58 protein-coding genes (1 of these 58 running past the window's edge) are annotated in these 53927 nt (G+C 75.3%); 32 read left to right on the top strand and 26 right to left on the bottom strand.

Translation table 11 applies throughout. The features are described from left to right. From LG632_RS07510 to LG632_RS07480, 7 genes are all read right to left on the bottom strand, one after another. A protein-coding gene (locus LG632_RS07510; protein ID WP_226726046.1) for an LLM class flavin-dependent oxidoreductase crosses the window boundary here: on the bottom strand, positions 1–345 show its 5' portion. It extends 756 nt beyond the left edge of the window; only the first 345 of its 1101 coding nucleotides appear in the window; the start codon lies at positions 343–345; its stop codon lies off the left edge, out of view. A gap of 111 nt (positions 346–456) precedes the next feature. Then, positions 457–720, bottom strand: coding sequence for an EF-hand domain-containing protein (locus LG632_RS07505; RefSeq protein ID WP_226726045.1), 264 nt, complete (start codon positions 718–720; stop codon positions 457–459). 40 nt (positions 721–760) lie between these two features. Then, positions 761–1153, bottom strand: coding sequence for a hypothetical protein (locus LG632_RS07500; protein ID WP_226726044.1), 393 nt, complete (start codon positions 1151–1153; stop codon positions 761–763). Between the two features lie 72 nt (positions 1154–1225). Then, positions 1226–2914, bottom strand: a complete 1689-nt coding sequence (locus LG632_RS07495; RefSeq protein ID WP_226726070.1) for a CocE/NonD family hydrolase — start codon at positions 2912–2914, stop codon at positions 1226–1228. Positions 2915–2982: 68 nt separating this feature from the next. Further along, the gene (locus tag LG632_RS07490; RefSeq protein WP_226726043.1) at positions 2983–3519 is read right to left on the bottom strand and encodes a hypothetical protein; all 537 of its coding nucleotides are present in this window, start codon (positions 3517–3519) and stop codon (positions 2983–2985) included. Between the two features lie 130 nt (positions 3520–3649). Next, entirely contained in the window at positions 3650–4975 is a 1326-nt protein-coding gene (locus tag LG632_RS07485; protein WP_226726042.1) for an LCP family protein, read from the bottom strand. 97 nt (positions 4976–5072) lie between these two features. Beyond that, positions 5073–6914: a N,N-dimethylformamidase beta subunit family domain-containing protein gene (locus LG632_RS07480; protein ID WP_226726041.1), complete on the bottom strand. Its 1842-nt coding sequence runs from the start codon at positions 6912–6914 to the stop codon at positions 5073–5075. A gap of 271 nt (positions 6915–7185) precedes the next feature. Between LG632_RS07480 and LG632_RS07475 the strand changes: the two genes are divergently transcribed. The 3 genes from LG632_RS07475 (at position 7186) to LG632_RS07465 (ending at position 8275) form a co-directional block, all read left to right on the top strand. Continuing rightward, positions 7186–7719 (top strand): RICIN domain-containing protein, encoded by a 534-nt coding sequence (locus tag LG632_RS07475; protein WP_226726040.1) that lies wholly within the window; start codon positions 7186–7188, stop codon positions 7717–7719. 104 nt (positions 7720–7823) lie between these two features. Continuing rightward, on the top strand, positions 7824–8090 hold the full coding sequence (locus LG632_RS07470) for a GlsB/YeaQ/YmgE family stress response membrane protein (protein WP_226726039.1): 267 nt from the start codon (positions 7824–7826) through the stop codon (positions 8088–8090). Then, positions 8087–8275 (top strand): hypothetical protein, encoded by a 189-nt coding sequence (locus LG632_RS07465; RefSeq protein WP_226726038.1) that lies wholly within the window; start codon positions 8087–8089, stop codon positions 8273–8275. The genes LG632_RS07470 and LG632_RS07465 overlap by 4 nt, the downstream gene beginning before the upstream one ends. Here the strand turns inward: LG632_RS07465 and LG632_RS07460 are convergent. The 3 genes from LG632_RS07460 to LG632_RS07450 all read right to left on the bottom strand — a co-directional run bounded on the left by LG632_RS07460 (position 8272) and on the right by LG632_RS07450 (position 11379). Further along, positions 8272–9366, bottom strand: a complete 1095-nt coding sequence (locus LG632_RS07460) for a YihY/virulence factor BrkB family protein (RefSeq protein WP_226726037.1) — start codon at positions 9364–9366, stop codon at positions 8272–8274. The genes LG632_RS07465 and LG632_RS07460 overlap by 4 nt on opposite strands. A 67-nt stretch (positions 9367–9433) precedes the next feature. Further along, entirely contained in the window at positions 9434–10708 is a 1275-nt protein-coding gene (locus LG632_RS07455) for an AI-2E family transporter (protein WP_374203426.1), read from the bottom strand. Between the two features lie 308 nt (positions 10709–11016). Further along, positions 11017–11379 carry a transglycosylase family protein gene (locus tag LG632_RS07450; protein WP_308108089.1) on the bottom strand — a complete coding sequence of 121 codons (363 nt, stop codon included), beginning with the start codon at positions 11377–11379 and terminating at the stop codon, positions 11017–11019. 609 nt (positions 11380–11988) lie between these two features. On the opposite strand from LG632_RS07450, the gene LG632_RS07445 reads away from it, so the two are divergent. The 3 genes from LG632_RS07445 to LG632_RS07435 all read left to right on the top strand — a co-directional run bounded on the left by LG632_RS07445 (position 11989) and on the right by LG632_RS07435 (position 14030). After that, positions 11989–12363, top strand: a complete 375-nt coding sequence (locus LG632_RS07445) for a hypothetical protein (RefSeq protein WP_226726035.1) — start codon at positions 11989–11991, stop codon at positions 12361–12363. 221 nt (positions 12364–12584) lie between these two features. Further along, on the top strand, positions 12585–13421 hold the full coding sequence (locus LG632_RS07440; RefSeq protein ID WP_226726034.1) for a class I SAM-dependent methyltransferase: 837 nt from the start codon (positions 12585–12587) through the stop codon (positions 13419–13421). A 156-nt stretch (positions 13422–13577) separates the two neighbouring features. Then, positions 13578–14030 carry an iron chaperone gene (locus LG632_RS07435; protein ID WP_226726068.1) on the top strand — a complete coding sequence of 151 codons (453 nt, stop codon included), beginning with the start codon at positions 13578–13580 and terminating at the stop codon, positions 14028–14030. On the opposite strand, the gene LG632_RS07430 is transcribed toward LG632_RS07435, so the two are convergent. Together LG632_RS07430 and LG632_RS07425 are read right to left on the bottom strand one after the other, a co-directional pair. Beyond that, positions 14011–16905, bottom strand: a complete 2895-nt coding sequence (locus LG632_RS07430) for an ATP-binding protein (protein ID WP_226726033.1) — start codon at positions 16903–16905, stop codon at positions 14011–14013. The two genes, LG632_RS07435 and LG632_RS07430, sit on opposite strands and share 20 nt — an antisense overlap. A gap of 22 nt (positions 16906–16927) precedes the next feature. Further along, positions 16928–17431, bottom strand: a complete 504-nt coding sequence (locus LG632_RS07425; protein WP_226726032.1) for an NUDIX domain-containing protein — start codon at positions 17429–17431, stop codon at positions 16928–16930. Between the two features lie 313 nt (positions 17432–17744). On the opposite strand from LG632_RS07425, the gene LG632_RS30695 reads away from it, so the two are divergent. After that, complete coding sequence (locus LG632_RS30695; RefSeq protein ID WP_226726067.1) at positions 17745–17822, top strand: hypothetical protein; 78 nt, start codon at positions 17745–17747, stop codon at positions 17820–17822. A gap of 63 nt (positions 17823–17885) precedes the next feature. On the opposite strand, the gene LG632_RS07415 is transcribed toward LG632_RS30695, so the two are convergent. Further along, positions 17886–18716, bottom strand: a complete 831-nt coding sequence (locus tag LG632_RS07415) for a VOC family protein (protein WP_226726031.1) — start codon at positions 18714–18716, stop codon at positions 17886–17888. Between the two features lie 291 nt (positions 18717–19007). Then, a complete protein-coding gene (locus LG632_RS07410) occupies positions 19008–19331 on the bottom strand; it encodes a plasmid stabilization protein (protein WP_226726030.1) in 324 nt (107 codons plus the stop codon). Positions 19332–19555: 224 nt separating this feature from the next. Here LG632_RS07410 and LG632_RS07405 point away from each other — a divergent pair, with 224 nt between their 5' ends. From LG632_RS07405 to LG632_RS07395, 3 genes are all read left to right on the top strand, one after another. Further along, the gene (locus LG632_RS07405) at positions 19556–19744 is read left to right on the top strand and encodes a hypothetical protein (RefSeq protein ID WP_226726029.1); all 189 of its coding nucleotides are present in this window, start codon (positions 19556–19558) and stop codon (positions 19742–19744) included. Positions 19745–19791: 47 nt separating this feature from the next. Further along, positions 19792–20355 carry a DUF5709 domain-containing protein gene (locus tag LG632_RS07400; protein ID WP_226726028.1) on the top strand — a complete coding sequence of 188 codons (564 nt, stop codon included), beginning with the start codon at positions 19792–19794 and terminating at the stop codon, positions 20353–20355. 453 nt (positions 20356–20808) lie between these two features. Continuing rightward, a complete protein-coding gene (locus LG632_RS07395; RefSeq protein ID WP_226726027.1) occupies positions 20809–21225 on the top strand; it encodes an ATP-binding protein in 417 nt (138 codons plus the stop codon). On the opposite strand, the gene LG632_RS07390 is transcribed toward LG632_RS07395, so the two are convergent. After that, positions 21146–22066: an SDR family NAD(P)-dependent oxidoreductase gene (locus LG632_RS07390; protein ID WP_226726026.1), complete on the bottom strand. Its 921-nt coding sequence runs from the start codon at positions 22064–22066 to the stop codon at positions 21146–21148. The genes LG632_RS07395 and LG632_RS07390 overlap by 80 nt on opposite strands. Before the next feature lie 115 nt (positions 22067–22181). On the opposite strand from LG632_RS07390, the gene LG632_RS07385 reads away from it, so the two are divergent. Next, positions 22182–23180 (top strand): glutathione S-transferase family protein, encoded by a 999-nt coding sequence (locus tag LG632_RS07385; RefSeq protein ID WP_226726025.1) that lies wholly within the window; start codon positions 22182–22184, stop codon positions 23178–23180. A 66-nt stretch (positions 23181–23246) separates the two neighbouring features. On the opposite strand, the gene LG632_RS07380 is transcribed toward LG632_RS07385, so the two are convergent. Genes LG632_RS07380 through LG632_RS07370 form a run of 3 tightly spaced genes read right to left on the bottom strand, consistent with a single transcriptional unit; the run spans position 23247 to position 26798 of the window. Further along, complete coding sequence (locus tag LG632_RS07380; protein ID WP_226726024.1) at positions 23247–24329, bottom strand: glutamate--cysteine ligase; 1083 nt, start codon at positions 24327–24329, stop codon at positions 23247–23249. A 32-nt stretch (positions 24330–24361) separates the two neighbouring features. Then, complete coding sequence (locus LG632_RS07375) at positions 24362–25462, bottom strand: SRPBCC family protein (RefSeq protein ID WP_226726023.1); 1101 nt, start codon at positions 25460–25462, stop codon at positions 24362–24364. A gap of 4 nt (positions 25463–25466) precedes the next feature. Next, the gene (locus LG632_RS07370) at positions 25467–26798 is read right to left on the bottom strand and encodes a histone protein (RefSeq protein ID WP_226726022.1); all 1332 of its coding nucleotides are present in this window, start codon (positions 26796–26798) and stop codon (positions 25467–25469) included. 160 nt (positions 26799–26958) lie between these two features. On the opposite strand from LG632_RS07370, the gene LG632_RS07365 reads away from it, so the two are divergent. The 8 genes from LG632_RS07365 to LG632_RS07330 are packed head-to-tail and all read left to right on the top strand — an operon-like array spanning position 26959 to position 30870. After that, positions 26959–27327: a gas vesicle protein GvpO gene (locus tag LG632_RS07365; protein ID WP_226726021.1), complete on the top strand. Its 369-nt coding sequence runs from the start codon at positions 26959–26961 to the stop codon at positions 27325–27327. Positions 27328–27357: 30 nt separating this feature from the next. Further along, entirely contained in the window at positions 27358–27849 is a 492-nt protein-coding gene (gene gvpJ, locus LG632_RS07360; protein WP_226726020.1) for a gas vesicle protein GvpJ, read from the top strand. 3 nt (positions 27850–27852) lie between these two features. Then, positions 27853–28572, top strand: a complete 720-nt coding sequence (locus LG632_RS07355; RefSeq protein WP_226726019.1) for a GvpL/GvpF family gas vesicle protein — start codon at positions 27853–27855, stop codon at positions 28570–28572. A 23-nt stretch (positions 28573–28595) separates the two neighbouring features. Continuing rightward, positions 28596–28847 (top strand): gas vesicle protein GvpG, encoded by a 252-nt coding sequence (locus tag LG632_RS07350; protein ID WP_226726018.1) that lies wholly within the window; start codon positions 28596–28598, stop codon positions 28845–28847. Then, positions 28844–29287: a gas vesicle protein gene (locus LG632_RS07345; protein WP_374203423.1), complete on the top strand. Its 444-nt coding sequence runs from the start codon at positions 28844–28846 to the stop codon at positions 29285–29287. Before LG632_RS07350 ends, LG632_RS07345 begins: the two co-directional genes overlap by 4 nt. After that, a complete protein-coding gene (locus LG632_RS07340) occupies positions 29284–30219 on the top strand; it encodes a GvpL/GvpF family gas vesicle protein (protein WP_226726017.1) in 936 nt (311 codons plus the stop codon). The genes LG632_RS07345 and LG632_RS07340 overlap by 4 nt, the downstream gene beginning before the upstream one ends. Further along, positions 30216–30452 carry a gas vesicle protein gene (locus tag LG632_RS07335; protein ID WP_226726016.1) on the top strand — a complete coding sequence of 79 codons (237 nt, stop codon included), beginning with the start codon at positions 30216–30218 and terminating at the stop codon, positions 30450–30452. The genes LG632_RS07340 and LG632_RS07335 overlap by 4 nt, the downstream gene beginning before the upstream one ends. Beyond that, a complete protein-coding gene (locus LG632_RS07330; protein WP_226726015.1) occupies positions 30442–30870 on the top strand; it encodes a gas vesicle protein K in 429 nt (142 codons plus the stop codon). Before LG632_RS07335 ends, LG632_RS07330 begins: the two co-directional genes overlap by 11 nt. A gap of 31 nt (positions 30871–30901) precedes the next feature. Here the strand turns inward: LG632_RS07330 and LG632_RS07325 are convergent, their stop codons facing one another. After that, positions 30902–32125 carry an FUSC family protein gene (locus LG632_RS07325; RefSeq protein WP_226726014.1) on the bottom strand — a complete coding sequence of 408 codons (1224 nt, stop codon included), beginning with the start codon at positions 32123–32125 and terminating at the stop codon, positions 30902–30904. 164 nt (positions 32126–32289) lie between these two features. Between LG632_RS07325 and LG632_RS07320 the strand changes: the two genes are divergently transcribed. Then, complete coding sequence (locus LG632_RS07320; protein WP_226726013.1) at positions 32290–32838, top strand: SixA phosphatase family protein; 549 nt, start codon at positions 32290–32292, stop codon at positions 32836–32838. A gap of 27 nt (positions 32839–32865) precedes the next feature. On the opposite strand, the gene LG632_RS07315 is transcribed toward LG632_RS07320, so the two are convergent. The 4 genes from LG632_RS07315 to LG632_RS07300 all read right to left on the bottom strand — a co-directional run bounded on the left by LG632_RS07315 (position 32866) and on the right by LG632_RS07300 (position 36921). Continuing rightward, positions 32866–34338 carry a M20/M25/M40 family metallo-hydrolase gene (locus LG632_RS07315; RefSeq protein ID WP_264201525.1) on the bottom strand — a complete coding sequence of 491 codons (1473 nt, stop codon included), beginning with the start codon at positions 34336–34338 and terminating at the stop codon, positions 32866–32868. Positions 34339–34478: 140 nt separating this feature from the next. Next, the gene (locus LG632_RS07310; protein ID WP_226726012.1) at positions 34479–35186 is read right to left on the bottom strand and encodes a DUF6766 family protein; all 708 of its coding nucleotides are present in this window, start codon (positions 35184–35186) and stop codon (positions 34479–34481) included. An 81-nt stretch (positions 35187–35267) separates the two neighbouring features. Further along, a complete protein-coding gene (locus tag LG632_RS07305) occupies positions 35268–35828 on the bottom strand; it encodes a hypothetical protein (protein ID WP_226726011.1) in 561 nt (186 codons plus the stop codon). A 130-nt stretch (positions 35829–35958) separates the two neighbouring features. Beyond that, on the bottom strand, positions 35959–36921 hold the full coding sequence (locus LG632_RS07300; protein WP_226726010.1) for a TIGR03557 family F420-dependent LLM class oxidoreductase: 963 nt from the start codon (positions 36919–36921) through the stop codon (positions 35959–35961). Positions 36922–37075: 154 nt separating this feature from the next. On the opposite strand from LG632_RS07300, the gene LG632_RS07295 reads away from it, so the two are divergent. Beyond that, positions 37076–37306 (top strand): DUF6480 family protein, encoded by a 231-nt coding sequence (locus LG632_RS07295; RefSeq protein WP_226726009.1) that lies wholly within the window; start codon positions 37076–37078, stop codon positions 37304–37306. 28 nt (positions 37307–37334) lie between these two features. Here the strand turns inward: LG632_RS07295 and LG632_RS07290 are convergent, their stop codons facing one another. From LG632_RS07290 to LG632_RS07280, 3 genes are all read right to left on the bottom strand, one after another. Beyond that, entirely contained in the window at positions 37335–40259 is a 2925-nt protein-coding gene (locus LG632_RS07290; protein ID WP_226726008.1) for a hybrid sensor histidine kinase/response regulator, read from the bottom strand. A gap of 130 nt (positions 40260–40389) precedes the next feature. Continuing rightward, positions 40390–41559 (bottom strand): carboxylate-amine ligase, encoded by a 1170-nt coding sequence (locus tag LG632_RS07285; RefSeq protein ID WP_226726007.1) that lies wholly within the window; start codon positions 41557–41559, stop codon positions 40390–40392. A gap of 4 nt (positions 41560–41563) precedes the next feature. Next, positions 41564–41728: a hypothetical protein gene (locus LG632_RS07280; RefSeq protein ID WP_226726006.1), complete on the bottom strand. Its 165-nt coding sequence runs from the start codon at positions 41726–41728 to the stop codon at positions 41564–41566. Between the two features lie 303 nt (positions 41729–42031). On the opposite strand from LG632_RS07280, the gene LG632_RS07275 reads away from it, so the two are divergent. From LG632_RS07275 to rfaE2, 11 genes are all read left to right on the top strand, one after another. Beyond that, positions 42032–42514 carry a cupin domain-containing protein gene (locus LG632_RS07275; protein WP_226726005.1) on the top strand — a complete coding sequence of 161 codons (483 nt, stop codon included), beginning with the start codon at positions 42032–42034 and terminating at the stop codon, positions 42512–42514. Continuing rightward, complete coding sequence (locus LG632_RS07270) at positions 42511–43332, top strand: SDR family oxidoreductase (protein WP_226726004.1); 822 nt, start codon at positions 42511–42513, stop codon at positions 43330–43332. Before LG632_RS07275 ends, LG632_RS07270 begins: the two co-directional genes overlap by 4 nt. A 560-nt stretch (positions 43333–43892) precedes the next feature. After that, a complete protein-coding gene (locus LG632_RS07265; RefSeq protein WP_226726003.1) occupies positions 43893–44900 on the top strand; it encodes a UDP-glucuronic acid decarboxylase family protein in 1008 nt (335 codons plus the stop codon). A 34-nt stretch (positions 44901–44934) separates the two neighbouring features. Further along, positions 44935–46599, top strand: a complete 1665-nt coding sequence (locus LG632_RS07260; protein ID WP_226726002.1) for a carbamoyltransferase family protein — start codon at positions 44935–44937, stop codon at positions 46597–46599. Next, positions 46596–47663 (top strand): glycosyltransferase, encoded by a 1068-nt coding sequence (locus LG632_RS07255; RefSeq protein WP_226726001.1) that lies wholly within the window; start codon positions 46596–46598, stop codon positions 47661–47663. The genes LG632_RS07260 and LG632_RS07255 overlap by 4 nt, the downstream gene beginning before the upstream one ends. Before the next feature lie 167 nt (positions 47664–47830). Continuing rightward, positions 47831–48469 (top strand): D-glycero-alpha-D-manno-heptose-1,7-bisphosphate 7-phosphatase, encoded by a 639-nt coding sequence (locus tag LG632_RS07250; protein ID WP_374203421.1) that lies wholly within the window; start codon positions 47831–47833, stop codon positions 48467–48469. After that, positions 48463–49521, top strand: coding sequence for a glycosyltransferase family 9 protein (locus LG632_RS07245; RefSeq protein WP_226726000.1), 1059 nt, complete (start codon positions 48463–48465; stop codon positions 49519–49521). Before LG632_RS07250 ends, LG632_RS07245 begins: the two co-directional genes overlap by 7 nt. Then, positions 49518–50483 carry a glycosyltransferase gene (locus tag LG632_RS07240; protein WP_226725999.1) on the top strand — a complete coding sequence of 322 codons (966 nt, stop codon included), beginning with the start codon at positions 49518–49520 and terminating at the stop codon, positions 50481–50483. Before LG632_RS07245 ends, LG632_RS07240 begins: the two co-directional genes overlap by 4 nt. Then, positions 50480–51760, top strand: a complete 1281-nt coding sequence (locus tag LG632_RS07235; RefSeq protein ID WP_226725998.1) for a glycosyltransferase — start codon at positions 50480–50482, stop codon at positions 51758–51760. Before LG632_RS07240 ends, LG632_RS07235 begins: the two co-directional genes overlap by 4 nt. Positions 51761–51819: 59 nt before the next feature. After that, the gene (locus LG632_RS07230; RefSeq protein WP_374203420.1) at positions 51820–52545 is read left to right on the top strand and encodes a D-sedoheptulose-7-phosphate isomerase; all 726 of its coding nucleotides are present in this window, start codon (positions 51820–51822) and stop codon (positions 52543–52545) included. Further along, the coding region (gene rfaE2, locus LG632_RS07225) for a D-glycero-beta-D-manno-heptose 1-phosphate adenylyltransferase (RefSeq protein WP_226725997.1) at positions 52542–53927 on the top strand (1386 nt) is incomplete at its 3' end. The genes LG632_RS07230 and rfaE2, both read left to right, overlap by 4 nt.

Raw genomic sequence — 53927 nt, 5'->3', positions numbered from 1 at the left:
GGTGTTGCCGCGGCCCAGCATGACGTCGACGCGGCCGTCCGCGAGGTGCTGGAGCATCGCGAAGTCCTCGGCGATCTTCACCGGGTCGTTGGTGGTGATCAGCGTCGTGGAGGTGGACAGGATCAGGTTCTCGGTGCGCGCGGCGACGTAACCGAGCAGGGTCGTCGGCGAGGAGGGGACGAACGGCGGGTTGTGGTGCTCACCGGTGGCGAAGACGTCGAGGCCGACCTCCTCGGCCTTCCGGGCGATGGCGACCATCGCCTTGATCCGCTCGTGCTCGCCGGGCGCGCGTCCGGTGGTCGGATCGGGTGTGACGTCACCGACGGTGAAGATCCCGAACTGCATGGCTCCCCTTCCCGAGGTTGTTTATGATTCAACTATACCCGGGAACGGGAGGTGCCTCCGCGGTATTCCCGCGGAGGCACCTCGTCTCCTGGAGGACCGGTCGGGGTGGGGTCAGGCCGGGCCGTGCGGGTCGCCGTCCGGGGCCGCCGGACCGTGCCTCACGCATTCCTCGAACTCCGGGAGGGAGACCAGGCCGTCGCCGTCCACGTCGGTCACGCGGAACAGCCGCTCCACCTCCTGCGCGCTCCTGTCGCGCCCCGTGAGCCGGGCGAGGGCCCGGCCGAACTCGTGCATGTCGAGCAGCCAGTCGTCATCGGTGTCGAACCTCCCGAACGCCGCCCGCACCTCCGCGCTCGCGTCGGCCTCGCCCGCCATGGCGCCGCCCCCTTCCTGCGTGTGCCGGGGCTGCTGCCCGTCATCCCCGGGGCGAAACGTGGGGGCGGGCGACGGCGGCTTCGAGGAAGCCCCAGCCGTCCACCGCCGTTTCCCGCCGCTCCCCCGGTTCCCACCCGCGGGCCAGTGCGGCGTCGAGCAGGAAACGCACGGTGCCGGGTTCGTGGAGGTTCAGGGCCCCGACACCGACGGCCCCCACCTCACCCGACCCCGCCGTGAAGCCGGCCACGTACCGGCCCGGGCCCTCGTCGAAGACGATGCGCAGGAGGCCGCCGGTGCCGGACGGCTGCGCGTGCAGGGTGAGGGTCTTGCGGCAGCCGCCGCCCTCCAGCACGCGGTGGCCGTGGCGGACCGTCCACAGGTAGGTCCGCCCCTCGGCGACGAGTCGGCGGGCCTTCTTCGCGGAACGGGGCATGCCGCAGAGGGTACGCGGCCGGGCGGCGAGGCGTGGGCCGGGTGCGGGCCGGTCGGGCCCCGGGCGCTCCTGTCAGGGGGCGGCGCCGTGCATGAGGGTCAGGGCCGAGTCCGTGTGGAGGGTGACGCGCACCGGGGTGAAGGCGGTGGCGTCCACCGGCGAGGCCCCGGTGCCCGGGTCGGTGGCGTAGCGCGGGTGGGCACCTGCGCTGAGCTGCCAGCGTATGCGGTGGCCGGCGGCGAAGCGGTGGGCGGTGGCGCCCATCGGGACGGTGGTCCGGGACGGCTCGTGCGGGTTGCCGTCCAGTCGGCCCAGCCCGTCGCAGACGTTGACGGAACGGCCCTGGGGGTCGACGTCGCACAGGCGGGTGAAGACGTGGACGTGCCCGGTGTCGGTGGAGACCGTCAGCCGCGCGACGACCGGGCCCAGCACGTCCAGGGGCTCGGTCAGCGGCGGGCCGGTGAAGGTGAGGACGTCGTCCCTGGCTTCGAGGGGGCCGTTGTCGCGGCGGCCGGCGGTACGGGAGAGCAGCGGTCCGCCGAGGGAGGGGGTCGGGTCGTCCGGGTCGTGGACGAAGGAGGCCAGGGGAGCCGAACCCGTGGCGGCGTGCCGGACGAGGTGGCCGCCCGGGGCGGGGTGCCAGGAGGCCGCGGCGGCCGGGGCCGGCGGCCAGTCGTCGAGGTCCCGCCAGGCGTCCTCGCCGCCGACGTGCACGCGGACAGGGGTGGGGCGCAGGCCCGAGGGGTCGGCGCAGAGGTGGGCGCGCAGCCAGGCGAGGCTTTCGGCGAACACCTGCGGCCACCCCTGCTGCAGCGCGGAGGTGTGGGTCCAGGGTCCGACGAGCAGGGTGGTCTCGCAGCCGGTCCGGCGCAGCCGCTCGTACTGCTCGAAGGTCTGGTCGGCCAGTACGTCGTACCACCCGGTGACCAGCGCCGTGGGCACGCGCAGCCGCTGCGCCGTCTGCGCCTGCGAAGCGCCGTGCCAGTAGGGGTCGTCGGCGTCGGGGTGCGTCATGACGTCGTCCAGCCAGGGCACTTCGCCGCCGAGCGCGGCGGCGTACGCGCCGCGCAGGGGCCGGGCGGTCGTCACGTCGCGCAGGCGGCGCTGCAGGCGGAGCGTCGCCTTGAGGAACGGCGCCATGCCCTGGTGCTGGTACGTCAGGCCGACGCCGACAGCGAGGGCGTTCTCCAGGCGGAGCGCGCCGCCCGCGTGGAAGAGGGCGTGCGGGTCGTGGAGTCCCACCTGCACGACCATGGCCTTCAGTTCCGGCGGCGCGTCGTGGGCGAGGGCCCATTGCACGTAACCGAGATAGCTGGGGCCGACGGTCCCGAGCCGGCCGTCGAACCAGGGTTGTTCGCGCAGCCACGACACCGTGGCGTGGCCGTCGGCGGCCTCGTTGCGCCACAGGTCGAACGTGCCGCCGGAGCCGCCGGTGCCGCGGCAGCTCTGCAGCACGACATGGAAGCCCTGTTCGGCGAAGAGCAGGCCGTACTGCGGCGACCACGGCAGGCCCCGGCCGTACGGCGAGCGGACCAGGAGGGTCGGGAAGTCGCCCTCGGCGCGCGGGAAGTAGTGGTCGGTGATCAGCGGGCTGCCGTCGGCGGCCGGCACCGCCGGACCCCTCTCCCGGCCGACCTTGTACCGGCCGCGCGGCAGGCCCCGCCAGGCGGCCCTCGTCAACCGCGCGGACAGCGGCGGCTTGCCGGCGGCGGACGGGGTCCAGGCGGGGCGGGACGTGGCATCGGGCGTGTGGGATCGCATGGATCGCATCGGTTTCCCCTCCATCTATTACGTACAGTGTACGTAATAGATGGAGGGGACCGGACGCGTCAGTCGGCCTCGGCCCCGGCCAGGGCTTCCGCGATCAGGCGGGTGGCGAAGTCGCGGTCGTCGGCGAGGCGGTTGATGTGCTCGGCGAGCAGGAAGGCCGTGGCCTCCAGCGCGTTCATCTCCTCCTCGGTCCATTCGCCGTACTGCCTGCGCCACAGGTTGGGACTCAGGCCCGTGGCCGCGGCGACGACGAGGCCGGCCATGGTCGGGACCGCCTCGGGGCGCACGCTCCGGGGCATGGCGCGCAGAGTCGTCACGATGTCCGGCACGACGTACTCGACGACGTCCTTGTCGTGGGCCTCGTACGCCTGGCGCAGCCAGGTCATGAACATGAAGATGATCGTGCACGTGCCGTCCAGCAGCTCACGGAAGTCCTTGGAGGTCAGGGACGCCGTGAACTGCTGGACCAGGGCCTGCTGTTCGGGATCGGCCCCGGTCCTGCCGTCGTAGATCGCCTTGAGCCGCGAGTCGATCATCATGAGGCCGGTGCTCACGTCGCCGGCCGGAGCGTGTCGGGGGTCGCAGGGCGATGACACGGGATCCTCCTCGGGTGGCCACCACGGTAGGTAGCGCGGTCGTTCCGTACGGTAGCCCTACGGTCGGACCGGGCGGCGGGGATTCCCGCCGAAAGACCCGCCGGGGTGACGGCCGCGCGCCGCGGCGGAGTCAGCCGGCGCCCGGCCCGCCCTGCGGGGCGTGCAGGGTCCGCCCGGCCAGGCACCCGAGGCGGTCGCCGGTCATGGGGGCGCCCTCGGCGACGTTCCGGTCGTAGCCGACCCGCTTGACGGCGGCCTGCCGGGTGCCGACGGCGACGTCGAGGGTCGTGTCGTGACCGGGGACGACCTGCCGCCGGGCCGCGGGGAGCGCCGCCGCCAGGGTGGCGGCGTCGGCCTCCCGCCCCGGCGCGTAGCGGATCAGGGCGGGACCGTCGGGGCGCGCCGCGGGGGCCGTGGCGGAGGTGTCCGTGACCACGAACCCCGCGGCTCCGAGCGCCGCCGCCGTCCCGGCGTGGTCCACCCGGACCTTGATGCCGGCGGGGTTGTTGGGCACCGGGTTGGCGGGGGCGGGCTGGACGCGGCGGTCGCCGGTGACCGGGCGGTCCTCGGCCAGCGCCTTCCACAGGGCCCGCGAGCGGGCCTCGTGCCAGATGAGCGTCGAGCCCACGCCGGGGACCCGGTGGTCGAACTCCTGGATCGGGACGGTGACGAACTCCGTCTGCGCCGGGCGCAGCCGCGCCAGGGTCAGGCCGATCCGCGCGAGGTCGGTCACGCTCGTGCGCTCGTCCGTGCGCACCGACTTCAGCAGGGTGGCCGCCGTGCGCGCCGCGGCCTCGGGGTCGGCCAGGGCGCCTTCGGCGGTGAGCCGGGTCAGCAGGTCGGACACGGCGCGCTGCTGGCGGCGGACCCGGCCGAGGTCGCCGGGGCGCTCGATGTGGCGGGCCCGTACGTAGCGCAGGGTGCCGTTGCCGTCGGCGTGGTGCATGCCGGGGCTGAGGTCGAGGCCGGAGTTCTCGTCGGTCAGCTGCCGGTCGGTGCACAGCGTCGCGCCGCCCAGCCCGTCGACGGCCTGCTCGAAACCGGTGAACCCGGTTTCGAGGTAGTGGTCCACGCGCAGGCCGGTGACCTTCTCGACCGTCTTGACCGTGAGCGCCCGGCCACCCCGGGCGTACGCGCCGTTGATCTTGCCGCGGACGCCGCTGCCGTCGGCGTACTCGACGTAGGAGTCCCGGGGTACGGACACCACGCTGGCCCGGCGGGAGTCCTCGGAGAGGTGCACGAGCATCATCACGTCGGTGCAGTTGCAGCCCTTGCCGCCGACGTGCAGCCGGTTCTTCTCCGCCTTCGACAGGCCCGCGCGGCTGTCGATCCCGACGACCAGGATGTTCGTCCCGGTCCCGGTCCCGGCGGCGGAGCGGACGGCCGACGGTCCCGCCCCGGCCGCTCCCGAGATCAGGGTGGTGAGCAGGGTCAGGGTGGTGGCGACACGGAGCACTGCGAACTCCCCAGGGCCGTACGGGCCGACGGGCGGGCAGGGCCCGCGTCGGCGGATCGGGGCCCGACGCTAGCGATCGCGGGGCGCCGCGTCCCGGCTACACGCCGGGGGCTGCTCCGGGTGGGGCAGCCACGGGGGCGACGGGGACCGGGGCCGGGGCGGGGTCTCGCGCGTCTCCGGCGTCACCGGCGTCACCGAGGTCTCCGTGGTCTCCGTGGTCTCCGACGTCCCCGGGATCTCCGGTGTCCCCGACGTCCCCGACGTCTCCGGCGTCTCCCGCACCAGCGGCACCAGCGGCGCGCTCGGCCGCGTAGTGCTGCGCCACGTCGTCCACGGCGGGCCGTGCGCGGCCCGCCGGCCCGGCCGCGAACGCCCGCAGGACGTTCTCCGTGACGGTCCGGGTGAACGCCCCGGTCCGGCCGTCCAGACCGTGAGGGGCCTTCCCGCCGCCCGGCCCGGCGGCGTCCAACGCCTCGACCCAGCGCATCGTTCCCGTGGCGAACAGACCGGCGCCGGACGGGAAGGAGGCGTAGACGGTGTCCGCGTAGGAGGCGCGTCCCTTGCACACCACCGGCGAGTGGGCGAGCACCTCGATCGGGCGCGGGGTGGGGTACCGCAGGTTCACCCGGTCGTACTCCACGCCCACCAGGTGCGCGAAGGCGTCGCCCGCCGCCGCTCCGGTACCGGCCAGCAGCCAGTGGTCCGGCCGCTTCACCACGTAGGGCGCGTCGACCGGGTAGCCGTCGTAGATCACCCCCAGCAGGCTGCTCTCGGGCTCCGGGGCCGGCTCGCGGCGGAAGTCGTTCGTGGGCGGCAGCCCGCGCTCGAAGCCCGGGTCCTTGGCGTAGTCGTCCTTGTAGCAGACCACCACCCGGTCCGGGCCGGTCGCGGACGCTTCGAACCGCACCCGCCGGTAGCAGCAGTTCGCGCCGAACACCGCGAGGTTCGTGCCGGCGTCCCGCGCCTGTGTCACACGACGGCGGTGCTCCGGACTCCAGTACTCGTCGTGCCCCGGCGACAGCAGGGCCACCGCCCCGCCGAGCAGGCCGTCCTGCCGGGCGATGTCGATGCCCGTCGCGTAGGCGAGGGGGATCCCGAGCCGCTCGGCCAGCGCCAGCAGCGGAGCCTCGTACGTCAGGAACTGGCCGGCGCCGTGCGCCCCCTGGTACGGCCGGTCGAAGGTGACCGCCAGCGAGCGCGACGCCTTCTTCCCGGTCGTCCCCTTGTACAGGTCCGCGCCGCCCCAGCGGTTGTACGCCTGCCAGGTGGCGACGGCGTTGACGAAGACCACGCGGCCCGCGCACGCGGCGGAGCGCACGGTGACCGGCACGAACCGCTGCGCCCGCTCTCCCCCGACCGTGTCCAGGCGCAGCAGGTAGCAGCCCTCCGGCCAGCCGGTGGTGTCCACCTCCAGGCTCGGCTCCCAGTCCGCCCGCACCATCCGCGTGGCGGCGTCGGTCCGGGCGGCCGGCTGGAGCAGGCCGGGGAGCGCGGGCGACCGCCACACGAGCCGGGCGCGGGCGCCGCCGTACCAGCCCATGCGGAAGGCGGACACGGTGTACGAGGGCGCGGTCGTGGACACCCGCAGCACCAGCGGCCGGCCGGGCAGCACCGAGCTGCGGTCGGCGAACCCCTCGACGGCGCGCGCCGGCCCGGCGCGCGTGATCCGCCAGTCCGGGGTGCCGGGGCGGAGGTTCTCCGCCCGTACGTCGAGGCAGCCGCACCCGCTCGCCCCCGCGGACCGGGCCCGGGCTCCGGCTCCCGCCTCGGCCGGGGCGCCGGCTGCGGCCCCGGCCCTGGCTCCGGCGGTGGCCGCCGCCGCGTTCCCGGGCCGCACGGCCGTCAGGGCGACCGCGGCGGCGAGTCCGAGCACCCTCCGACGAGCGGGCCCGGCAGCATCCCCGGCACCCGCGGGCAGGTCCTTCTCGTACCGTCCCACGGCCACTCCTCGCCCGAGCTGTACGTCGGCTGCGGCCACCCTACGGCGCCCTCCGGCCCGCTCCCGGCCGACAAGCCGGGAGCGGACCGGATCGCCGGCCGCCCGGCCGTCCCACCGCCGCGTCACGGGACGGCGCGTCCCAGCACGTCACGGCCCGGGACGTCCCGTACGGTCCCCAGTCGGCCGGCACCTGTGGGTGCGGCGGCGATCCGGCCGTCACAGTCGGTCCCGAGTCCGGGCACCCGTCCCGGACGGAGGAGGAGAGGACCTGATGAAGCGACGCACGAGGCTGGTCTCCACGGCGGCGGTGCTCGCGTTCGGCGGAGCCGTCGCGTTGGCGGGCGCGCCGACCGCTGCGGCGGCGCCCGGGGCAGGCTCGCCCGGGGCATCCGCGACCAGCCTCGCCGCACCGGACAAGTGCGAGCAGAGGAACACCTACCGGAACGCGAAGACCGGCTACTACCTCGATGTGCAGGGAGGCGGGGGCAAGGGCGCCAAGATCATCACCTGGCACCGCAACGGAGGTGCCAACCAGTTGTGGTGCATGGAGAGGGCGAAGGAGGGCGGCTGGTACTTCCACCCGTCCTACAACCTCGGCCTGTGCATGGACTCCCCGGAAGGGGGCTGGAAGAACCCCGTCCTGTGGAACTGCAAGGGCAACGCCAACCAGCGCTTCACGGTGCGTGACGGGCTCTTCGAGAGCCGGGCCAGCGGCCGGTACGTGACCGGCGAGTGGCGGGCCGGCGCGCAGGTCTTCATGTCCACCCGGCCCGCCGACAGCGGAACCCTCGCCTACTGGCGGTGACGGCGTCCCGCTCGGCGGGCATTCCGGGGTGCCTTTCATGTTTGGAATCGGGGAGTCGGCGTAGACGCAGGGCAGACAGTCCGTACGTCGACGAGAGGTGCTTCATGGGCATCCTGGGTTGGATCCTCCTGGGTCTCCTCGCGGGGATCATCGCGAAGCTCTTGATGCCGGGGCGGGACCCCGGTGGCTTCTTCATCACCATTCTGATCGGCATTGCCGGCGGCCTTCTCGGAGGATGGCTCGGCAAGGTCATCTTCGGCGTCGACTCCGTCGACGGCTTCTTCGAGCTGTCCACGTGGATCGCCGCCATCGTCGGTTCCCTCATCCTGCTGGCTCTGTACCGCCTGGTCGCGGGCCGGAGACACGCGTGAGAACCGCCGCCGGGCGGCGGCCGGGGCGGCGGCGACGCGCGTGGCGTCGCCGCCGGGCCCTGGCCCGCTGGACGCCCCGCGCCGTCGCCCGCCGGGGCTGCCTGCACCTGAGCATCTGGGGGGTGCGGCTGATGACCTGGGCCGCACGCAGGGCGCTGCGGCGGATGCTCCGCGCCGCGGTCTAGGCGAGGCGGTCGCCGTCAACGTCCTTGCGGTCGCGGCCGTCGGCGTCGGCGTCGGCGTCGGCGGCCTTGTGGTCGCGGCCGTCGCCGTCCTCATGGTTGTCGTTCTGCCGCTCCGGCCATGTGCTGGTGTCGCGGGGTTCGACGTACGGCTCCTGCTCGGGCGGTAGGCCGCCGAGGATGGCGCGTTGTCTGCTCAGCTCGGCGTCGAACTCCAGGCCGAGCAGGACGGCCAGGTTGGTGATCCACAGCCAGACGAAGAAGACGATGACACCGGCCAGGGTGCCGTAGATCTTGTTGTAGGAACCGAAGTTGGCGATGTAGACGGCGAACCCGGCGGAGCTGAGCATCCAGATCAGCAGCGCGAGGAGGCTGCCGGGGGTGAGCCAGCGGAAGCCGCGGCCCTTGGCGTTCGGGGCGGCCCAGTACAGGACCGCGATCATGACCGTCGCCAGGAGGACCAGGACCGGCCATTTCGCGATCGACCAGACCGTCACGGCCGTCTCGCCGATCCCGAGCGCGGCTCCCGTGCGCCGGGCCAGGGTGCCGGTGACGACCACGATGAGCATCCCGACGCAGGCCATGATCATCAACCCGGTCGTCAGGGCCAGCCGCAGCGGCAGCACCTTCCAGACGGGGCGGCCCTCCGGGATGTCGTAGACGGCGTTGGAGGCGCGGATGAAGGCCGCGATGTAGCTGGAGGCGGACCAGATCGCGCCGAGCAGACCGAGGACCGCGAGGAGGGACCCCAGTCCGGCGCTGCCCTGGAGCTGGCGCACGGCGTCGGCGACGACGTCGCGCACCGTGCCGGGAGCCAGCTTCTCCAGGTTCCCGAGGATCGCTTCGGTGGCCGACTTGCCGGCGATGCCCAGCAGCGACACCAGGACCAGGAGCGCCGGGAAGAACGACAGGACGCTGTAGTACGTCAGCGCTGCCGCGCGGTCGAACAGCTCGTCGTCCTCGAACTCGTGCCACGTCCGCCGCAGGACCGCCCGCCACGAACGAGCGCCGAGCTCGGAGGGCCCGTCGGGCGCGCCCTCGTCCGACACGGCTTCCGCTGCCGCTCCCGTTTCCGGTTCCTTGCCGATACCCATGCCGCGCGCCTGTCCCGCTCCGGCCGGGCCAAACCCGCGGGTCGACCGGAATCCTCGCCGGGATTCCCTACGGCGCCGGACCGGTGGGAGCCGGGGCGGTGGTAGGGGTGGTGGCGGTCCGGTGGAGTTGTGTGATCACGGTGTTGAGGACCGCGACCAGAGGCACGGCGACCACCGCCCCGCCGATTCCCGCGACCGTGCCGCCCGTCGTCACGGCGAGCACCACGCCGAGCGGGTGCACCCGGACCGCCCTGCCGAGGATGAACGGCTGCAGGACGTGTCCCTCGATCTGCTGCACGACCAGCACGACCATGAGCACCATCGCGGCGGCGAAGAGCCCCTCCGTGACGAGCGCGACGAGCACCGCCAGGGCGCCTGACACCACGGCGCCCACCAGCGGGATGAAGGAGAACAGGAAGATGAAGACGGCCAGCGGGACGGCGAGGGGCACCCCGAGGAAGTACACGCCGAGCCCGATGAACACCGCGTCGACGAGGGCGACGACGACGGAGCCGCGGACGTAGGAGGTCAACGTCCGCCAGGCGGCGGGGCCGCAGGCCGCCACGGCGGGGCGGGCGGTGGCGGGGACGACCTTCAGGGTCCAGCGCCAGATGCGGGCGCCGTCGTAGAGCAGGAAGAGGGTGCAGAAGACCACGAGCAGCGCACCGGTCAGGATTTCCAAGAGCACGGTGACCCCGCGCAGGCCCTGGGCGGCGATGCCGCTGCCGGAGGCGAGGCCGTCGCTCAGGGCGTCGGCGACGGAGTTGATCTGCTTCTGCGTCACGTGCAGGGGGCTGCGCAGCAGCCACTGCTCCAGTTCCTCGACGCCTTCGCGTACGCGGTCGGTGAGGACGCCCGCGTTGTCCATGACCTGCCAGACCACGAACCAGCCGGCCAGGCCCAGCAGGACGAACCCGCAGATCGAGGTGAGGGCGGTCGCCGGGCCGCGCGGCAGCCCGTGCCGCTGCAACCGGGCCACCGTGGGCTGGAGCAGCGCCGTGACCAGCAGGGCCACCGCGAAGGCCAGCACCACGATGCGCAGGGCGGAGAAGACGTGGAACAGCAACCAGAGGCCGCCCGCGATCACCAGGAGGCGCCACCCGGCCTCGGCCGCCACCCGTAGACCCCAGGGGAGGACGTCGACGGGTGGCGGACGCGGGATGCTGCCGTGAGCCGGGGTGGAGGCGGGCGGGGTGGGGGCGTTCCCGGAGCCGGAGCCCGGGCCGGGACCGGGGACGGGGCCCGGGCCGGGGGCGGGGACGGAGTCGGTGTCAGCCTCGGCCTCGGGGCCCTCGGAGGCCGCGCGCAGCCGTGCTCGGGTGGCGGCGAGCGCCGGCGCCAGCCGTCGGCGCCACCAGGCGGTCCCGGCACGGCGGGCTGATCCGTCGCGACCGGTTGCGTCACCGCCGCTTCCGTCGCGAGACACGGCGACCTCATCTCCCTGGGCGTCCCTTCCCAGGGCGGCTGTCCATTTCGGACCCGTTCATGCGCGGGGGTGCCGGGAGGGCCCGGTGAGGGACTGCGGGGGCAAGGGGACCACGGCATCGTGGTCGGGCGCTCTCGCGTCGCGCGTCGTCGACCGGATCCGGCCGCGTCCGGTGGGCCGGCGGCGGGTCGTACGGAGGGGTGGGGCCAACTCCGCGGGGGCCATCAGGACTTGTGGCGGCGGGCGCAGGTCCACGCGCCCATTCCCTGCATGGACGCCAGCCGTTCGGCCACCTTGATCTGCTGGGCCTTGGTGGCGAGGTCCGCCCGGGGCGCGTACTTGAGGCCGCCTGCGGCGCGCCAGCTGGACTGCTTGAACTGGAGCCCGCCGTAGTGCCCGTTGCCGGTGTTGGCGTGCCATCTGCCGCCTGATTCGCAGCGGGCGATGGCGTCCCAGTTGGGGCGGGGGCGGGAAGTTGAGGCGGTGCCGGGAGCTGCCGGGGCCAGTATGAACAGGACGATCAGGAATGCGGTCACGCTGACGTGGCCGCGGTTCACAGGGAAGTTGCGCGTGAAGTGACAGGGCATGGACTCTCCCTCGCAACGAGGTGCGCCGCCTTCCAGCGGGATGCCTTGGGCAGTCGCACCGCACCGTGCACACAGCAGGACAGCACGTTCGACTGATTCCGACGGTGCTTTGGAGGGGTCTGGGCGCTTATGCCACCCATACAGAGCCATGGCCAAGTGGCGGCTCCCGCCGCCGATCTGGCCGTGGACGGGGGCGAACCCGCAGTTCAGAGCGGGTTCATGGGGTGGACGCCACCGCGCTGTGATTACTTGTCGCACATATCGGCGCACATGGCGTCGTCGGGGGCGTACGGCGCTCGGTGGCGGACGGTAGGTGGTTCGGCCGGGGCGTGCGAGGGCTCGTGGGGCGGGGTTTCCTGCGGGTTTCCCGTTTCCCGTTGCGGTGGGCGACGCGTGCTTCCTCGACACCGGCAGGCCGGTGACGTCAGTCTCGAGGTGTCGGCGCAACGGCCGGCGGCGAGATCCGCGGCCCCCGTTGCAGCGGCGCACCCCTCTCCCCGTGCGCCGTCGCGCCGCACCGATTCTTCCAGCCGCTCGCCGGGCACCGGCCAGCGGCGCCGTACCGCATCAGGTTCCGGCTCGTTCCGGGGCCACTGCCAAGGAGGAAGCATGTCCGCACGTACGAAGCTCTCGCTCGGTGTTGCCGCCGTCGCGCTCACCACGGGCCTGGCCTGGCCCGCCGCCTCCGCCCAGGCCGCGCCGCAGGCCCCCGCGGCCGAATGCGGGGTCCGCGCCGACGGCAAGCTGTGGTGCGGGAACCGGGCCGGGGCCAAGGGCTACGCGCACCGCTCGTACAGCTCCGCGGTGCGCGGGCCGCTGAACACCGGCTTCAGCTGGTTCCAGTGCTGGGGTCGCGGTGACAGCCACGCCGGCGGCAACAACGTCTGGTACTGGACGCAGCTGGACAACGGCCAGTGGGGCAACGTGCCGGCGGTGGACGTCCACACCTCCGTGGACCCGGCGCCTGGCCTGCGCGAGTGCTGATCCCGGTCGCCGCATGACGGGCGCGGGCCGCCTCCCCCACCGGGGAGGCGGCCCGCGCCGTGTCACCTCGTCGCTCCCGGCACGAGGGCCGCGCCCTTGGGCCGATCGGCTCAGGTGCGGCGCGCCTCGGCGGTGCGGGCGACCGGCCGTGGACGATCGGTGGGATTGCGGGCCCGCGACAGCCGGCCCGCGGGGTCCCGAGGGTAGGAGGAGGTCCGGCCGTGAGCACCGCTGCGAACGGGGACGCGCCGGGAGGCGGGCGCGGGCACTACGGCGAGGCCGTGTTCCGGCCCGAGCAGGCGGGCGAGGGCGAGCGCATCGACTTCGGCGCCCTCGCCTACGACGACTTCTCCCTCGCGCGGCTGCGGGCGCTCGGGGCCGGTCCCGGATGGCGCTGCCTCGACGTGGGCGCCGGCACGGGCACGCTCGCGCGCCGGCTGCTGGCCGAGGCCGAAGTGGCGGACGTCCTCGCCGTGGACCGCGACGTGCGCTTCCTCGCCGAACGCCCGGTGCCGGGCCTCCAGGTGCTGGAGACCGACATCACGCGCCCGGACTTCGCCTCCGCCGGCCGGTACCGGCTCGTCCACGCGCGGTTCGTGCTGATGCACCTGCCCGAACGGGACCGGCTGATCACGGCCCTGGCCGAACTCGTCGAGCCCGGTGGGGTGCTGGTGCTCAGCGACGCCGTGGACCTGACGAGCGACCGGGCGCCCGGGACGCCGTACACCGAGGTGATGCGGGCGATGTGGCAGGGGCTGCGGGCCACGATCGGCACCGACGTGTCGTGGGTGCCGTCCTACCCGCAGCTGCTGCGCGCGGCCGGGCTCGAACGGGTCGCCGCCGAGATCCATGTGCCGCCGCTGGTGCCGGGCAGCCCCATCAGCCGGTTCTGGGCGGACACCTGGGAGCGCAGCCGGGCGGCGATGCTGGCGACCGGTCTGGTCGACGGGGACGCCGTCGACCGGGCGGTGCGGTACCTGGACTCCGACGCGTGCGCCGCGCTGTCGGCCGGCATGCTCACCGCGTGGGGCTGGAAACCGCGGCCCGCCGGACACTGAGGACGCGGGGCCGCGCCCGGTGGCTTTCCGTGGTCTTTCCGTGGTGAGCACGGAGGCGGTGGGGGTCCGGGCGGGGGCACCATGGGGACACAGCGATCGGGACGGGCACGGTGATCCGGCCCGGCGGGCTCACGACGACAAGGGTGACCAGTGACCATGAGCAGTGACGGCAACAGCTCCTACGAGGGATTCACGGCCGAGGAGCGGGCCGCGATGAAGGACCACGCGCGGGAGCAGAAGAAGGCGGCCCGGCGCGGGTCGGCGGCGGAGAAGGCGGCGGAGGCCGAGCGCGACGTGCTCGCGAAGATCGCGGAAATGCCCGACTCGGACCGGGTCATGGCCGAACGCGTCCACGCGGTCGTCACGACCCACGCCCCGGACCTGGCGCCGAAGCTCTGGTACGGCATGCCGGCCTACGCCCGGGACGGCAAGGTGGTCTGCTTCTTCCAGAGCGCGGCGAAGTTCAAGGCGCGCTACGCCACGCTCGGGTTCAACGACGCGGCGCGGCTGGACGACGGTGCGATGTGGGCGACCGGTTTCGCGCTGACGGAGGTCACGCCCGAGGTCGAGGAGCGGATCGCCGCGCTGGTCAAGCAGGCGGCGAGCTGAGGCCGCCGCCGGCCAGGACCAGGGTGCGGGCCGCCTGGTAGGGGCAGCCGGCCGCCTCGAAGGCCGCCGCGGCGGCGAGCTGCCGGTCCCGGTCGCCGTCGAGCAGGGCCTCGGCACGGTCGAGCTGGGCGGTGGCGACGGGGTTGCCGGCCACCACGCCGCGGGCGTCGGCGATCCGCTCGCGGGCGTGCGGATGCCCGGCGAGCACCGCCGCCTCCGCGCGCAGGGCGACGTACCAGTGCAGCCAGACCCAGCAGACCCACTTCCAGACCTCCTGCGGTGACGGCGCCAGCCGGTGCAGGGCCGCCTCCGCGTCCCCGTGGTGCAGCAGGACCAGGGCGTCGAAGACGGCGCCGTGGCCGTGGCGGTGGTCCAGGGCGGGCCCGGCCTGACCGGCGATCGCGAGCCAGTGGGCGCGGGCGTCGTCGTCACCGCGCAGGCCGTGGACCATCGCGACCGACGCGGCGGCGGGCCCGAGGACGAACGAGCGCTGCCGGCCGCTGTGTTCCCAGGCGTCGAGGAACCTCCCGCTGGTGGTGAGGACCGCGTCGGTGTGGCCGGCGAGTGCCTCCGCGACGAGGAGCCAGGAGGTGGCGTGGTGGCCCGCCTCGGCCAGCAGCGGGTGGCCGGCGAGCTGCCCGGCGAACCGGCGGGCCTGCGGGAGCCGTCCCACGCCGAGGGCGTTGCCGGCGGCCATCGCGAGGGCGTCCACCTGTTCGTGCGTGCCGGCGGGCGTGCGGGGGGCGGGGGCCAGGACGTCGACGCGGCGGCGGGCGGCGGCCGCGGCCCCGAAGGGGTCGCCGGCCCAGCTGCGGGCGCCGCAGAGCGCGTCGAGGGCCGCGGACTCGGCGATCGGGTCGCCCGTGCGGCGAGCGAGTTCGACGGCCCGCTCGGCGTACGCGACGGTTTCCTGCGCCGTGTTGTCGGCGTCGCCCTGGACCGCGCCGAACGCGTCGGCGAGCACCGCCGCCTCGGCCAGCGCGAGGGCCGCGGCGGCGGCCGGATCGCCCGCCTCGGCGGACGCGGTGCCGGAGGCGGTGGAGCCGGTGCCGGGGGCGGTGGACCCGGTGCCGGGGGCGGTGGTGAGGGTTCGGGCCTCGGCGAGGGTGGCCCTCACCTCGTCGGTGGCGGGCAGCTGGGTGAACGTGCTGGAGAAGCGGTAGGCGACGGTGGCGGCCGCCGCCAGGTCCCGGCCGGCGCTGCCGGTGTCGCCGGCCCGCAGGGCGGCGTCCGCGGCGGCGCGGTGCAGGCGGAACATGTCCTCGCCCGTCCTGCGGCACCCGGCCACCCCGGCGGCCTGCCGGAGCGCCGCCGCGGCGGCGGTGCCGTCACCGGCGAGGGCGGCCGCCTGCTCGAAGCGCTGCTGGGACTCGCCGAGCAGGGTACGGGTGAAGGTCAGCCGGGCCAGCAGCAGGGCGAGGCGGTGGGCGTCGGCCCGGTACGCCGGCTCGTCCGCGCACCGGGCGAGGGCGGCCCGGCAGTCCTCGGCCACCGCGTCGAACCGGGCCCGCGGCGCGCCCGCGGCCGATCCGCTTCCCCTGTCGCCGGGCCGGACGTCCGCTCCCCCGGCGCCCGACGGCACCCCGTCGCCGTCCGCCGACGCCACCAGCGCCGTCGCCGCGGCCAGGCACCACGCCAGGTGCCGGGACCGGACGGCGGTCAGCTCGGCGGCGTCGGTGAGGTGCTCGGTGCCGTACTGGCGGATCGTCTCCAGCGCCTGGTAGCGGGTGCCGGCGGCGGAGCGGGTCACGGTGAGCAGGCTCTGATCGGCGAGGCGGCCGAGCCCGTCGGCGACCGTGGCCGGGCTCAGCGGGGCGAAGGCGGCGACGGAGACGGCCGCCTCCACCGAGAACGGGGCGACGAACACCGACACGCGCCGCAGCAGCGCCCGGTCCTGCGGGTGGAGCAGGTCGTGGCTCCAGTCCAGTACGGCCCGCACCGACCGGTGCCGGCCGTCGGCGCGGGGGCCGCCGGCCAGGATCCGCAACTGGTCGGACAGGCCGGCCGTCAGGCCGTCCAGCCCGAGCGTGGGCCAGCGCGCCGCCGCCAGTTCTATCGCGAGCGCCATGCCGTCGAGCCGTTCGCACAGGGCCGCGACCTGGTCGTGCAGGGCCGGTTCCGGCGACCGGCCGACCGCCGCCGCGCGCTCCAGGAACAAGGTCACCGCGTCCGATGCGCCGCCGCCGACCCGGGACAGCGGAGGGACGGGGGCGACCCGCTCGAACGGCACCATCAGCCGGGCCCGGCTCGTCGCGAGGACGCGCAGCCGAGGGCAGGCCACCAGCAGGCGTTCGACGAAGGGCGCCACTCCGTCGACGAGGTGCTCGCAGTTGTCCAGGACGAGCAGCGTCTCGCGGTCCGACAGCGCGGCCACCACCGCGTCGTCGATGCCGCGGCCGGGTTGTTCCGCCGCTCCGAGGGCCTCGGCGACGGCCGCGCCGACCCGTCCCGGATCGGTGACGGGCACCAGGTCGACGAACCACACGCCGTCGGCGAAGTCGCCGGCCATCTCCGCCGCCACCGCCAGCGCGAGCCGCGTCTTGCCCACTCCGCCCGGTCCGACCGCGGTCACCTGCCGGTGGGTCCGTATCGCGTCGGTCAACTCGCCGCGCTCCCGGGCCCGTCCGACGAACGTCGTCAGCGGGGCCGGGATCACGGGGGCCGGCTGCGGCCGCCGGGCGTCGGCGAGTTCGGCCGAACGCCGGGCCAACGCCCGCCGGTCGGGCAGCTCCAGCTTGCGCAACAGCGACGAGACGTGCGACTCGACCGTACGGACGGAGATGAACAGCCGCGCGGCGATCTCCGCGTTGCTGAGGTGCTCCCCGAGCAGCGCGAGCACGTCGCCTTCGCGGGCCGAGATCACTGGAGTGGTCACCTGATCATTATCCGGTGCCCGGCTACGACTCCCAGTCCCAGGTGTCGAAGTACGCCGGGACGCCGGTGCGGCGGGCCTCCATGACCGCCTCCAGGCGGGCGTGGTCGCGGGCCGGCATCAGATCGCGCCAGTCGGGGACCGACAGGGCGCGCACGTCGTCGTGCTCGTCCGGATCCAGCCGCACGCCGGCGAGCCGCGCGGCGTCGAGGCGGCCGCCGTCGAAGACGAAACCGACGGTGTTCAGCGGCCAGTCGGCGCCGGGCAGACCGAACACCGCGGCCAGGAGCCGAGGTGGTCCGGGCACGAGGAGCCCGGTCTCCTCCCGGCACTCGCGTACGGCGGTCTCCCACGGGCGTTCGCCCGGCTCGGCGACACCGCCGGGCCACTGCCAGGGGTGGATGCTGGAATAGGTGGCGCGCAGCTGGACGGGGCGGTCCTCGTCGTCGGTGAAGAACACCGCGCCGAACACCGCGGCCTTCGGCAGCGTGGCGGCGAACTCCTCCGGTGGCAGCCATTCCTTGGTCACTCCGCGCTCCCGTCGGCCGGTCCGGGCAGGGCCGGGGTCTCGGGTCCGGCAAGTGCCCGATCCCCGTTGCGACCATTCCTGTCCTGGGTCGGGTACGCCCATGCCGGTCCTCGGCCGCCGAGCACGCCTCCAAGGGGGAATCCGGCTTCGCCGCCGACGTCGTCCTCGCATGCGTCACCGGCCGGTCCAGCGCTCGGATGTGTACTCCATGAGCTGCTCGTCGGCTCTCCGCCCTTTCGCGCCGAGGGCCATCCGCTGGCGCTGATGCACCGGCCCCCCGCGTTGCGGCGGCCCAGCCGCCGCAGCATCGTCGATGGCATTCAGCCCTGACGGCAGGACCCTTGCCCGTGGCAGTGCTGACGGCAGCGTACGGCTGTGGAAGCTCGGCTGAGCAGCAGTGCCCGCAAACCGCCGCTCCCGAGCAGGTGGTCCCGTGCCCGGCAAGTGCGGGGCGTCAGGGGGGCGTGGCCGGGGGTTCCCACACGTCGAACAGGGCGCCCTCGGGGTCGCGCAGGGTCGCGAAGCGGCCCTCCGGGCCGGGCGAGGGGTCGACGGCCACGGTGTCGCCGCCGTGCGCGGCCGCGGCCGCCACGCTCGCGTCGAGCTCCGCGACCCGGAAGTGCACGTGCCAGTGCGGGCGCCGGACCGGTTCGGCCGACGCCTCCTGCGCCGGCCCGCCGTCGAGTCGGGCCACGACGCGGCCGTCGTGCCGCAGCACGATGCGGTCCCGCTCGTAGGAGACGTCGCAGCAGCCGCTCTCGCCGGTGGCCCACAGGAGCACCTCGCCGTAGAACACGGCCGCCGCGAAGGCGTCGCGCGTACGGAGTTCCACCCAGGCGGGTGCGGCGCGCGGGGCGGTCAACCAGTCGGCGAAGACCCGGCCCTCCCACAGGCCGAACACGGCGCCCTGCGGGTCCGCCGCCAGGACACCCCGGCCGGCTCCCTCGAAGCGGACCGGTCCGACGGCGACCGTACCGGTGCGTTCGCGGATCCGGGAGACCGCCGCGTCGGCGTCGGCCACCGCGAAGTAGGGCGTCCACGCCACCGCCACGGAGAACGTGCCGGCCTGCGCGCCGATCCCGGCCACCGGTACGCCCTCCCCCTCGGCGACGCGGAAGGCGGGGCCGAGTCGGGTGGGGCGGAAGCTCCAGCCGAGTACGGCGCCGTAGAAGCGTTCCGCGGCGTCGATGTCGTGGGTCATGAGGTTCACCCAGCACGGCGCCCCGGACACCTCGGCGGAGGTCGGTCCGATCGGTCCCATCGGTTCGCCCGGCAGCCCGGTCATGGCGTTCTCCGTTCCGCTTCCGAGGGGCCCCGTGGTGCTTTCCGTGGGGCCCGGCCCCAGAGGGGGAGGTGAGGAGGGGCCGGGCGGGACCGCGAGGTCGTGGACCGGGGGGAAGATCGCACCGCGCCCCGCGGCCCCGTGCTGCGTCTGCCCCGTCACACCCGCCCAAACCACCACCGGGCGGCGTCGTGCCGTCCGGGGGCGGCCCGGGCCCGGCGCGCCGACCCGGCCCCGGCCCGGGGCGCCGGGCGCAGCAGGGCGCCGCGCTCCCCCGCGGGGGCGCGGCGCTGCTCAGCGGCCCAGCGCTTCCTTCAGCTCGGCCTTGTCCATCTGGGAACGGCCCTTGATGTTCCGCTTCTTCGCCTCGTTGTAGAGCTGCTCCTTGGTCGGTCCTTCGGAGCCGCTGTGCGAGCGCTGTCCGCCCCGGCGGGAGGAGGACATGTCCTGGGTGGAGGACCGGCTCGCCGTCTTCGACTCGCCGGAACGGGCGCGTTCCTTGTTCACCGTGCGGGCGGCGATCTCCTCGGCCCGCTTCTCGGACTCGCCGCGGTCGCGCGCCGAGTCCTTGATGTGCTCGTACTGCCGTTCCCGCTTGGGGGACGAGCCACGGGGCATGGCCTTCTCCTTTCCGTTCCTCGGTGAGGACCGGCCGGCCCGGTGCCGGCGGTGCACGGCGCCTACCCGATTCGTCCGTACTCATGGGCCGTGACCACGCACCTTTTCGCAGCATGAGCCCCGGCGATCCGGGGAAGACGTGCGCGGCACAGGCCTTCCGTCGCGCCGCACGTCGGGGGACGAGGGCGCCGGGGGGCGGCGGCGGGCCGGGAAAGGAGACCACGATGCAGTCCACCGGAACCGGAAGCAGTGACCCGGCCAGGACCGTTCGTCGTGCCGGCAAGGAACCGGCGAGCCCCTGGGAGGACTTCGACGCGGTGATGGAAAAGATGCTCGAGTTGATCGGCGTCAGCCGGCCCGCCGGACACCGGTCCCGCAGCACGGCCGACGAAGCGGACGCGGCCGGCCTGTGACGGGACGGGCCGCCGGCGAACGCACCACGCGAGAGGAGGCGACGGTCGTGAGCGACCGCGAAACCCAAGCAGACGACGTCTACCAGCCCCAGGAGGAGGCCGAGCCCGGCGAATCGCAGCCGGACATGGAGAACGCCCTCGGCGAACCGGGCCTGGACGAGACGCTGGACACCGGCTACTCGCCGCCCGACCGCCCGCTCGCGGCCACCAGGTACGGGACCACCGCCGAGGAGCAGCACGCCGGCGAGACGCTCGACCAGCGCCTCGCCCAGGAGGAACCGGAAGCGCCGGCCACGCCGGAGGAGGCGGACCGGGCGTCGGAGGCCGACCCGGGCGACGACCTGGATGACGAACTGGGCGGCGGCCCCGGCGACGCGGGCGCCCAGCAGGGGCGGACAGGGCCGGACGGCAGCGAGGACCTCACGGGTGACCCGGGCGGCGACGCCTCCACGGCGGGGCGGGAGCGGGCCGGCCGGATGACCCCCGTCGACGAGGGCGCCCCCGTCCGCCACATCTCCGTGGTCGCCAAGGACGCGGGCATCGACGGCGGGGCCGCGGCCGCGGAGGAAGCGGCCGTCCACGTGGTGGAGGAGGAGCCGGAGCGGGACTGACCTCCCGCCGGTCGGCGCGCCGGGCCCTGGGCCGCCGGCCCCGAACGGGTGACGGGCCGAGCCCGCCGCCGTTCCCGCCGCGGGCCGTCCCGCCGTGAGGGGCAGGCCCCGGTGGACGACGACACGGCGGCCGGCAGCCCGCGCCGGAGGGGCTCCACGCCCGCCTCGGTGATCCCTCCCACCACCAGGGCCGTGGCGCGGCCGTCAGCCTCCGGAACGAAGAGGTGGCCGCCGTCCGTCCGCCGAGCGAAACCCCTGACGCACCGGCACGACCTTGCGGGGCCGGACGGGGGAGGATGCGGCCCGAACCGGGGGCGCGGCTGGTTTCGACTCCTGGCCCGAGGACAGACGCCGACTGCGAGCGCCGCCGCCGGACCCCCCTCGGTCGGTCCGGGGCAGGCGCGCCGGAGCACCGGCACACATCCGACGCTGAGGACGGACGAAGGGACGGTCATGGCACCGCGAACCGTCGGCGGCCTGACGTGCGAGCAGGCCCGGGGTGCCACCCGGGCCGTGCTCGCCGCCCACGGCGTCACGGGCCCGGAGGCCGACGACGCGCTCCTGGTCGTCACCGAGCTCGTCGCCAACGCCCGGCGGCACGCGGGCGGTGTGACCGGCTTCCTGGTCCGCTGCCGCCCGCCGCACACCGTGATCGAGGTGTCCGACGCGAACCCGGACCCGCCGGTGGACCGGCCGACGCCCGCCGACGTGCCGGGCCGGTTCGGCTGGCGCATGATCAAGCAGCTGGCCGAGAGCGTGGCCGTCGAGGCCCGGCCGTCGGGGAAGACGATCAGTGTCGTGGTCGCCGCGCGGACCGCCGGGCACGGCTCGCCTCCGCTGGCGGCGCGTCCGGGCGACGGCAGGGCGTAACCCCGCGCCGCCGCGCCGCGCGGCCGAGGAGCGCGCCGGAGAAGCCGCTGCGGCCGTGGACCGGGCGGGCCAGGCGGCGGTGCAGGGCGGCGCGCACCCGGCGCGGCAGGACGCGCAGCACCCGTGCGCCGACCCGGGTCGCCGCAGAGCCCGCCACGACGCGCGCCCGCCCGGCGGCCAGGGCCCGGCAGGCCTGCCGGGCGACCAGGGCGGGATCGTCCTTGCGGGTGCGGCCCAGGCGCGTCCCCAGCAGGCCGGCCCGGGCGAAGAAGCGGGTGTCCGTCGCGCCCGGCAGCAGGACGGTGACCAGGACGCCGCTGCCGGACAGCTCGTCGCGCAGGGCCAGGCCGAAGGAGTCCAGGAAGGCCTTGGAGGCGTTGTAGACCGCGTGGTAGGGCCCGGGGAGCTCGGCGGCGACCGACGAGGTGAGCAGGACCCGTCCGGCGCCGCGGTCGGCCATGTCCGGCAGGAGCCGGCGGGCCAGGTGCACGGTCGAGACGATGTCGAGGTCGATCACCCGTGCGGTGTCGGCGAGGTCGGTCTCCAGGAACCTGCCCGCCCTGCCGACGCCCGCGTTCAGCACCAGGACCGACACCGGGCGTCGGCCCGTCCGTACCGCGTGCACCAGGGTCTCCGCGCCGTCGTACGTGGCCAGGTCGGCCCTGACCGCCTCCACCTCCCGGGTGTGCCGGGCGAGCCGTCGCGCGGCGTCGTGGATGCCGGGGTCCTCGGCCGCGACGATCAGGTCGTGACCCGCGTCGGCCAGTTCCCGGGCGATCTCGTACCCGATGCCGGTCGAGGCGCCGGTGACGACGGCCAGGGGACGTGACGGTGCGGGCATCGCGCCGCCCTCCTTCCGTGCGGGTCCGGCCGCGGGCACCCGGCGCGGGCGCGTACGGCCGCCGGGCACGGGGTAGCCGCGCGGGCATGAGCCGTACGGCCCGGAGGAGCCCGCCATGACGTACGTGACCGCCGGCAAGGAGTACGCGCGCGACAGCCGGTACCTCACCACCAGGATCACAGCCGACGGCCGCGACGGCTTCCCGGTGGAGCCCGGACGGTACCGGCTCGTGGTCAGCCGGGCCTGCCCCTGGGCCAGCCGGGCGGTCGTGGTGCGCCGGCTCCTGGGGCTGGAGGAGGCGCTGCCGATGGCCGTGGCCGGTCCCGTGCACGACGAGCGCAGCTGGACCTTCGACCTCGATCCGGGCGGGCGGGACCCGGTGCTCGGCATCGAGCGCCTCCAGGAGGCGTACCTCGCCCGCGACCCCGGCTACGACCGGGGCATCACCGTGCCGGCCGTCGTGGACGTGCCCACCGGCAAGGTCGTGACCAACGACTTCGCCCGGATCACGATCGACATGTCGCTGGAATGGACCGCCTTCCACCGGCCCGGGGCGCCCGAGCTCTACCCCGCCGCCCTGCGGCCGGAGATCGACGCGGTGAACGAGGTGGTCTACGCGGACGTGAACAACGGCGTCTACCGGGCCGGCTTCGCCGGCTCGCAGGAGGCCTACGACGCCGCCTACGCGCGGCTGTTCGCCCGGCTCGACGAGCTCTCCGACCGGCTCGCGCGATCCCGCTACCTGGTGGGCGACACGATCACGGAGGCGGACGTACGGCTGTTCACCACGCTCGTCCGCTTCGACGCCGTCTACCACGGCCACTTCAAGTGCAACCGGCGCAAGCTCACCGAGATGCCGGTGCTGTGGGCGTACGCGCGGGATCTGTTCCAGACCCCCGGGTTCGGCGACACCGTCCATTTCGGCCACATCAAGCAGCATTACTACCGGGTCCACTCGGACATCAACCCCACCGGCATCGTGCCGGCCGGGCCCGATCTGTCGGGCTGGCTCGCCCCGCACGAGCGCGAGGTCCTGGGCGGGCGGCCGTTCGGCGACGGCACGGCGCCGGGGCCGGTGGCGCCCGGGGAACGGGTTCCGGCCGTCGTCCCGTGAGGGCGGCCGGTCGGCCCGGCCCGGCCCCCGCCCGCCCGATCGGGTGGGGGGTCCGGCGGGGCGCGTTCAGTCGGGGACCCGTGCGGTGCGGCGGGCGCAGTGGCGTACGACGCCTGCGAGGTCCCCCTCCGTCCGCAGCAGGTTCCGCTGGACGCGGGCCCCGTTGCCGCTCTCCAGGAGGCCGGCGATCCCGGCGCGGACGAGCGCGTCGTCCCCGTGGTCCACCAGCGCCTGCCGGACGCGCCCGTACAGCGCCTGCACGGCCTCCCCGGGCGGGACCCGCTGCATCGACGCGGGGTGCAGCAGCGGGCCGTCGAGCCCCGAGCGGCCGGCCTGCCAGGAGGCCAGCCGCAGCAGGCCCGTACTCGTCCGGGCCGGTGGTGCGCCGGCCCGCCAGCAGCGGGCCGCGCTCTCCACGAGGCCCCGTACGAGGGCGGCGAGGAGCACCGGCGTCGACGCGTCGAGGCACACGTCCGCCACCCTCACCTCGACGGTGGGGTAGGAGGCGGACAGCCGGGCGTCGAAGTACACCATGGCGTCGTCGCGCAGCACGCCCGAACCGACCATCGCGCGGACCTCGGCGTGGTAGCGGTCGGCGGAGCCGAAGAGGTCGGTGGGACCGGCCGACGGCAGCCGGTTCCACACCCGGCTGCGGTAGCTGGCGTACCGGCTGTCCTGTCCCTGCCAGAACGGGGAGTTCGCGCTCATGGCGGTCAGCACGGGGAGCCAGGTGCGGATGCGGTCCAGGACCGCGACGCCCTCCTCGTCCGAGTCGACCGAGACGTGGACGTGGCATCCGCACGTCAGTTGCTCCTCGGCGGTCAGGCCGAACTGGCGCGCCACCCACGCGTAGCGCGGGCCCGGCGACAGCGAGGGCCGGACCGGCAGCGGTGAGGTGGCGATCGCGACGGCGACCGCGCCGACCGTGGCGGCGCGGCGGGCCACTTCGGCGCGGCCCCGGAGGATCTCCTCGCGCAGCTCGCCCATCTCCGTGACCGGCTTGGTGGCGAACTCGACCTGCTCCTCCTTGAACTCCGACTCCAGGCCGCGCTGCCCGGCGGCGGCCCGGACGGCCGTCGACCGGGCCAGCGGCTCCCCCGTCGCGGCGTCGGCCAGCAGCAGTTCCTCCTCCACGCCCACGCTGCGCACGGGGCGGCTCCTCGCCTCGCCGTCCGGGCCCGTCAACGGGCGCGCCGGCGGGCGGTCGCGGTGGCGGTGCGGCGGCGTCCGGAGCGGCCTGCGCCGGCGTCTTCTTCGCCCTCCGGGCCCTCCTCGCCTTCCTCGTCTTCCTCGTCCTCTTCCGGTTCCTCCGCCGTCTCCGCGTCGTAGTCCTCGTCCTCGTCCTCGTCCTCGTCCTCGTCGGCGTAGGGTTCCTCGGCGTCGCCCTCGTACTCCTCGTCCTCGTAGTCCTGCGGTTCCTCCTGCTCGTTCGCCGCGGACTCCTCCTCCAGCGCCTCCTCGTGGGTGCGGACCACCTCGCCGTCGCGTATCTCGCCCCGCCACCCGTCGGGTTCCTCGTCCGAGAGGCTCACATGGCGTGCGAAGTGCTTCAGGTCCAGGCGCAGGCGGCGGCCCTGGGCGCGCCACAGGTTGCCTGTCCGCTCGAACAGGCCGGAGGGGTAGTACTCGACGACCACGAGGATGCGGGTGAGGGAGGGGGCCAGTTCGTGGAAGGTCACGCATCCGCGGGTGGTGCCCTTGGCTCCCTCCGAGGTCCACACGATCCGCTCGTCGGGGACCTGTTCCTGGACGGTGGCCTTCCAGCTACGGGTCGAGGGGCCGACCTTGACCTTCCAGTCGGAGGTGGTGTCCTCCCCCTGGGAGACGTTGCGGACGCCCTTGGCGAAGCGGCTGAACTCCTCGTACCGGGTCCACTGGTCGTACGCGGTGCGCAGGGGAACGCCCACGTCGACGGATTCGCAGATGTGGGTGGGCTTGGATCCGCCCTTGCGTCCCTTGCCCTTCCCGCCCGAGCCGACGCCGACGGCCTCCAGCGCCTTGTCCTTCAGGCCGCCCAGCGTGCTGCCGACGGCCGCTTTGAGCGGTGAGTCGCCCCCCAGCAGGCGGCCGCCCAGGTCGCCGAGGGTGCCGCCGTTCTCGGCCACGTCCTGGAGCTGGTCGGTGACGTCACCGAGCTTGTCGGAGGCCTTGTCGGCCAGTTGGTCGGCCTGGGCCGTCAGATAGCCGGAGAGCTCGCCGAGCAGGTGGTCCACCGGTGACCGGCCGTCGCGGCCCTCGCGGTCCTCGCGCCTCGACGAACGGGAGCCTTGTTTCGTGGCCATGGTGCTACCTCCGCGTCGACGGCTTGCGCGCCGTCGTCTTCTTCGCCGACGACGACGCGGTCTTCTTGGCGCTGCCGCTGCGGGCCGACCGGCTCGCGGCGGTCTTCTTGGCCGGGGCCTTCGCCGTGGCCCGCTTCGCCGCCGCCTTCTTGGCGGGGGGCTTGGCGGCGGCGGCCTTCTTGGCCGTGGGGCGGCTCGCCGACGTGGTCCTGCGCGCCGGAGCGGCCTTCTTCGCCGGAGCCGACTTCTTGGCCCCGGTGGACTTCGCGGCCCCGGTGGACTTCCCGGCCGCGGCGGACTTGGCCGGAGCGGACTTCGCGGCCGAGGCGGACTTCGCGGCCGGAGCGGACTTCCCGGTCGAGGCGGACTTCGCGGTCGAGGCGGACTTCGTGGCCGCGGTGGACTTGCCGGCCGAGGCCGGCTTGCGCGCCGGGGTGGACTTGCCGGCCGACGTGCTCTTGCGGGGCGGGGCGGTCCTCCTGGAGCCCGTGCCGCCCGAGGCCTTGGCCGCCGTACCCGACGCGCGAGCCGCCGTCGCGGACTTCCCGGTCCGCGGAGCGGGCTTGCCGGCCTGGGCCCGCGGCGTCTTCCTCGGCGTCGCCTTCTTCGCCGGGGCGGTGCGGGAGGTGGCGGTCTTCCCGGCCGGGGCCGCGGTGCGCCGCTTGCGGGGGCGTTCCTCTTCCTCTTCTTCGCCCTCTTCGCCTTCTTCTTCCTCCGCTGCGCCTTCCAGGTCCGGGCCCTCGTCCTCCGGCTCCTCGTCCGCCTCGCCCTCGGGCTCCTCGTCCTCAGGCTCCTCGGCTTCCTCTTCCTCGTATCCCTCGTCGGCAGCTTCGTACGGCTCGTCGTCGTACCGCTCGTCCTCGTACCGCTCGTCCTCGTACGGCTCCTCGTCGTAGGCCTCGTCCTCGTACCGCTCGTCGTCGTACCGCTCGTCGTCGTACGGCTCCTCGTCGTAGGCCTGGTCCTCGTACTCGTACTCCTCGTCGTCCTCGTCCCGCTCTTCCGGCTCCTCGCGCCCCCGCCCCCGCTTGAGCTCCAAGGTGCGCTGGTGGAGGGTGTCGGCGAGGCTGGTCAGCTGGTGGTTCGCGGCGGCCGCGAGGGCCTTGCGGCCCGCGTCGAGCGCTTCGCCGCGGACCTGGTCGCCGAGCTCGGCGACCTGCGGCATCTCCCCCAGCCTGCGCAGCCCCTCGCTCAGCAGCTGACCCGGTTCGAGGCCGAATCGACGACCGGCGAGGTAGGTCGCCAGGGACAGGGCCATGCGGCCCTTCTTCGCGCGGCCCAGTAGGTAGCCTCCCGTGAGGGCGGCTGCCAGGGCGATCTTGCTGGAGTCCTGCATCAGCCCGGTCCCTTCCAAACGTCGCTGGTATCTAGAGGGGCTGCTCGCCCTGGCCCGGGATATGCCGCTTATGTCGAGAAAATTCCCGTTTGGTGGTGTGCTCCGAAGGTTTCCGGGGAGAAGTACCCGTCCATGGAGATCCGGTTCGCGAGGTGAGCAGATGGCCACACCGGAACCGGCTCGGCGCCGCCGCCCGCGCCCGGACGACGACGGACGGCCCAGGGCCGGGCCGGCTCGCGGCACCGGTGCCCCGCGCAGACGCGAGGCGTCCGGCCCCGCGGCGGCGCTGCGGGCCGCCGCCGAACAGCTTTCGGAGCTGCTCGGGCGGCGTCCCGAGTCGGTGTCGTCCGTGAAGCCGACCGACGACGGCTGGGAAGCGGTGGTGGAGGTGGTCGAGCTCGAACGCGTCCCGGACACCACCAGCGTCATGGGCAGCTACCGCGTCACGCTGGACGACCAGGGCGAACTGATCTCCTACGAACGGACCCGGAGGTACAGCCGGGGCATGATCGACCGGCCGGGTGCCTGAACACCGGCACCGGCCCGGAAGGGAAGCGCCATGACGATGGTGCCGCAGGGAGGCCCAGGCCTCAGCCGTGCCGGGGGAGGCGGTTCGAGCAGCCTGTACGACGTCCTGGAACTGATCCTCGACCGGGGGCTGGTCATCGACGCCTTCGTGCGCGTCTCCGTGGTGGGGATCGAGCTGATCAAGATCGACGCGCGGATCGTCGTCGCCAGTGTCGACACCTACCTCCGCTTCGCCGAGGCCTGCAACCGCCTCGACCTGGAATCCGGCCGCAGCGCCCCCGCCCAGCTGCCCGACGTCGTCGGCAAGGTGGTCGAGGGCGGCAGCCGCGGCAAGACGAAGGGCGCGCTCGGCGGCGCGCTGGACGCCGTCACGCAGTCCTTGCGCGGCCGGAGCGAGGACGAGGAGGCCGAGGAGGAGCCGGAGGAGGAGCAGGAGGAGCAGGAGGACGAGCTGGAGGAGGAGGCGGAGCCCGTGCGGCGCCGGAGGCCCGCCCGGCGGCCGGTGCGGCGCGAGAGGAAGTGACCCATGACCGTCTACGTCTACGCCATCACGTCACGCGACCACCCGTGCCGGCTCGACGGAACCACGGGCGTCGGGGCCCGCGCCGCGCCCGTACGGGTCCTGGCCGCGGGCGAGCTGCGGGCCGTGGTGAGCGACATCGACGAGGAGATCCGCCCCCGCAGGCGGGACGTGGCCGCGCACCAGGCCGTGCAGGACCGTCTCATGGCCGACGGGACGCCGCTGCCCCTGCAGTTCGGCTACACGGCGCCGGACGACGCGTCCGTCCGCCACACGCTCGAGGAGCACGCGCAGACCTATCGCGCCGCGCTGGACCGCGTCGAGGGCTGCGCGGAGTACAACGTGAAGGCCTCGCGCGAGCAGGAGCGGCTCCTGCGCGAGATCCTGGACGACTCACCGGAGGCGCGCCGGCTCAACGACGCGATCGTCGCCGGTTCCCAGGACCCGCGGCTGCCCCTGGAACTGGGGCGCATGGTCGCCGCCGAGGTCGAGCTGCGGCACGCGAGCGCCGCCTCGGACCTCGTACGGGCCCTGGTCGGGCCGGCCCGGGAGCACGTCCTGCACCAGCCGGTCGGGAGCGAGGACTTCCTCAACCTGTCCCTGCTCGTGCCCCGTGACGAGGAGGCGGCGCTGGTCAAGGCGCACGCCGCCGTGGCACGGGACGACGACAAGGGCGTCTCGGTGCGCCTGTCCGGGCCGCTGCCCCCGTACAGCTTCGTGCCGTGAGGCCGGTGAGAGGAGCGCCCCCGATGGGCCTGCTGCAGAAACTGGTCGGTTTGCCGCTGCTCCCCGCCCAGGGCGTGCTCTGGGTCGCCCAGCGCCTGCTGGACCAGGCCACCGCCGAGTACTACGACCCGGCCCCGGTCCTGGCGCAGCTCACCGAGCTCGAACGGCGTCTGACGGACGGCGAGATCGACGAGGAGACCTTCGCGCGCGAGGAGGACCGGCTGATCGACCGCCTCGTGGAGATCGAGCGGTTCCGGGCAGGCGAAGGCCCGTGACCGGCCCCCTGGACCGCAGGTTCGGTACGGGACCGGCGATGGCCGGCTACCCGCCGAGCTCCTCGGCCAGCCTGGCGGACATCCTCGAACGCGTGCTGGACAAGGGCATCGTGATCGCCGGCGACATCCGCATCAACCTGCTCGACATCGAACTCCTCACCATCAAGCTGCGGATCCTGATCGCTTCGGTGGACAAGGCCAAGGAGATGGGCATCGACTGGTGGGAGCACGACCCGTCGCTGTCCTCCCGCCACGCCGGCGAGGAGCTCGGGGCGGCCCGCGACGACGGGGCGCTGGCCGCGGAGAACGAGCGGCTGCGCGCCGAGCTGGCGCAGCTGCGCCGCGAGCGGCTCACCGACGGCGCCGCGGCCGAGCCCCTGTCCGAGCCGGAGGAGCGGCCCGCGCGCACGAGGCCGTCGCAGCGCCGGAGCCGACCATGAACGATCCTGCCGCCGGTCCCGCCGGTCCCGTCGGTCCTGCCGACCCCACCGCTCCCGCCCGGCCCACCGGTCCCGCCGCTCCCGCCGCTCCCGCCGGCGGCGCGGGGACGCTCACCTACGTCTACGCCGTCGCGGAGCCCTCGCCGGCGCTGGACGGGGTGCTGGCGGCCCTCACCGGCGTCGCCGGCAGGCCCGTGACGCTCCTCGTCCCGCCGGACCCCGGTCCCGGCCCCGGTCCCGGCCCGGTCGCGTTCGTCGTCAGCGACGTCGACCGTCCCGACTGGACCGAGGAGGCGCTCAAGGTCCACTTCGAGGACCTGGACTGGCTCGGGGACACCGCCCGCGCCCACCACCGCGTCATCGAGGCGCTCGCGGCCCGCACCACCGTCCTGCCGCTGCGCCTGGCCACCCTCTACGAGGACCGCGACCGCGCCCTCCAGGCCTTGCGGGCGCAGCGCGCGGACTTCGCCGAGCGGCTGGCCCGGCTCCGCGCGCACACCGAGTACGGCGTGAAGGTCTACGTCCGCCCCGCCGGCGCCACCGCCCCCGCAGCCGCACCCGGACCCGCGTCCGGCCTCAGCCCCGGGAAGGCCTACCTGCGCGCGCGCAGGGCCCAGCACCACGCCCACGAGGACCACTACCGGCAGGCGCGCGAGGCCGGGGAGCGGATCGCCGCCGTGGCGCGGCGCTGCGGGGCGGCCCACGCGCGCCATCCGGTGCAGCGCGGCCCGCTGGCCGCCCCCGGGCCGGGCGAGGCGGGGGAGAACGTGCTGAACGACGCCTTCCTGGTGCCGGACGAGGTCGCCGACGCCTTCCGGGCGGCGGTCCAGGAGGTCGCGGGGGCGCTTCCCGGGGTCCGCGTCGAGCTCACCGGGCCGTGGGCGCCGTACTCGTTCGCCGCCGGACCGACCCCGCCTCCCCCCGTGCCATGAGCCTCGCCCAGCCGTACGGCCACGCCGAACCCGACCGCGACCCGGCCCTGCCCGGCCGGCAGGTCGCCCTCGTCGACCTCCTGGACCGGCTGCTCGCCGGAGGCGTCGTGGTCACCGGTGACATCGTCCTGTCCATCGCCGACATCGACCTTGTACAGATCTCCCTGCGCGCCCTGATCAGCTCGGTGAGCACGGCCGGTGCTCCCCCGCCGGGGGACGGCCATGAGCCGTAGCACTCCGCCCGGCCCTCCCCCGGACCCCGTCGCCCGCGGCCCCGACCTGCGGGGCGTCGGCGACGCCCTGGCCGAGGCCCTCCGGGTGCTGCCGGCAGCGCCCTCGGACGCCCCGGCGGGGGACCGTTCCCGCGCCCCCTCCCCCGCACGGCGGATCCGTACGGGCCCCGACACCGCCCCCGACGACCTGGTCAAGCTGGTCCTGACCGTGGTCGAACTCCTGCGCCAGCTCGTCGAACGGCAGGCCCTGCGCCGCGTCGACGCCGGGGACCTCAGCGAGGCCCAGGAGGAGGAGCTCGGGGCGACCCTGCTCGCCCTCCACGACCGCATGACCGAACTGTGCGCGCAGCACGGCCTCACCCTCGCCGACCTCAACCTCGACCTCGGGCCCCTGGGCCCGCTCCTGCCGCCCCCGTGAGCGCCGCGTCGCGCCGCGCGCCGGCGGCCCGCTAGCGGCCCACGCCCAGGCGCCCGCGCAGCCGCTCGGAGAGCCGGTTCAGGCGGTCGCGCAGCCGGTCGGAGCGGCGGGTGCGGGTGTGGCGGTCGAGTTCCTCCAGCAGTCGTTCGGAGCGCTTGTCGACGCCGAGTTCGTCGAGGACCCGGTCGATCTCGGCGAGCAGTGCGCCGTGCAGCTGCCACTGCGCCGCGTCCTCGCGGGTGGTCGCGAGCAGCAGGTCCGCGAGCCGGTCGCGGTGGGCGCGGGCGACGGCCAGTTCGGCGGTCAGCTGGGCCTCGGCCTCTTCGGCGTTGGCGCTGACCTGGGCGGTGATCAGCTGGGCGAAGCTCTCGACGGCGATGCCCGTGTGGCGCAGTACCTGCCGCAGGGCCGCCGCGGTCGCGGCGTCGAAGAGCGGGCCGTCGGGGCGGGCCTTGGCCAGGTCGGTCAGGGTCCGGCAGGCCACCCGCAGCACCACGGCGCAGATCTCCAGGGTGTCCAGGCCGGTGCGCAGGACCAGCCGGAAGAGCAGGCCCTCCTTGACCCGGGGATTGAGCCGGAGGCTGTCCTCGGCCTGCCGCAGGGCGGCGTCGACCTGGGCGACGTCGTTGTCGAGCCGGCGGGCCTCGTGCAGCCGGGCCGCGGCCTGTTCGACCTTGGTGGGGCCGAGGGGCTCCTCCCCGAGGTGGTCGAGCAGTCCGCTCATGCGCCGGGCCAGGTCGGTGATCGCGGTGCCGGCGGGGCCGACCCACAGGGGCGGTGCCAGGAACAGGTTGACCAGCAGCCCGATGACCGCGCCGATGAGCGTCTCCAGCACCCGGTCCCAGGCCGTGTCCGTGACCTGGGTGACGCCGAGGACGAGCATGGCGCTGATGGCGACCTCGGGGACGAACTCGTCGACCCGCACCAGGTGGCCCACGACCAGGGACGCCAGGATCAGCAGGCCCAGGCTCCACCAGGTCAGGCCGACCAGCGCGCTGAACCCGATCGCGATCAGGACCCCGACGACCACCGAGTTCACCCTGCGGATGCTGGTGGTGAGGGTGGAGTACAGGGTGACCTGGACGACGAGCAGGGCGGTCAGCGGGGCGGTCAGCGGGCTGGGCTCGCTGCTGAGCCGGAGCGCCACGACATAGCTGACGACGGCCGCCGCGGTGGAACGCAGGGCTTGCACCGCCACCGGCTCCCGGCGGCGCCGGGCGACCAGGGTGGCGATGCTGCTGATCGTTTCGGGCATGTCGGGGCGCCTTCCCCGGCCGGTGGCACATGACGCCTGGTGGGGCTGATCTTTCGCCGTTTGCCCGATCCTTCCGGCGTCCGCCCGAGCGGATGCGTGCCGCGGGCGGTCCCCGCACCATGACCGTGTACGTGTGCCCGGATCCGCGGCGAAAGGAGGCGGCCATGCCCGTGGCCCCCTCGTCCTCGGCCCCCTCGGGCCCCGGCGGCCGCCGGCTGGTGCTCGTCCGGCACGCCAAGGCCGTACCGAAGGACGCCCGGCCGGAGGACTTCGACCGGCCCCTGAGCGACCGGGGCAGGTCCGACGCGCCGCGCACGGGCCGCTGGCTGGCGCGGTCCGGCCTGGCGCCCGCCCTGGCGCTGTGCTCTCCGGCGCTGCGCACCCGGGAGACGTGGCAGCTGATGGTGCCGGCGCTGCCGGAGCCGCCCCCGGCCGTCTACGACGACCGGCTCTACAAGGCGCCGCCGAACACGCTGGTCACCGTACTGGCCGAACGCGGCGGTCCGCTCGGCTGCGTGGTGCTGGTGGGCCACAATCCGGGGCTCCACGAGCTGGCGTCGGCGCTGTGCGGTTCCGGCCCGTCCAAGCTGCTCAAGCGGCTGCGGGCGGGGTTTCCCACGTCGGGCGTCGCGGTGGTGGACGTGCCCGGCGGCTGGGACGGGCTGATGCCGGGGGCGGGCGAGCTGGCCGCCTTCTGGTCGCCGTCCTCCTGACGTCGCGCGGGCCGGTGCCCCGGCCGTTCAGGCGGTGGCCGCCAGCTCCTCGAAGAAGCGTGCCAGGGCGCGGACGCCGAGCCCGAGCGCGGCCGTCTCGGCGCGTTCGTCGGGGCCGTGCCAGCGGTCGCCGGGCAGGCCCGTCCCGAAGAAGAGCACGGGGGCGGCGCAGGCCCGGGCCAGCTGGGCGGCGGGCGCCGCCCCGCCGTTGCCGATGAGCCGGGGCGGGGCTCCGTAGGCGTGGCCGACCGCACGGGTGAGGGCGGCCAGCGCGGGGTGGTCGGGGGGTGTCCGGTACGGGTCGGAGATGGTCGGGGAGACCTCCAGCCGGTAGCCGAAACCCGGGCGGCGGTGGGCGTCCAGCCAGGCGCGCAGCTGCTCGGCGACCTCGTCGGCGCGCTGTTCGGGCACGAGCCGCAGCAGCAGGTCGGCGCTCGCGTCGGCGGGGACGAGGCCGAGCGCCGGCCGGTCGGTGGGGCCCGCCGTGAGCCGGGCGACCTCGGCGGACGGGCGGGTCCACAGCCGCTCGGGAACGGTGAACCCGGCCTCTCCCCCGGCCCCGAACGTCCCGGTCCGGGCCAGCCAGGCCCCCGGGTCGAAGGGGAGGCCGTCCAGGGAGGCGCGCAGCTGGGGGTCGGGCTCGGCCACCGGCTCGTAGAACCCCGGGAGGGTGATCCGGCCGGTGTGGTCGTGGAGGCCGCCGAGCAGTCGGCACAGTTCCGTGGCCGCGTTGGCGGCGGCGCCGGAGACGGCGCCGCTGTGGAGGTCGCGGTGGGCACCGCGCACGGTGAGCGTGGCGGTGACGGAGCCGCGGACCGCGGCGCAGACCGCCGCGTCCCGGAGCGACCAGAGCATGGTGTCGGAGATCATGACCACGTCGGCGGCGAGGGCGTCGGCGTGCTCGGCGAGCAGGTCGGCCAGGTGGCGGGAGCCGGTCTCCTCCTCGCCTTCGACCAGGTACTTCACCGTGACGGCGGGGGCGTCGCGGGCGGTGTCCGCCAGATGGGCGCGCAGGGCCCACAGGTGGCAGAGGATCTGCCCCTTGGCGTCGGAGGCCCCGCGGCCGTAGAGCCGGCCGTCGTGCCGGTGGGGTTCGAACGGCTTGGTCAGCCGCCATTCGCCCGGATCGGCCGCGTGCACGTCGTGGTGGCTGTAGACGAGGAGGACGGGCGCTGCGGGGTCGGCCGCCGGCCAGCAGCCGTGGACGGCGGGCAGGCCGCTCCGGGTCGGCCAGATCTCGGTGTGGGGGAAGCCGGTCCGGCGCATCAGGTCGGTGAGCCAGCGCGCGGACCGCGTCACGTCCCCCGCCCGGTCCGGCTCGGACGACACGGACGCGATCGCCACCCATGCGCTGAGGGCGTCCAGCAGGTCGTCGGGTGCCTGGTGGCCGGGTGCCGGGAGGTCGGGTGCCGGGAGGTCGGGTGCCGGGAGGTCGGGTGCCGGGAGGTCGGGTGCCGGGTGGCCGGGCGGAGGCGGTGCCGGCGGGTCGGGGGCGCTCATGACCGGCGGCTGCCCGCGTCCGGCCGTCCTCATACCGGCGCCGGCAGGTATGGACGGGCCCCGGCTGGGCAGAGACGGCGTACGGGGCGTGCGCGACGGAGCCACGCCCCGGCCATGGACCGCCCGGCTCGGGGTGGGGCTCAGCCCTCGACCCCGGTGGCGTGGTGCGGCGCGCCGACGGGCTTGGACTCCGGGGAGCCGCGCTGCCGCAGGTAGACCGACAGGATCGCCATGGCGGCCACGGCCAGGAGCTCGGACTGCCAGTTCTGCAGCGACCGGCTCCAGAAGTCGGCGGAGCCGAGGTACGTCGTCCAGCTGACCGGGGCTTCGAGCTGCCGCAGCTGCTGCCCGTCGTAGGCGGCCAGGCCGGCGATCGACTGCGCCAGCCAGGAGAGCAGGAACAGGGCGCCCATCACGATGCCCAGGGAGCGGGAGTAGACCGCCTGCCGCCAGTCCTTGGTGCCGGCCCAGCGGGGGGAGCCGGCTTGCGCGTGGTCGCCCATGCGCTGTTCCTCGTCCGACTCCACACCGGCCTTGTGCATCTCCTTGGACTCGGGGGAGCCGCGCTGCAGCAGCCAGACCGTGCCGAAGACGTACAGGAAGAACTGGAGGAACTCCGACTGCCAGTTCTCGGTCACGTCGACCGCGAAGTCCGAGGAGAGCACGTACTCGCCGAGGCCGACCTGCTGGAAGCCGTCCACGGCCAGCGTCTCGTTGAACTCGGCGCGGCCCGCCACGGCCTGGGCCGCGAGCACCAGCAGGAACGCGGTCCCGAACGCCAGGGTGAGGCCGTTGTCGCGCAGGAATCCGGCGACGCCGCCGGCGCGCCGCCCGTCCTGGGCGCTCATCGGTGGGCCAGCCCGGCCGCGATGAAGAACGCCAGTCCGGCGAGCATCACGGTGAGGCAGCCGGCGAACACGAAGCGCATCTCACGCCCCCTTCAGCGTGCACCGGTAGGGCAGGTCGGGCACCGGACGGCAACCGGCCGCCACCACCTTCCAACCGCCGTCGAACCGGGACAGGAACACGGTGTCGTCCTCCATCAGGACCCGGGCCTGCCGCCCGAACACCTCGGTGCCGTGGACCGGGCCGCCAGGGGTCAGGTCCTCTTCGCCCAGGGCCTGTGCGCAGGCCTGGCGGGCGGTGTCCTCCAGCTCCTCGCGGGTGCCGGGGGCGAGCAGCGCGCAGGCGGAGGGCAGGTCACCGGCGGCCAGGGCGGCGCCGAATCCTTCCGCCGCCCGGGCGGCGTCACCGCGGACGGAGGCCGGGGCGCCGCAGGCGGCCACCGACAGCGCCAGCAGGACGGTGGCCAGGGCCCGTGCCCCGCGCGGGCCCGATCGCCCGCTCTTCCGGTCCCGGGCCGGTCCACGGCCGCGGTCCGCGTCGGCGTCCGGGTCCGGATCCGGGTCCCGGTCGGGGTCCCGGTCGGGGTCCGGGTCCGCGCCCCGGCTCGGGCCCCGGCCCCCGCTCCGGGCATCGATCGCGCTCATGGTCACCGCCTCCGGAGTGCATGCTCGCCGGGCGGCACCGGCGGGCCGGTGCCGCCACTCCGGGAACTTCCGCCGAACGGCGGCGCGTCGGCGCCCGTTCGGCCGGGGGACGCGGAGCCCCGGGGCGCTGTCAGCGGCCCGCGCCGAGGGCGGGGAGGACCTTCGTGCGGTAGTTCTCGAAGAACGCCTCCTGCTTTGGGCCGATCTGCCCGACGTAGAGCTCGTCGAACCCGGCGTCCACGTACGCGCGGAGCGCCTCGACGTGTGCCTCCGGGTCGTCGCCGCAGGTCATGCTCTCGGACACCTGTTCGCGGGTGACGAGTTCGCACGCCTGCTCGAAGTGGGCGGGGGTGGGCAGGATCTGGCTGAGTTCACCCGGCAGCAACTGGCTGGGCCAGAGGCGGTGGACGGTGTCGACCGCCCGCTCGCGGTCCCGGTCCCAGCAGACCTTCAGCCCGCCGATCACCGGCTTTCCGGCGCCGCCGCCCGCCCGGAAGGCGTCGATCAGCTCCCGCTCGGGGCTCATGAGCACGAACCCGTCGCCGATGCGCCCGGCGAGGTCGGCGGCCTTCGGGCCGAAGCCGGAGACGTGGATGGGCGGCGGCTCGTCCGGCACCGTGTACAGGCGGGCGTTCTCGACGGTGTAGTGGGTCCCGCGGTGGCTGACCAGCTCGCCGGTGAACAGCCGGCGCATGACCTCGACGGCTTCCTCCAGCATGGCGGCCCGTTCGGCGAACGGCGGCCAGGGGTCGCCGAGGACGTGTTCGTTGAGGGCCTCGCCGGTGCCGACGCCGAGGGCGAAGCGGCCGTCGAGCAGCACGCTGGAGGTCGCGGCGGCCTGTGCGGTGACCGCCGGGTGCATGCGTACGGTGGGGCAGGTCACCAGGGTGGTGACGGGCAGGGCGACCGTCCGGGACAGCGCCCCGATCATCGACCACACGAGGGGGCTGTTGCCCTGGGCGTCGTTCCACGGGTGGAAGTGGTCGGAGACGGCCAGCCGGGTGAATCCGGCCTCTTCGGCCCGGCGGGCCTGGTCGAGCAGCTCCGCGGGGGTGAATTCCTCGGTGGCAAGGAAGTAGCCGAACGCGGTCATGGGCGGCACCTTTCGCGGTGGTGGGCTGGTGGGCAGCCGCGGCTGTCTGCTTTCGGTGCCCCGTCTGCCCGGTGTCCGGCGCGGGACACCCGGGTCCCGCCCGCAAGTCCGCCCGGTCCGGCATGCTCGTGCCGATTACGGGGACACGCGGGGCATGAGTACCAACACTCCGGACCCCGACCCCCGCACCACCCCTGGCCTGGAACCCGGCGGCTCGGTGCCGCCCGGCGAGACCCCTCCCGGCGAGGCGAGCACCGCCTCCGGAGCGGGCCCGTACCGGCGGCTGGAACGCGGCTGGTCCACGGGACCGCTCGTGGTCATCATCGGGCTGGCGGTCCTCGTGGCGCTGTTCTTCCTCGTCTACGGGATCGTGGTGGCGCTGTGACACCCTGCCCGGGCCGCTCGCACGACGGTCACGAGGCCGGGGACCGCCCGCCGATCCAGGAACGGACCGTGGCCAGCAGCAGGGCCGGGTCCACCGGCTTGGTCACGTAGTCGGTGGCGCCGGCCGCCAGGGCGTCCTCGCGGTCGCCGGGCATCGCCTTGGCGGTGACCACGACGACCGGGAGGTCGGCGTGGCGCGGCATGGCGCGGATGGCCCGGGTGGCGGCGAAGCCGTCGAGCCCGGCCATCATCAGGTCCATGATCACCAGGGAGACCTCGGGGCGGGAGCCGAGCAGCGCGACGCCGTCCTTGCCGTTGTCCGCGCTGAGCACCCGTACGCCGGCCGCCTCCAGGATCTCGGTGAGCGCGAACACGTTGCGGTCGTCGTCGTCGATCAGCAGCACCGTGCGGCCGGTGAGATCGGCCGGGTCGTCGGTAGCCGGCGGGTCGGCCGGCTCCCGCACGGCGCGGCCGGGGGTCCGGTGCTCCGGGTCGTCCTGCGCCGGGTCGGCGCGCAGGGGCAGGTAGAGGGTGAAGCAGCTGCCCTCGCCGACCTTGCTCTGCACGGTGATCGCGCCGCCGAGCAGGCGGGCGACCTCGCGGCTGATGGACAGGCCGAGCCCGGTGCCCCCGTAGGCGCGGGCCATGCCGCTGTCGCCCTGCTGGAAGGCGCCGAAGACGGCCTCCAGCCGGTCCTCGGCGATGCCGATGCCGGTGTCGGTGACCCGGAAGGCCAGCACGCCGCCCGGCGTGTCGCGCACGGGGGCGGGGGCCTCCTCGGGCGCGACGGGCTCGACGCGGACCGTGACGCTGCCGGACTCGGTGAACTTCAGCGCGTTCGCGACGAGGTTGCGCAGCACCTGGCGAAGCCGTCCCTCGTCCGTCGTGAGCCGCTCCGCGGCCCGCGGCGAGGCGTCCACGACGAACTCCAGCTTCCGCTCGTCCGCGACCGGCCGGAAGGTGGCGTCCACGTAGTCCAGGACGCGGTGCAGCTGCACCGGCTCGGGGCGTACGTCCATCTTCCCGGCCTCGACCTTCGACAGGTCGAGGATGTCGTTGATCAGCTGGAGGAGGTCGGAACCGGCCGAGTGGATGACGGTCGCGTAGTCCACCTGCTTCTCGGTGAGGTTGCCCTCCGCGTTCTGGGAGAGCAACTGGGCGAGGATCAGCAGGCTGTTGAGCGGGGTCCGCAGTTCGTGGCTCATGTTGGCCAGGAACTCCGACTTGTAGACCGAGGCGCGGGCCAGCTGCCGGGCCCGTTCCTCCAGTTCCTGACGGCCCTGTTCGATCTCCTGGTTCTTGCGCTCGATGTCGCGGTTGCGTTCGGCGAGCAGGGCCGCCTTCTCCTTCAGTTCCGCGTTGCTGCGCCGCAACTCCAGCTGGCCGGCCTGGAGCTCCTGGGAGCGGGCGCTCAGCTGCGACGCCAACTGCTGCGAGCGCTCCAGCAGTTCGGCGGTGCGGGCGTTGGCCACCAGGGTGCTGACGTTCGCGCCGAGCAGTTCGGTGAACTGCTCCAGGAACTCCCGGTGCAGCGGCAGGAACGGGTGGACGGCGGCCACTTCGAGGGCGCCCAGCACCTCGCCCTCGACGACGATGGGCAGCACGATCAGGAAGCGCGGGTCGGTGGCGCCGGTGCCGGAGGCGACGGTGGCGTAGCCGGGCGGCAGGTCCTCGACGACGAGCGTCCGCCGGTCCGCCGCGGCCTGGCCGACCAGGGACTGGCCGACGCGGAAGCGGCGCGGTCCGCCCTCCGGGTCGTCGGGGAGTCCGTAGGAGGCCAGCGCGACGAGTTCGGGGCCGTCGGTGCCGGCCTGCGCCAGGAAGATGCTGCCGTACTGCGCGTCGACGAGCGGGGGCACCTCGCGCATGATCAGTTCGGCCACGGTGGACAGCGCGCGGTGTCCCTGGATGCTGCGCGAGACCCGCGCCAACTGGGTGCCCAGCCAGTCCTTCTCCTCGTTGGCCCGGGTGGTGGTGCGCAGGAACTCGACCATCGCGTTGATGTTGTCCTTGAGCTCGCCGACCTCGCCGGGCGCGTCGGCGGTGACGGTCCGGGTCAGGTCGCCGCGCGCCACGGCACCGGTGACCTCGGCGATGGCGCGTACCTGGCGGGTGAGGTTGCCCGCGAGTTCGTTGACGTTCTCCGTCAGCCGGCGCCAGGTCCCGGCGACGTCGGCGACCTCGGCCTGGCCGCCGAGCCGGCCCTCGGTGCCGACCTCCCGCGCGACGCGGGTGACCTCGGCGGCGAACGAGGACAGCTGGTCGACCATGGTGTTGATGGTCGTCTTCAGCTCCAGGATCTCGCCCCGCGCGTCGACGTCGATCCGGCGCGTGAGGTCGCCCTGGGCGACGGCGGTGGTGACCTGGGCGATGTTGCGGACCTGGTTGGTGAGGTTCGTCGCCATGGAGTTGACGTTGTCGGTGAGGTCCTTCCAGGTGCCGGAGACGCCGTGGACGGTGGCCTGGCCGCCGAGGTTGCCCTCCGTGCCCACTTCGCGGGCGACCCGGCTGACCTCCTCCGCGAAGGCGGAGAGCCGGTCGACCATCGTGTTGATGGTCTCCTTGAGCTCCAGGATCTCACCGCGCGCGTCCACCCAGATCTTCTGGGTGAGGTCGCCGCGGGCGACCGCCGTGGCGGTGCGGGAGATGTTGCGGACCTGGGAGGTCAGGTTGTCGGCCATGGTGTTGACGCCGTCGATCAGCTCGCGCCAGACGCCGCCGGCGGGCGGCACCCGGGCCTGGCCGCCGAGCCGGCCCTGCCCGCCGACCTCCTGCGCCACCCGGGTGACCTCGGTCGTCACCTGCGACAGCTGGACGACCATGCTGTTGTAGACGGCGGCGATCTGCCCGGGCAGCCCGGGCGCGCCCTCGGGGAGGCGGGTGTCCAGGTTGCCGTCGCGGACGGCCGTGAGCCCGGTGAGCAGCTGTTCCAGCGTGCGTTCCGTATCGTCCATGACCGAACCTCATCCGGGGCCCCCGTACCCCCCACTGTGACACGGAACGGCGGGCACGGGGCTGCTGGGCGCGGCCGCACGGCGCAGATGGCCGGGGTGGAGCCGCAGGTGGCGGCGGCGGGCAGCGCCGTCAGCCGACGGGGGTGAGCAGGCCCGGGTCCGCGCCGGACGTGGCCAGGGCGAGGGCGTCCACCACGGCCTCCAGGCCGCCCCAGCGCTCGTGGACGGCCCGCTGCCGGGCCGCGCCACCGCCCAGGCGGCGCACCCGGCGCAGCAGGCCCTCCACCAGCTCGACGTCACCGGCGGCGGCGATGCCGGGCGCGGCCAGCTCCACCATGCGCTCCAGCAGCAGGCGCGGGGCGGCCTCCGTGCCGCTGAGCGGGTCCAGGCCCGGTCCCCGCAGGCCGTGGCGGGAGGCGTGGGCGTAGGACTGCCGCAGCCACGCCTCGGGGACCACCGGTGCGGGGCGCCGGTCGGCGACGGCCGGCAGCAGCGCCGTGGCCAGGCCGCGCAGCAGGACGGCGAGCAGGACGACCGTGTCGAGGTCGGCGTTGGCGTCGGGGACCAGGACCTCCAGGGTCGGCCGTCGACCGGAGGGCCGCAGACAGGGGCTGCGGCCGTCGCGTCGCTCCGGGGCGCGTACGTGCGGCGCCCGGGCGGGGTCCGGACGGTCGGGGCCGCCGGGCCCGGCACGGTTCGACCGGGCGGCGGCGGGCCGCCGGCCGAAGCGTGCCGAGCGCCAGCTGGCGCAGCCGGTGTCCCGTCCGTAGGCGAAGGGGGAATTGGCGGCCAGGGTCACGAACACGGGCAGCCAAGGGCGCAGGTGGGCGGCCAGTTCCGCGGCCTGCTCGGCGTCCAGCGGCCCGATGTGGATGCCGCAGCAGCACACCGGACCGTCCGCGCGGTCGCGGGGCCCGCCGTGCGGGGGCGCCTCGCCAGGGCGCGGGGGTACCGCTCCCTGCGGGGGTACTGACGCGGGCGGCCCTGCGGACCGCGCCGCCGGTACGCCGCCGAGCAGCGGAGTCCCGGCGGCGACGCAGCGGCAGCCCGCGTCCCGGGCGGCCGCTGCCACGGTGGTGCGCAGCCAGTCCAATTCGGCCCGCAGATCGGCGCTGTCGACCATGGGCTCGGTACGGACGCCCAGTTGGGCCGGCCAGCGGCGGGTGCGCACCTGCGCGCCCAGCTCGGGGCGGGTCGCCGCCACGAGCGCCGGCCCTCGGTCGGCGAGGTCCCGGCTGCGGGCGTCCAGCAGCAGGTACTCCTCGTCCACGCCCATCGCCAGCCGCCTGACCCTGGTCATCTCGTCAGTCCTCACCCCGCACCACGTTGGCTTCGAAGCCCGCTTCGTCGCTGGACTCCGGGGGCTCCATGCAGCAGTCCCGCCGGAGCAGGGCCGGACGGCAGGTCCGGACCCGGTCCTCGGGCGTGACGCGGCGGCTGGTCGACTGGGTGTCCGGCTGGGTCTTCACGGCCGGCACCTCCCTCGGTCGGTGCCTCCATGCGGTGGAGGCCTCCCTTTGTGCCGGTGACGCGCCTACCCGCGCTCCACCGCCGTATGCCCCCGCCGTACGAGCGGCACGGCGCTACGTCCCAACCGGCCTGCCGGGTAAGCCCGTTGGGCGCCCATGTCGGCTGCCCGCCGGTACGGCCGGGCCCGCCGGCCACCGGGCATGGAAGCGCCTCGCCGGGGCAGGTGCCCCGGCGAGGCGTCGCCCTCGTCCGCCCCCGCGCGGGCGGGGGCGGCGTACGGAGCGTCCGAGGCGGTGCGAGTCATGGAGAAACAGCTGACGGCCCTGCGGTCGTACGACTTCCTCCTGGAGCCGGAGGACCTGCTGGAGGTCGCCTACGAGGTGGGCCGTGACTACACGCGGTGGCGGACCCGGCTGGCGGATCCGGACGGCGAGGGAAGCTGGATCCAGTTGTTCCGCTCGGGTGGTCTCGGGGTCTGGGCCATCGGCTGGCACCGGATGCCGCCTGGCACCGGCTACCTGGACCACGAGCAGGTCCGCGGCGCGGTCTACGTCGCCCGCGGGGCGCTGACCCACGAGAGGGCCCGGCTGGGCACCGCGCCGCACGTCACGGAGGTGGGGGCGGGCAAGGGCTTCTGCTTCGACGAGACCTTCTACCACCGGATGCACGCGGTCCGCGACGCGGGACCGACCGTCACCGTCCACGTCTTCGCGACGGCGTTCCCGCCTCCCGCGGGCGCGGGTGCGGGCCTCGCCTGTCCGGCACTGCGGCTGGGGCTGCCGTGACGGCCGACGGCGGGCCGGGGCGCCACGGGCCGGGCGTCGCGGTCGTGACCGGGTCGGACTCCGGGATCGGTCGGGCGATCGCGGTCGCGCTGGCCCAGGACGTGGGGATGGACGTCGGCATCACCTGGCACGCCGACGAGGCCGGCGCCCGCGGGACCGCCGAGGAGGTGGCGCGGACGGGCCGGCGCGCCGCCGTCGCGCGGATGGACCTGACGCGGCTGCCGGGGGCGGCGGACGCCGTGGACGACCTCGCCACCGAGCTCGGCGGCCTGGATGTCCTGGTCAACTGCGCGGGCACGGGTGCGTCGGTGCCGTTCGTCGACCTGGACCTGGACACGGTGCGCAGGGTCCTGGACGTGGACCTCGTCGGCCCGTTGCTCTGCGGTCAGCGGGCCGCCCGCCGGATGATCGCGCAGGGCCGTGGCGGGCGCATCGTCAACATCACCTCGGTGCACGAGCACCAACCCCGCGTGGGCACCGCGCCGTACTGCGCCGCCAAGGGCGGACTGGGCCTGCTCACCCAGGTGATGGCCCTCGAACTCGCCTCGTACGGCATCACGGTGAACGCCGTGGCGCCGGGCGAGATCGCGACGCCCATGACCGGCCAGGAGGACGTCGAGGTGACGTCCGTGCGGCGCCCCGGGATACCGCTCGGGCGGCCGGGCGACGCGCGGGAGGTGGCGGCGGTCGTCGCCTTCCTCGCCGGACCCGCTTCCGGCTATGTGACGGGCGCCTCCTGGGCCGTGGACGGCGGCATGCTCCGGATGGGCCCGATGGCCGGCTCGCACCTCGACAGCGACGCCTGGCGCCGACCGTGACGCAGTCACCGGCGGACCGCCGCTGCCGTGCCGCTCGGCAAGTCTTCGTTCCGCGGACAGCGGCGCGCGTCGACCCAGCTCGCACCGGGCGGTCGGGCCGTACGGCGAAGCCCGTCGGGCCCGCCGAAGGGCGTCTTCCGCGGGGCCCGGCGCGAACGAAGCGCTACGCAGGGCATGCCGCCGGATCGTCCGGGTAGGGGCTGCGACAGCGGGGGCCGCGCAAGAGGGCCTCGCACAGGAGCACTTGACGGCGCCGGACCACGTGCCGCCGGCCGGGCCCCGAGCCCGCCCGCCGGCTGCCGGACACCGGCTGAACCGGCGCTCGGCTCCCGAGCCCGGCCGGATCGTCCGGCGGCGTTCGCCGTGGTGAAGATCGGGACGAGGACGGCGTGTTCCGTCACGCGCGGTTCTCACCCCAATGGCTTCCCCGCCGCGCCGGGCCCGTGCATCCCGGGCAGGGTGGAGTCCGGCCCTGCCGCCCCCTCCCAGGTGCCCCGAGGACGCACCGAGGCCGCCACCGGCGGCTTCCGCCTTCCCGCTGCCGTATCGAGGAGACCCTCATGGCCGTGTCTTCCCCCGACCGCCCTGACCGTCGCTGGGCGCACGCCGTGGTCACCGGCGGGGCCGGTTTCCTGGGTTCGCACCTGTGCGCCGCGCTGCTCGCCGCCGGGACCGAGGTGACGTGCCTGGACGACTTCAGCACCGGCCGCCCCGAGAACGTCGCCGGGCTGCTGGAGGATCCGGGCTTCACCTTGTGCCGGGCCGACGTCAGCCGGCCGTTCGAGGTCGAGCGGCCGCCGGACCTCGTGCTGCACCTGGCCTCGCCGGCGTCCCCGGCCGACTACCTGCGGTTGCCGCTGCACACCCTGGACACGGGCAGCGCGGGCACCCGCAACGCGCTGGAGCTGGCCCGCCGCAGCGGAGCGCGGTTCCTGCTCACCTCGACCTCCGAGGTGTACGGCGACCCCCACGAGCACCCGCAGAGCGAGGGCTACTGGGGCAACGTCAACCCGGTCGGGCCGCGCAGCGTGTACGACGAGGCCAAGCGGTTCGCCGAGGCGCTCACCACCGCCCACACCACGGTGCACGGCACCGACACGTGCATCGTCCGGCTGTTCAACACCTACGGGCCGCGCATGCGCGGCCACGACGGCAGGGCCGTGCCCACCTTCGTACGCCAGGCGCTGGACGGCGAACCGCTGACGGTGACGGGTGACGGGCGGCAGACCCGCTCGCTGTGCTACGTCGACGACACGGTGGCCGGGATCCTCGCCGCGGCGGCGCACGGCCTGCGCGGTCCGGTCAACCTGGGCAATCCCGAGGAGATCACCATGGCGGACCTGGCCCGCCGGATCATCGAACTGACCGGTTCCACCTCGGAGATCCGGTTCGTGGCGCGTCCGGTGGACGACCCGGCGGTCCGCTGCCCCGACATCACCCTGGCGCGCGGCAAGCTCCAATGGGAGCCGCAGGTCGAGGTGGTGGAGGGCCTGCGTCGCACCATCGCGTGGTTCCGCGACCGGACGCCGGGCGCGGACCGGAGCGGTAGCGACCGGCCGGCCACCTGAACCCCGGCTCCTGACCCCTCACGGACGGACCACCATGCGCATCCTCGGCATCAACGCCCTCTTCCACGACCCCGCGGCCGCTCTCGTCATCGACGGCCGGACGGTCGCGGCCGCAGAGGAAGAACGATTCAGCAGACGTAAGCACGGCAAGCGGCCGGTGCCGTTCTCCGCCTGGGAACTGCCGGTCGAGGCGGCCCGCTGGTGCCTGCGCAAGGCCGGACTGCGTCCCCAGGACCTGGACGCCGTCGCCTACTCCTACGACCCCGCCCTGGCACGCCCGGCCGAGGACATGGGCCTGGACGACCCCTGGGACCACCTGCGCCAGACCTACGCCCGCCAGGCCCCCGGGTTCCTGGCGTCGGCCCTGCCCGGTCTCGACCCCGAGCTGGTGCGGTTCGTCCCGCACCACATGGCCCACGCCGCGTCGAGCGCCTTCGCGGCGGAAGCGGCCGGGCGCAGCTCGGTGCTGGTGCTCGACGGGCGCGGGGAGCGGGCCTCGCACCTCGCGGCCCGCCGCCGCGGCGCCGAGCTGGAGCCGCTGTACGCCCAGGAACTCCCGCACTCGCTCGGCCTGGTCTACGAGGAACTCACCGCGCACCTGGGCTTCCTGCGGTCCTCCGACGAGTTCAAGGTGATGGCCCTGGCCTCCCACGGCACGCCGCGGATGCTGGCCGAGCTGCGCCGCCACGTCTTCCCCACCGGCGACGGAGGCTTCCGCGCGACCGGCGTCCCCTGGTCGGAGTTCTGCCCGCCCCGGGGGGCCGAGGAGCCGTGGACGCAGGCCCACGCCGACACCGCGGCCAGCGCCCAGGCCGTGCTGGAGGAGACCTTGCTGGACCTCACGCGCTGGCTGCACGGCCGGACCGGGGACGACGTCCTCACGCTGGCCGGCGGAGTGGCGCTCAACTGCGTGGCCAACGCCCGGATCTCCCGCGAGGGCCCGTTCTCGCGGGTGTGGGTGCAGCCTGCCGCGGGGGACGCCGGCACCGCGCTGGGCAGCGCCCTGCTCCTGGCCGCGGGGGCGGGCGAGGACGTCGCCCCCATGGGCGGCGCCGACCTGGGCCGCGAATGGTCCGACGCCGAGCTGGCGGGCTGGCTGAAGTCGGCCGGAGTGCCCTTCGAGCGGCCCGCCGACATCGCGGCCACCGTGGCGCAGTCCCTCGCGGACAACGCCGTCGTCGCCTGGTTCCAGGGACGCTCCGAGTACGGTCCGCGGGCGCTCGGGCACCGGTCGCTGCTGGCCCATCCCGGGCACGCGGGCAATCTGGAGCGGCTCAACGACGTCAAGGGCCGCGAACAGTTCCGGCCCGTCGCCCCCATGGTGCTCGCCGACCGGGCCGCGGAGATCTTCGACGGGCCCCTGCCCAGCCCGTACATGCTCTTCGTGCACGACGTACGGCCCGGCTGGGCCGAGCGGATCCCGGCGGTGGTGCACGTCGACGGCACCGCCCGCATCCAGACCGTGGACCCGGCCCGTGAGCCGCTGGTGGCCCGGATGCTGACGGCGTTCGAGGAGCTCACGGGGCTGCCCGTCGTGGTCAACACCAGCTTGAACACCGCCGGCCGGCCCATGGTCGACGATCCCCGGGACGCGCTGGAGTGCTTCGGCTCGGCACCGGTGGACCTGCTGGCCATCGGGCCGTACGCGGTGCGCCGGGGCCGGATGTTCGCCACCTCGGCCGACGGGTGGTCCGCGTGAACGCCCCCGCCGGCAGCCCGTACGCGGTCGTCGTACCGACGGTCGGCCGCCCGCAGCTGCGGGCCTGCCTGGAGGCGCTGGCGGACACCCGCGGGCCCGGGCCGGCCCGCGTGGTCGTCGTGCACGACCGGCCCGGTCCGGACGGCGCGCCGCCCCCGCTGGAGATCCCCGACCGGCTGCGGTCGCGGACGCTGGTGGTGGCGGGCGCCGCCCGTGGACCGGCGGCGGCACGCAACCTCGGGTGGCGGGCCGCGGGAGCGGTCCCCTGGGTGGTCTTCCTGGACGACGACGTGGTGCCCGGCCCGGACTGGGGCGAGGAACTGGCCCGGGACCTGGCGGCCGCCGGCCCCGGGACCGCCGCCGTGAGCGCCCGGATCGAGGTCCCGCTGCCGGCCGACCGGCGTCCCACCGACTGGGAGCGCTGCACGGCGGGCCTGGCGACCGCCCGCTGGATCACCGCCGACATGGCGGTCCGCACCGAGGCGCTCCGGGCGGCCGACGGCTTCGACGAGCGGTTCCACCGGGCCTTCCGGGAGGACGCCGACCTGGCGCTGCGGCTGCTGGGCGGCGGCTGGGGCCTGGTCGGGGGCACGCGCCGCACCCGCCACCCGGTACGTCCGGCGGACCGGTGGGTGTCGGTCCGCGCCCAGGCGGGCAACGCCGACGACGTCCTCATGCATCGCCTGCACGGCGCCGGGTGGCGGGCCCGGGCCGGCGAGCGGCTGGGCCGGCGGCCCGGGCACCTCGCGGTGACGGCCGCGGGATGCGCGGCGGTCGCCGGGGCGCTGCTCGGCCACCGGCGCGCGGCCGGCTGGTGCGCGGCGGCCTGGCTCGCCGGGACGGTGGAGTTCGCCGCCGCCCGGATCCTGCCGGGCCCGCGCGACCGGTCCGAGATCCTGACCATGGCGGTGACCAGCGTCCTCGTGCCCCCGGCCGCCACCTGGCACTGGCTGCGGGGCCTGGCCGCGCACAGGCGCGTGGCGCCCGCGCGGCAGGCCGCTCCCCCGGCGCACGCCGCCCCGGCCGGCCGGGAGCCGGCCGCGACCCCGGCCGGTGCGGCATGACCGCCCACGGTGGTCCCGCTCCCCCGACCGGGACGGAGCGGACGCGACCGAGCGGGCCGGAGGCGGCGCCCCGGGTCGGGCCGGAGCGGACGCGGCCGGACGGCCCGGAAACAGCGTGGCCGGACGGCCCGGAAGCGGAGGAGCCGGCGTGGCCCGGCGGGCCCTGGGTGTGGCCCGGGCAGGGGGCCGGCCGGGACGATCCGCCCCGGCCGGGCCGCGGGGCGGACCGCGCCCGGGACCGGCTGCCGCACGCCGTCCTCTTCGACCGCGACGGCACGCTCGTCGTGGACGTCCCCTACAACGGCGACCCCGACCGGGTCGAGCCGATGCCCACGGCCCACCGCGCCGTCCGGCTGCTGCGCGAGAGCGGCGTCCCCGTCGCCGTGGTCAGCAACCAGTCCGGCGTCGGGCGCGGCGTGCTGACGCGGCGACAGGTGAGGGCGGTCGCCGCCCGCGTGGACGCGCTCCTGGGGCCGTTCGCGCTGTGGGCCGTGTGCCCGCACGGCCCGCGCGACGGCTGCCGCTGCCGCAAGCCCGCGCCCGGCCTCGTGCTGGCCGCCTGCAAGGCGCTCGGCGCCGACCCCCGGCGCACGGTGGTCATCGGCGACATCGGCGCCGACGTGTCCGCCGCCCGGGCCGCGGGCGCCACAGGAGTCCTGGTGCCCACGCCCGTCACCCGCCCCGAGGAGGTGCGCGCGGCCGGGCGTACGGCCGCCGACCTGCTGGGCGCCGTACGGCTCGTCCTCGGCGGCGGGACGGCGCCGGGCCCGGGGGCGGCCGGGGAGCCGGGAGGTGCCCCATGGTGACGTCGGCGCCGCGCACCCTCGTCGTCCGCCTGGACAGCGCGGGGGACGTCCTGCTCGCCGGGCCCGCCGTCCGGGCGGTCGCGGCCGGGTCCTCGTACACGGCCGTGCTGTGCGGCCCGCAGGGCGCCCCGGCCGCCGCGCTGCTGCCCGGCGTGGACCGGATCCTCGTGCACGAGGCCGCCTGGGTGGGCCTGGAGCCCCCGCGGACCTCCCGCGAGGAGTGCGACCTGCTGCTGGACGCCCTGGCCGCCGACCGTTTCGACCGCGCGCTGGTCCTCGTCTCGTACCACCAGAGTCCGCTGCCCGCCGCACTGCTGCTGGCGCTGGCCGGGATCCCGGAGGTGGCGGCCGACTGCGTCGACTACCCGGGCGCCCTGCTGGCGCTGCGCCACCGGCGGCGGCCCGGGCGGCACGAGGCGGAGGCCGCCCTCGACCTGGCCCGCGACTTCGGCTTCCCGCTGCCGCCCGGCGACGACGGGGCGCTGCGGATCCTGGAGCCCCCGGACACCGTCGGCCTGACCGGGCCCGACCCGTACGTGGTCGTGCATCCGGGGGCCGCCGTCCCGGCCCGGGCGTGGAGCCCCGAGCGCGCCGCCGGCGCGGTCGCCGCGCTGCACCGGGCCGGGCACCGCGTGGTGGTGACCGGGGCGGCCGCGGAGCGCCCGCTGACCGCCCGGGTGGCCGGGCGGCACGCGCTCGACCTCGGCGGCGGCACCCGGGACCTCGGCGAACTCGCCGGGGTACTGGCCGGGGCGCGGGCCGTCGTGACCGGCAACACGGGCCCCGCGCACCTGGCGTGCGCCGTGGGCACGCCCGTGGCCTGCCTGTTCGCCCCGGTCGTGCCGTCCGAGCGCTGGCGGCCGTACGGGGTCCCGCACGTGCTGCTCGGCGACCAGCACGCGGCCTGCGCCGGGACCCGGTCCCGGGTGTGTCCCGTGGCCGGGCACCCCTGCCTGGACTCGGTGCGCGACGAGGACGTGCTCGCGGCGGTGTCCACGCTGCTCGTCGGCGCCGCCGGCGGGCCCGTGTCCGGCGAAGGAGGGGCATCGTGAACATCCTGCTCTGGCACGTGCACGGCTCCTGGACCACGGCGTTCGTCCAGGGCCCGCACACCTACCTGGTGCCGGTGACCCCCGACCGCGGTCCGGACGGCCTCGGCCGGGCCCGTACGTTCGACTGGCCGGACTCCGTCCGCGAGGTCACCCCGGCCGAGCTGGCCGAGGCGGACGTCGACGTGGTGGTGCTCCAGCGACCCCACGAGTGGCAGCTCGCCGAGCAGTGGCTGGGCGGCCGCCGGCCGGGCCGCGACCTGCCGGCCGTCTACCTGGAGCACAACGCGCCCGACGGCGAGGTGCCGCGCAGCCGGCACCCCGCCGCCGACCGGGACGACGTGGTCCTCGTCCACGTCACCCACTTCAACCGGCTGTTCTGGGACAACGGGAGCACCCGCACCCGGGTGATCGAGCACGGCATCATCGATCCCGGCCACCGCTACACCGGCCGGCTGCCCCGGGCCGCCGTGGTCGTCAACGACCCGGTGCGGCGCGGCCGGTACACCGGTACCGACCTGCTGCCGGCGCTGTCCGAGGCGGCCCCGCTGGACGTCTTCGGCATGCGCACCGAGGCGCTGGCCTCGCACCTGGGCCTGAGCGCCGACCGCTGCCGGTCCCAGGACCTGCCGCAGGCCCAGCTGCTCGCGGCCCTGGCCGAGCGGCGGCTGTACCTGCACCCGGTGCGCTGGACCTCCCTCGGCCTGTCGCTCCTGGAAGCCATGCACCTCGGCATGCCCGTGGTGGCCCTGGCCACCACCGAGGCCGTGGCGGCCGTTCCGCCCGGCGCGGGGACGCTCTCGACCCGGCCCGAGGAACTGGCCCGGGCCGCCCGTCACTACCTCGAGGAACCGGAGGCCGCCCGGGAGGACGGCGCCCGGGCCCGCCGCGCCGCGCTCGAACGGTACGGACTCACCCGCTTCCTGTCCGACTGGGAGCACCTGCTCACGGAGGTACGGTCATGACATCCCCCACCCGTTCCCACGGCCCGCGACGGCTGTCGGTCGCGCTCGTCTCGGAGCACGCGAGCCCGCTGGCGTCGCTCGGCACGGTCGACGCGGGCGGCCAGAACGTGCACGTGGCCTGCCTCGCCGGGGCCCTGGCGGACCGGGGGCACCGTGTGACGGTGTACACCCGGCGGGACGCGCCCGACCTGCCGGAGGTCGTGCAACTGCGCCCCGGAGTACGGGTCCAGCACGTGCCGGCCGGCCCCGCGGAGCATGTGCCGAAGGACGAACTCCTGCCGCACATGGGCGCGTTCGGCACCTGGCTGCTGGCCGAGTGGCGGTCGCGGCCGCCCGACGTGGTCCATTCGCACTTCTGGATGTCCGGGCTCGCCGCGCTGGTGGCCGTAGGCGAGCTGGGGATCCCCCTGCTGCACACCTACCACGCCCTCGGCACGGTCAAGCGGCGCCACCAGGGTGCCGCCGACACCAGTCCGCCCCAACGCCTCGCCCACGAGCGGGAGATCGGGCTGCGCTGCGACCGGGTGCTCGCCACCTGCCGGGACGAGGTGGGCGAGCTGGTGCGGATGGGCGTGCCGGCGGTCCAGGCCGACGTCGTGCCGTGCGGGGTGGACCCGGTGCGGTTCCGGCCGGACGGCCCCGGCGCCGCCCGGGACCCCCAGCCGCGGTTCCGGCTGCTCCAGCTGGGCCGGCTGGTCCCCCGCAAGGGCACCGCGGTGTCCATCGCCGCCCTCGGCGCGCTGCCGGACGCCGAACTCGTCGTGGCGGGCGGGCCGCCGGCCGAGCTCCTCGACCAGGACCCGGAGGCGCTGCGGCTGCGCTCCCTGGCGCGGGCGGCCGGGGTGGCGGACCGGGTCCGCTTCCTGGGCGGTCTGACCGGCGAGGCCGTGCCCGCCGTGCTGCGCAGCGCCGACGTGGTGCTGTGCCCGGCGGACTACGAGCCGTTCGGCATCGTGCCGCTGGAGGCCATGGCGTGCGGCCGTCCCGTCGTGGCCAGCGCCGTGGGCGGGCAGTTGGACACCGTCGTGCACCAGGAGACGGGCCTGCTGGTCCCGCCCGGCGACCCGGCGGCCCTGGCCCGCGCGGTGGCGGCGCTGCTCGCCGACCCCGAGGCGCGGGCGGCCTACGGGGCCGCGGCCCGGCGCCGGGCGCTGAGCCACTACGGCTGGGACCGGGTGGCGGGCGCGACCGAACGTTCGTACCTCTCCGTGCTCTCCGGCCGCCGCTCCGGGGCGGCCACGGAGTCCGCCCGCGACCGGCGCACCGCCGTCGTATGAACCCGTACCCGCGTCCGGAAGGAGGTGGGGCCGGCGGCACCAGGCACCGGTCCGACACCATGAACCCGTACTCCTACCCGTCCTCCGGGCCGCCGTCCCCCTCCGGGGAGGGCGTCCGGGACCACTGTTCCGCCCTGCACACCGCCCTCGAACGGATGTGCCGTGACGGAGGGGACCTGCTGGAGCGGTGGGGCGCGGCACTGGCCGTCGTCCTGCCGGCCGGCAGCCGTCTGCTGGCCGCCGGCAACGGCGGCAGCGCGGCCCAGGCCCAGCACCTCACGGCCGAACTGGTCGGCCGCTACCGCAGGGAGCGTCCGCCGTTCTCGGCGATCGCCCTGCACGCCGAGACCTCCAGCGTCACGGCCATCGGCAACGACTACGGATACGACGAGGTGTTCGCCCGGCAGGTGGCGGCGCACGGCCGCGCGGGCGACGTCCTGGTCCTGCTGTCGACGTCCGGGCGCAGCGGCAACCTGCTGTCGGCCGCGACCACCGCCCGGGCCCGCGGGGTGCGGGTGTGGGCGCTGACCGGCCGGTCCCCCAACCCGCTGGCGGAGGTGGCCGACGAGGCGCTGTGCATCGACGCCGCCAGCACTGCCACGGTGCAGGAGGCCCACCTGGTGGCCGTGCACCTGCTGTGCGAGGCGTTCGACACGGCTCTGGAGCGGGCGGGCGGGGCGGCCGGGAAGGCCGGGGCTGCGGGGGCGGGCGGGGCCGCGCTCGCGGCGGGGGCGGCGGTGGCCGCCGTCCGCGCGTTGCCCGTCCTGGACGGGAGGACGCCGTGAGCGCCTCGGGGCCGCTGGTCGTGGTGGGGGACGTCCTGCTCGACCGGGACATCGAAGGGGTCGCCGAGCGGCTGGCCCCGGACGCGCCGGTCCCGGTGGTCGACGTCACCGCGGACCGCTCCCGGCCCGGCGGCGCCGGACTCGCCGCCGCCCTCGCGGCCCGGTCCGCCCGGTCCGGCCGGGAGGTGGTGCTGGTCACCGCGCTCGGCCGGGACGCGGCCAGCCGCCGGGTCCGCCAGGCGCTGCGCGGCCGGGTCACCCTGGTGGAACTGCCGCTGGACGGCTCGCTGCCGGTCAAGACCCGGGTGCTGGCGGCCGGGCGGCCGGTGGTGCGCGTCGACCGCGGCGGGGGCCGGGCGGGCGCGCCCACGCCGGAGTGCGCCCAGGTCCTGGCGGCCGCGCACACCGTGCTGGTCGCCGACTACGGCCGCGGCACGGCCGACGCGCTGCGCCCCCTGCTGGAGCCGGTCGCGCGCCGGGTGCCCGTGGTGTGGGACCCGCATCCGCGCGGCGGCCCGCCGGTGCCGGGAGCCCGGCTGGTCACGCCCAACGCGGCGGAGGCCCGGGCGCTGTGCCCCGAGGAGGGCACCACCGGCTCCCTGGGGGCGTACGCCCGGCGCGGGGCGCTGCTGGCCGAGCGCTGGCAGGCCGTCTCGGTGGTGGTCACCCTCGGCGAGCGCGGCGCGCTGCTGACCCGGCCGCACGCCGACGCGCCGCTGCTGGTGCCGGCGCCGTTCCGGGCGACCGGGGACACCTGCGGGGCCGGCGACTGCTTCGCCGCGCACACCGCCGGCGCGCTCGCCGACGGCGCCCTGCCCGAGGAGGCCGTCTGGCAGGCGGTGACCGAGGCGGCGTCGTTCGTCGCGGCGGGCGGCGCCGCGGGCACGTCCCTGTGGGGCCGGCCCGCGGCTCCCCCGCGCCCGCCGGCGGCCGGCCGTACGGACGCCCTGGCGCTGGTCCGGGAGGTGCGCTCGCGCGGAGGGACGGTCGTGGCGACCGGCGGCTGCTTCGACCTGCTGCACGCCGGTCATGTGGGGCTGCTGGAGAGCGCCCGGCGGATCGGCGACTGCCTGATCGTGTGCGTGAACTCGGACGCCTCGGTGGCCGGGCTGAAGGGGCCGGGCCGCCCGCTCACCCCGCTGGCCGACCGGGTCCGGGTGCTGGAGGCGCTCGGCAGCGTGGACGCGGTGGTCTCCTTCGAGGAGGCGACCCCGGCCGCGCTGCTGGACCTGCTGCGGCCGGACGTGTGGGTCAAGGGCGGTGACTACGCGGTCGACGACCTGCCGGAGGCGGCCCAGGTCCGCGCCTGGGGCGGCCAGGCCGTGGTGCTGCCGTACCTGGACGGGCGCTCCACGACGGCCCTGGCCCGGCGGGCGGCCCGC

Origin of the sequence: Streptomyces antimicrobicus, from assembly GCF_020532625.1 — a bacterium.
Taxonomy (GTDB): Bacteria; Actinomycetota; Actinomycetes; order Streptomycetales; family Streptomycetaceae; genus Streptomyces; species Streptomyces antimicrobicus.
This window is presented reverse-complemented; position numbering and strand designations above follow the sequence as displayed.

Excerpts from the sequence above, each read along its gene's own strand:
- LG632_RS07505 (WP_226726045.1), bottom strand. The coding sequence starts at position 720 with ATGGCGGGCGAGGCCGACGCGAGCGCGGAGGTGCGGGCGGCGTTCGGG.
- LG632_RS07500 (WP_226726044.1), bottom strand. The coding sequence starts at position 1,153 with ATGCCCCGTTCCGCGAAGAAGGCCCGCCGACTCGTCGCCGAGGGGCGG.
- LG632_RS07495 (WP_226726070.1), bottom strand. The coding sequence starts at position 2,914 with ATGCGATCCCACACGCCCGATGCCACGTCCCGCCCCGCCTGGACCCCG.
- LG632_RS07475 (WP_226726040.1), top strand. The coding sequence starts at position 7,186 with ATGAAGCGACGCACGAGGCTGGTCTCCACGGCGGCGGTGCTCGCGTTC.
- LG632_RS07470 (WP_226726039.1), top strand. The coding sequence starts at position 7,824 with ATGGGCATCCTGGGTTGGATCCTCCTGGGTCTCCTCGCGGGGATCATC.
- LG632_RS07460 (WP_226726037.1), bottom strand. The coding sequence starts at position 9,366 with ATGGGTATCGGCAAGGAACCGGAAACGGGAGCGGCAGCGGAAGCCGTG.
- LG632_RS07450 (WP_308108089.1), bottom strand. The coding sequence starts at position 11,379 with ATGCCCTGTCACTTCACGCGCAACTTCCCTGTGAACCGCGGCCACGTC.
- LG632_RS07445 (WP_226726035.1), top strand. The coding sequence starts at position 11,989 with ATGTCCGCACGTACGAAGCTCTCGCTCGGTGTTGCCGCCGTCGCGCTC.
- LG632_RS07435 (WP_226726068.1), top strand. The coding sequence starts at position 13,578 with ATGAGCAGTGACGGCAACAGCTCCTACGAGGGATTCACGGCCGAGGAG.
- LG632_RS30695 (WP_226726067.1), top strand. The coding sequence starts at position 17,745 with ATGGCATTCAGCCCTGACGGCAGGACCCTTGCCCGTGGCAGTGCTGAC.
- LG632_RS07415 (WP_226726031.1), bottom strand. The coding sequence starts at position 18,716 with ATGACCGGGCTGCCGGGCGAACCGATGGGACCGATCGGACCGACCTCC.
- LG632_RS07410 (WP_226726030.1), bottom strand. The coding sequence starts at position 19,331 with ATGCCCCGTGGCTCGTCCCCCAAGCGGGAACGGCAGTACGAGCACATC.
- LG632_RS07405 (WP_226726029.1), top strand. The coding sequence starts at position 19,556 with ATGCAGTCCACCGGAACCGGAAGCAGTGACCCGGCCAGGACCGTTCGT.
- LG632_RS07395 (WP_226726027.1), top strand. The coding sequence starts at position 20,809 with ATGGCACCGCGAACCGTCGGCGGCCTGACGTGCGAGCAGGCCCGGGGT.
- LG632_RS07390 (WP_226726026.1), bottom strand. The coding sequence starts at position 22,066 with ATGCCCGCACCGTCACGTCCCCTGGCCGTCGTCACCGGCGCCTCGACC.
- LG632_RS07385 (WP_226726025.1), top strand. The coding sequence starts at position 22,182 with ATGACGTACGTGACCGCCGGCAAGGAGTACGCGCGCGACAGCCGGTAC.
- LG632_RS07375 (WP_226726023.1), bottom strand. The coding sequence starts at position 25,462 with ATGGCCACGAAACAAGGCTCCCGTTCGTCGAGGCGCGAGGACCGCGAG.
- LG632_RS07370 (WP_226726022.1), bottom strand. The coding sequence starts at position 26,798 with ATGCAGGACTCCAGCAAGATCGCCCTGGCAGCCGCCCTCACGGGAGGC.
- LG632_RS07365 (WP_226726021.1), top strand. The coding sequence starts at position 26,959 with ATGGCCACACCGGAACCGGCTCGGCGCCGCCGCCCGCGCCCGGACGAC.
- gvpJ (WP_226726020.1), top strand. The coding sequence starts at position 27,358 with ATGACGATGGTGCCGCAGGGAGGCCCAGGCCTCAGCCGTGCCGGGGGA.
- LG632_RS07355 (WP_226726019.1), top strand. The coding sequence starts at position 27,853 with ATGACCGTCTACGTCTACGCCATCACGTCACGCGACCACCCGTGCCGG.
- LG632_RS07350 (WP_226726018.1), top strand. The coding sequence starts at position 28,596 with ATGGGCCTGCTGCAGAAACTGGTCGGTTTGCCGCTGCTCCCCGCCCAG.
- LG632_RS07340 (WP_226726017.1), top strand. The coding sequence starts at position 29,284 with ATGAACGATCCTGCCGCCGGTCCCGCCGGTCCCGTCGGTCCTGCCGAC.
- LG632_RS07335 (WP_226726016.1), top strand. The coding sequence starts at position 30,216 with ATGAGCCTCGCCCAGCCGTACGGCCACGCCGAACCCGACCGCGACCCG.
- LG632_RS07330 (WP_226726015.1), top strand. The coding sequence starts at position 30,442 with ATGAGCCGTAGCACTCCGCCCGGCCCTCCCCCGGACCCCGTCGCCCGC.
- LG632_RS07325 (WP_226726014.1), bottom strand. The coding sequence starts at position 32,125 with ATGCCCGAAACGATCAGCAGCATCGCCACCCTGGTCGCCCGGCGCCGC.
- LG632_RS07320 (WP_226726013.1), top strand. The coding sequence starts at position 32,290 with ATGCCCGTGGCCCCCTCGTCCTCGGCCCCCTCGGGCCCCGGCGGCCGC.
- LG632_RS07315 (WP_264201525.1), bottom strand. The coding sequence starts at position 34,338 with ATGAGCGCCCCCGACCCGCCGGCACCGCCTCCGCCCGGCCACCCGGCA.
- LG632_RS07310 (WP_226726012.1), bottom strand. The coding sequence starts at position 35,186 with ATGAGCGCCCAGGACGGGCGGCGCGCCGGCGGCGTCGCCGGATTCCTG.
- LG632_RS07305 (WP_226726011.1), bottom strand. The coding sequence starts at position 35,828 with ATGAGCGCGATCGATGCCCGGAGCGGGGGCCGGGGCCCGAGCCGGGGC.
- LG632_RS07300 (WP_226726010.1), bottom strand. The coding sequence starts at position 36,921 with ATGACCGCGTTCGGCTACTTCCTTGCCACCGAGGAATTCACCCCCGCG.
- LG632_RS07295 (WP_226726009.1), top strand. The coding sequence starts at position 37,076 with ATGAGTACCAACACTCCGGACCCCGACCCCCGCACCACCCCTGGCCTG.
- LG632_RS07290 (WP_226726008.1), bottom strand. The coding sequence starts at position 40,259 with ATGGACGATACGGAACGCACGCTGGAACAGCTGCTCACCGGGCTCACG.
- LG632_RS07285 (WP_226726007.1), bottom strand. The coding sequence starts at position 41,559 with ATGACCAGGGTCAGGCGGCTGGCGATGGGCGTGGACGAGGAGTACCTG.
- LG632_RS07275 (WP_226726005.1), top strand. The coding sequence starts at position 42,032 with ATGGAGAAACAGCTGACGGCCCTGCGGTCGTACGACTTCCTCCTGGAG.
- LG632_RS07265 (WP_226726003.1), top strand. The coding sequence starts at position 43,893 with ATGGCCGTGTCTTCCCCCGACCGCCCTGACCGTCGCTGGGCGCACGCC.
- LG632_RS07260 (WP_226726002.1), top strand. The coding sequence starts at position 44,935 with ATGCGCATCCTCGGCATCAACGCCCTCTTCCACGACCCCGCGGCCGCT.
- LG632_RS07245 (WP_226726000.1), top strand. The coding sequence starts at position 48,463 with ATGGTGACGTCGGCGCCGCGCACCCTCGTCGTCCGCCTGGACAGCGCG.
- LG632_RS07235 (WP_226725998.1), top strand. The coding sequence starts at position 50,480 with ATGACATCCCCCACCCGTTCCCACGGCCCGCGACGGCTGTCGGTCGCG.
- LG632_RS07230 (WP_374203420.1), top strand. The coding sequence starts at position 51,820 with ATGAACCCGTACTCCTACCCGTCCTCCGGGCCGCCGTCCCCCTCCGGG.